Annotated in this window: 53 protein-coding genes and 2 pseudogenes; 8 read left to right on the forward strand and 47 right to left on the reverse strand. The window is 61.8% G+C overall.

The genetic code is table 11. From position 1 onward, the window contains the following. The 3 genes and pseudogenes from A985_RS26785 to A985_RS0123165 all read right to left on the reverse strand — a co-directional run. A pseudogene (locus A985_RS26785) lies at positions 1 to 1,312 on the reverse strand (glutamate synthase subunit beta); the annotation flags it as partial. A gap of 96 nt (positions 1,313 to 1,408) precedes the next feature. Further along, positions 1,409 to 6,103, reverse strand: coding sequence for a glutamate synthase-related protein (locus tag A985_RS0123160; RefSeq protein ID WP_017235760.1), 4,695 nt, complete (start codon positions 6,101 to 6,103; stop codon positions 1,409 to 1,411). Between the two features lie 420 nt (positions 6,104 to 6,523). After that, positions 6,524 to 7,225: a transposase gene (locus A985_RS0123165; protein ID WP_017235761.1), complete on the reverse strand. Its 702-nt coding sequence runs from the start codon at positions 7,223 to 7,225 to the stop codon at positions 6,524 to 6,526. Positions 7,226 to 7,422: 197 nt separating this feature from the next. On the opposite strand from A985_RS0123165, the gene A985_RS0123170 reads away from it, so the two are divergent. The 3 genes from A985_RS0123170 (at position 7,423) to A985_RS26790 (ending at position 9,983) form a co-directional block, all read left to right on the forward strand. Continuing rightward, entirely contained in the window at positions 7,423 to 8,271 is an 849-nt protein-coding gene (locus tag A985_RS0123170) for an OmpW family protein (protein ID WP_017235762.1), read from the forward strand. Between the two features lie 267 nt (positions 8,272 to 8,538). Continuing rightward, positions 8,539 to 9,288 carry an OmpW family protein gene (locus tag A985_RS0123175; RefSeq protein ID WP_017235763.1) on the forward strand — a complete coding sequence of 250 codons (750 nt, stop codon included), beginning with the start codon at positions 8,539 to 8,541 and terminating at the stop codon, positions 9,286 to 9,288. Between the two features lie 317 nt (positions 9,289 to 9,605). Further along, the gene (locus A985_RS26790; RefSeq protein ID WP_017235764.1) at positions 9,606 to 9,983 is read left to right on the forward strand and encodes a YqjD family protein; all 378 of its coding nucleotides are present in this window, start codon (positions 9,606 to 9,608) and stop codon (positions 9,981 to 9,983) included. Between the two features lie 144 nt (positions 9,984 to 10,127). Here A985_RS26790 and A985_RS0123185 read toward each other — a convergent pair whose 3' ends face one another. The 6 genes and pseudogenes from A985_RS0123185 to pilM all read right to left on the reverse strand — a co-directional run bounded on the left by A985_RS0123185 (position 10,128) and on the right by pilM (position 17,325). Then, positions 10,128 to 11,264, reverse strand: coding sequence for a deoxyguanosinetriphosphate triphosphohydrolase (locus A985_RS0123185; RefSeq protein WP_017235765.1), 1,137 nt, complete (start codon positions 11,262 to 11,264; stop codon positions 10,128 to 10,130). A 16-nt stretch (positions 11,265 to 11,280) separates the two neighbouring features. After that, positions 11,281 to 12,357 carry a 3-dehydroquinate synthase gene (aroB, locus tag A985_RS0123190; protein ID WP_017235766.1) on the reverse strand — a complete coding sequence of 359 codons (1,077 nt, stop codon included), beginning with the start codon at positions 12,355 to 12,357 and terminating at the stop codon, positions 11,281 to 11,283. A 233-nt stretch (positions 12,358 to 12,590) separates the two neighbouring features. Next, positions 12,591 to 13,109, reverse strand: a pseudogene (locus A985_RS26795) (shikimate kinase); the annotation flags it as partial. Then, positions 13,015 to 15,624 (reverse strand): type IV pilus secretin PilQ, encoded by a 2,610-nt coding sequence (gene pilQ / locus A985_RS27270; protein ID WP_017235768.1) that lies wholly within the window; start codon positions 15,622 to 15,624, stop codon positions 13,015 to 13,017. The gene pilQ and the pseudogene A985_RS26795, both read right to left, overlap by 95 nt. Next, positions 15,614 to 16,273 carry a PilN domain-containing protein gene (locus tag A985_RS28390; protein WP_157211563.1) on the reverse strand — a complete coding sequence of 220 codons (660 nt, stop codon included), beginning with the start codon at positions 16,271 to 16,273 and terminating at the stop codon, positions 15,614 to 15,616. Before A985_RS28390 ends, pilQ begins: the two co-directional genes overlap by 11 nt. Positions 16,274 to 16,275: 2 nt before the next feature. Continuing rightward, positions 16,276 to 17,325 carry a pilus assembly protein PilM gene (gene pilM / locus A985_RS0123210; protein ID WP_017235770.1) on the reverse strand — a complete coding sequence of 350 codons (1,050 nt, stop codon included), beginning with the start codon at positions 17,323 to 17,325 and terminating at the stop codon, positions 16,276 to 16,278. A 244-nt stretch (positions 17,326 to 17,569) separates the two neighbouring features. Between pilM and A985_RS0123215 the strand changes: the two genes are divergently transcribed. Continuing rightward, positions 17,570 to 20,011, forward strand: coding sequence for a penicillin-binding protein 1A (locus A985_RS0123215; RefSeq protein ID WP_017235771.1), 2,442 nt, complete (start codon positions 17,570 to 17,572; stop codon positions 20,009 to 20,011). Positions 20,012 to 20,105: 94 nt separating this feature from the next. Here A985_RS0123215 and cyaY read toward each other — a convergent pair whose 3' ends face one another. Further along, complete coding sequence (gene cyaY / locus A985_RS0123220; RefSeq protein ID WP_017235772.1) at positions 20,106 to 20,426, reverse strand: iron donor protein CyaY; 321 nt, start codon at positions 20,424 to 20,426, stop codon at positions 20,106 to 20,108. A gap of 57 nt (positions 20,427 to 20,483) precedes the next feature. On the opposite strand from cyaY, the gene A985_RS29910 reads away from it, so the two are divergent. Further along, positions 20,484 to 20,711, forward strand: a complete 228-nt coding sequence (locus A985_RS29910; RefSeq protein ID WP_085982717.1) for a lipoprotein — start codon at positions 20,484 to 20,486, stop codon at positions 20,709 to 20,711. An 88-nt stretch (positions 20,712 to 20,799) separates the two neighbouring features. Then, positions 20,800 to 22,068, forward strand: coding sequence for a diaminopimelate decarboxylase (gene lysA / locus A985_RS0123225; protein WP_017235773.1), 1,269 nt, complete (start codon positions 20,800 to 20,802; stop codon positions 22,066 to 22,068). On the opposite strand, the gene msrQ is transcribed toward lysA, so the two are convergent. The 5 genes from msrQ to A985_RS0123250 form a co-directional block, all read right to left on the reverse strand. Further along, complete coding sequence (gene msrQ, locus A985_RS26805; RefSeq protein WP_017235774.1) at positions 21,996 to 22,796, reverse strand: protein-methionine-sulfoxide reductase heme-binding subunit MsrQ; 801 nt, start codon at positions 22,794 to 22,796, stop codon at positions 21,996 to 21,998. The genes lysA and msrQ overlap by 73 nt on opposite strands. Positions 22,797 to 22,823: 27 nt before the next feature. Then, complete coding sequence (gene msrP / locus A985_RS0123235; RefSeq protein WP_017235775.1) at positions 22,824 to 23,822, reverse strand: protein-methionine-sulfoxide reductase catalytic subunit MsrP; 999 nt, start codon at positions 23,820 to 23,822, stop codon at positions 22,824 to 22,826. Between the two features lie 204 nt (positions 23,823 to 24,026). Continuing rightward, positions 24,027 to 25,211 carry a c-type cytochrome biogenesis protein CcsB gene (gene ccsB / locus A985_RS0123240; RefSeq protein ID WP_017235776.1) on the reverse strand — a complete coding sequence of 395 codons (1,185 nt, stop codon included), beginning with the start codon at positions 25,209 to 25,211 and terminating at the stop codon, positions 24,027 to 24,029. A gap of 11 nt (positions 25,212 to 25,222) precedes the next feature. Continuing rightward, positions 25,223 to 27,358: a cytochrome c biogenesis protein ResB gene (locus A985_RS26810; protein ID WP_083902419.1), complete on the reverse strand. Its 2,136-nt coding sequence runs from the start codon at positions 27,356 to 27,358 to the stop codon at positions 25,223 to 25,225. 166 nt (positions 27,359 to 27,524) lie between these two features. Further along, positions 27,525 to 28,181, reverse strand: coding sequence for a cytochrome c (locus tag A985_RS0123250; protein ID WP_026132329.1), 657 nt, complete (start codon positions 28,179 to 28,181; stop codon positions 27,525 to 27,527). A 298-nt stretch (positions 28,182 to 28,479) separates the two neighbouring features. Between A985_RS0123250 and yihA the strand changes: the two genes are divergently transcribed. Further along, entirely contained in the window at positions 28,480 to 29,148 is a 669-nt protein-coding gene (gene yihA, locus A985_RS0123255) for a ribosome biogenesis GTP-binding protein YihA/YsxC (protein WP_017235779.1), read from the forward strand. Between the two features lie 486 nt (positions 29,149 to 29,634). Further along, a complete protein-coding gene (gene hemB, locus A985_RS0123260; RefSeq protein ID WP_026132330.1) occupies positions 29,635 to 30,633 on the forward strand; it encodes a porphobilinogen synthase in 999 nt (332 codons plus the stop codon). An 85-nt stretch (positions 30,634 to 30,718) separates the two neighbouring features. On the opposite strand, the gene dsbD is transcribed toward hemB, so the two are convergent. The 32 genes from dsbD to A985_RS0123420 form a co-directional block, all read right to left on the reverse strand. Next, a complete protein-coding gene (gene dsbD / locus A985_RS0123265) occupies positions 30,719 to 32,635 on the reverse strand; it encodes a protein-disulfide reductase DsbD (protein WP_017235781.1) in 1,917 nt (638 codons plus the stop codon). 73 nt (positions 32,636 to 32,708) lie between these two features. Beyond that, complete coding sequence (cutA, locus tag A985_RS0123270; protein ID WP_017235782.1) at positions 32,709 to 33,041, reverse strand: divalent-cation tolerance protein CutA; 333 nt, start codon at positions 33,039 to 33,041, stop codon at positions 32,709 to 32,711. Between the two features lie 194 nt (positions 33,042 to 33,235). Next, complete coding sequence (rplQ, locus tag A985_RS0123275) at positions 33,236 to 33,628, reverse strand: 50S ribosomal protein L17 (RefSeq protein ID WP_017235783.1); 393 nt, start codon at positions 33,626 to 33,628, stop codon at positions 33,236 to 33,238. Positions 33,629 to 33,793: 165 nt separating this feature from the next. Continuing rightward, positions 33,794 to 34,771: a DNA-directed RNA polymerase subunit alpha gene (rpoA, locus tag A985_RS0123280; RefSeq protein WP_017235784.1), complete on the reverse strand. Its 978-nt coding sequence runs from the start codon at positions 34,769 to 34,771 to the stop codon at positions 33,794 to 33,796. A 105-nt stretch (positions 34,772 to 34,876) separates the two neighbouring features. After that, positions 34,877 to 35,500 carry a 30S ribosomal protein S4 gene (rpsD, locus tag A985_RS0123285; protein ID WP_017235785.1) on the reverse strand — a complete coding sequence of 208 codons (624 nt, stop codon included), beginning with the start codon at positions 35,498 to 35,500 and terminating at the stop codon, positions 34,877 to 34,879. Between the two features lie 152 nt (positions 35,501 to 35,652). Then, complete coding sequence (gene rpsK / locus A985_RS0123290) at positions 35,653 to 36,057, reverse strand: 30S ribosomal protein S11 (RefSeq protein ID WP_010804113.1); 405 nt, start codon at positions 36,055 to 36,057, stop codon at positions 35,653 to 35,655. Between the two features lie 17 nt (positions 36,058 to 36,074). Further along, entirely contained in the window at positions 36,075 to 36,440 is a 366-nt protein-coding gene (gene rpsM / locus A985_RS0123295; RefSeq protein WP_017235786.1) for a 30S ribosomal protein S13, read from the reverse strand. A 35-nt stretch (positions 36,441 to 36,475) separates the two neighbouring features. Continuing rightward, positions 36,476 to 36,592, reverse strand: a complete 117-nt coding sequence (rpmJ, locus tag A985_RS0123300) for a 50S ribosomal protein L36 (RefSeq protein ID WP_010804115.1) — start codon at positions 36,590 to 36,592, stop codon at positions 36,476 to 36,478. Between the two features lie 19 nt (positions 36,593 to 36,611). Further along, entirely contained in the window at positions 36,612 to 36,830 is a 219-nt protein-coding gene (infA, locus tag A985_RS0123305; RefSeq protein ID WP_007869286.1) for a translation initiation factor IF-1, read from the reverse strand. Between the two features lie 9 nt (positions 36,831 to 36,839). After that, positions 36,840 to 38,177 carry a preprotein translocase subunit SecY gene (gene secY / locus A985_RS0123310; RefSeq protein ID WP_017235787.1) on the reverse strand — a complete coding sequence of 446 codons (1,338 nt, stop codon included), beginning with the start codon at positions 38,175 to 38,177 and terminating at the stop codon, positions 36,840 to 36,842. Positions 38,178 to 38,200: 23 nt separating this feature from the next. Next, positions 38,201 to 38,635 (reverse strand): 50S ribosomal protein L15, encoded by a 435-nt coding sequence (gene rplO / locus A985_RS0123315; protein ID WP_017235788.1) that lies wholly within the window; start codon positions 38,633 to 38,635, stop codon positions 38,201 to 38,203. Between the two features lie 11 nt (positions 38,636 to 38,646). Further along, positions 38,647 to 38,829 (reverse strand): 50S ribosomal protein L30, encoded by a 183-nt coding sequence (rpmD, locus tag A985_RS0123320; protein WP_017235789.1) that lies wholly within the window; start codon positions 38,827 to 38,829, stop codon positions 38,647 to 38,649. A gap of 11 nt (positions 38,830 to 38,840) precedes the next feature. Next, a complete protein-coding gene (gene rpsE / locus A985_RS0123325) occupies positions 38,841 to 39,359 on the reverse strand; it encodes a 30S ribosomal protein S5 (protein ID WP_010804120.1) in 519 nt (172 codons plus the stop codon). A 13-nt stretch (positions 39,360 to 39,372) separates the two neighbouring features. Continuing rightward, positions 39,373 to 39,738: a 50S ribosomal protein L18 gene (gene rplR, locus A985_RS0123330; protein ID WP_010804121.1), complete on the reverse strand. Its 366-nt coding sequence runs from the start codon at positions 39,736 to 39,738 to the stop codon at positions 39,373 to 39,375. Between the two features lie 11 nt (positions 39,739 to 39,749). After that, positions 39,750 to 40,283, reverse strand: a complete 534-nt coding sequence (rplF, locus tag A985_RS0123335) for a 50S ribosomal protein L6 (RefSeq protein ID WP_026132332.1) — start codon at positions 40,281 to 40,283, stop codon at positions 39,750 to 39,752. 15 nt (positions 40,284 to 40,298) lie between these two features. Then, positions 40,299 to 40,694: a 30S ribosomal protein S8 gene (rpsH, locus tag A985_RS0123340; RefSeq protein ID WP_017235791.1), complete on the reverse strand. Its 396-nt coding sequence runs from the start codon at positions 40,692 to 40,694 to the stop codon at positions 40,299 to 40,301. Between the two features lie 13 nt (positions 40,695 to 40,707). After that, positions 40,708 to 41,013, reverse strand: a complete 306-nt coding sequence (gene rpsN / locus A985_RS0123345; protein ID WP_017235792.1) for a 30S ribosomal protein S14 — start codon at positions 41,011 to 41,013, stop codon at positions 40,708 to 40,710. A gap of 7 nt (positions 41,014 to 41,020) precedes the next feature. Further along, positions 41,021 to 41,560 (reverse strand): 50S ribosomal protein L5, encoded by a 540-nt coding sequence (rplE, locus tag A985_RS0123350; RefSeq protein WP_010804125.1) that lies wholly within the window; start codon positions 41,558 to 41,560, stop codon positions 41,021 to 41,023. Between the two features lie 19 nt (positions 41,561 to 41,579). Then, positions 41,580 to 41,888, reverse strand: a complete 309-nt coding sequence (gene rplX / locus A985_RS0123355; RefSeq protein WP_017235793.1) for a 50S ribosomal protein L24 — start codon at positions 41,886 to 41,888, stop codon at positions 41,580 to 41,582. 11 nt (positions 41,889 to 41,899) lie between these two features. Beyond that, positions 41,900 to 42,268 carry a 50S ribosomal protein L14 gene (gene rplN, locus A985_RS0123360; RefSeq protein ID WP_010804127.1) on the reverse strand — a complete coding sequence of 123 codons (369 nt, stop codon included), beginning with the start codon at positions 42,266 to 42,268 and terminating at the stop codon, positions 41,900 to 41,902. Between the two features lie 265 nt (positions 42,269 to 42,533). Further along, the gene (rpsQ, locus tag A985_RS0123365; RefSeq protein WP_017235794.1) at positions 42,534 to 42,806 is read right to left on the reverse strand and encodes a 30S ribosomal protein S17; all 273 of its coding nucleotides are present in this window, start codon (positions 42,804 to 42,806) and stop codon (positions 42,534 to 42,536) included. Then, complete coding sequence (rpmC, locus tag A985_RS0123370) at positions 42,803 to 42,997, reverse strand: 50S ribosomal protein L29 (RefSeq protein ID WP_017235795.1); 195 nt, start codon at positions 42,995 to 42,997, stop codon at positions 42,803 to 42,805. Before rpmC ends, rpsQ begins: the two co-directional genes overlap by 4 nt. A gap of 14 nt (positions 42,998 to 43,011) precedes the next feature. After that, a complete protein-coding gene (gene rplP / locus A985_RS0123375; protein ID WP_010804130.1) occupies positions 43,012 to 43,428 on the reverse strand; it encodes a 50S ribosomal protein L16 in 417 nt (138 codons plus the stop codon). Between the two features lie 2 nt (positions 43,429 to 43,430). After that, positions 43,431 to 44,237: a 30S ribosomal protein S3 gene (rpsC, locus tag A985_RS0123380; protein WP_017235796.1), complete on the reverse strand. Its 807-nt coding sequence runs from the start codon at positions 44,235 to 44,237 to the stop codon at positions 43,431 to 43,433. A gap of 9 nt (positions 44,238 to 44,246) precedes the next feature. Then, entirely contained in the window at positions 44,247 to 44,576 is a 330-nt protein-coding gene (gene rplV, locus A985_RS0123385) for a 50S ribosomal protein L22 (RefSeq protein WP_017235797.1), read from the reverse strand. 10 nt (positions 44,577 to 44,586) lie between these two features. Next, the gene (rpsS, locus tag A985_RS0123390) at positions 44,587 to 44,862 is read right to left on the reverse strand and encodes a 30S ribosomal protein S19 (RefSeq protein ID WP_010804133.1); all 276 of its coding nucleotides are present in this window, start codon (positions 44,860 to 44,862) and stop codon (positions 44,587 to 44,589) included. 13 nt (positions 44,863 to 44,875) lie between these two features. Continuing rightward, positions 44,876 to 45,703 (reverse strand): 50S ribosomal protein L2, encoded by an 828-nt coding sequence (rplB, locus tag A985_RS0123395; RefSeq protein WP_017235799.1) that lies wholly within the window; start codon positions 45,701 to 45,703, stop codon positions 44,876 to 44,878. A gap of 2 nt (positions 45,704 to 45,705) precedes the next feature. Beyond that, complete coding sequence (gene rplW, locus A985_RS0123400) at positions 45,706 to 46,020, reverse strand: 50S ribosomal protein L23 (protein WP_017235800.1); 315 nt, start codon at positions 46,018 to 46,020, stop codon at positions 45,706 to 45,708. Beyond that, on the reverse strand, positions 46,017 to 46,637 hold the full coding sequence (gene rplD, locus A985_RS0123405) for a 50S ribosomal protein L4 (protein ID WP_017235801.1): 621 nt from the start codon (positions 46,635 to 46,637) through the stop codon (positions 46,017 to 46,019). The genes rplW and rplD overlap by 4 nt, the downstream gene beginning before the upstream one ends. 2 nt (positions 46,638 to 46,639) lie before the next feature. Continuing rightward, the gene (rplC, locus tag A985_RS0123410; RefSeq protein WP_026132333.1) at positions 46,640 to 47,296 is read right to left on the reverse strand and encodes a 50S ribosomal protein L3; all 657 of its coding nucleotides are present in this window, start codon (positions 47,294 to 47,296) and stop codon (positions 46,640 to 46,642) included. A 205-nt stretch (positions 47,297 to 47,501) separates the two neighbouring features. Continuing rightward, positions 47,502 to 47,813 carry a 30S ribosomal protein S10 gene (rpsJ, locus tag A985_RS0123415; RefSeq protein WP_017235803.1) on the reverse strand — a complete coding sequence of 104 codons (312 nt, stop codon included), beginning with the start codon at positions 47,811 to 47,813 and terminating at the stop codon, positions 47,502 to 47,504. A 114-nt stretch (positions 47,814 to 47,927) separates the two neighbouring features. Further along, a partial coding sequence (locus A985_RS0123420; RefSeq protein WP_017235804.1) for an EF-Tu/IF-2/RF-3 family GTPase occupies positions 47,928 to 48,408 on the reverse strand: 481 nt, incomplete at its 5' end.

Consider the following 48,408-nt stretch of genomic DNA (forward strand, 5'->3'; position numbering starts at 1 on the left):
CTTCGGTCGAGGCACGCACGTTGCCGCGCGCATCCTTGTCCACGCCGAAAGCGTCGAGCACGGTCTGCAACGGCGACACGAAGCCCATCGCGAGCAGCACCAGGTCGGCCTTGAGTTCGAATTCCGAGCCCGGCACTTCCTGCATTTTGCCGTCCTTCCATTCGAGACGCACGGCGATCAGCTTCTCGACCTTGCCGTTTTTGCCTTCGAAGCGCTTCGTTGCCACCGACCAGTCACGCTCGCAACCCTCTTCGTGGCTCGACGATGTACGCAGCTTGGTCGGCCAGTACGGCCACACCATCGGCTTGTTTTCCTGCTCGGGCGGCTGCGGCAGCAGTTCGAACTGCGTCACGCTCTTTGCGCCGTGACGGTTCGACGTGCCCACGCAGTCGGAACCGGTATCACCGCCCCCGATCACGATCACCTGCTTGCCCGTGGCCAGCAACTGGTTGGCCAGCTTGTCGCCCGCATTGACCTTGTTCTGCTGGGGCAGGAATTCCATCGCGTAATGGATGCCTTCCAGCTCGCGCCCCGGCACCGGCAGATCGCGCGGCTGTTCTGCACCGCCCGCGATCACCACGGCGTCGAATTGCGCCTGCAACTGCTCCGGCGAGATCGTCTCTTTGGAGAAGTTGTTGACGTGCGCTTCCGGCGCGTCCTTGCCGACGTAGACACCCGTGCGGAACGTCACGCCCTCGGCTTCCATCTGGCGCATGCGGCGATCGATCAGCCACTTCTCCAGCTTGAAGTCGGGAATGCCGTAGCGCAGCAGTCCGCCCACACGGTCGTTCTTTTCGAACACGGTGACGTCGTGACCGGCGCGCGCAAGTTGCTGCGCCACGGCCATGCCCGCCGGGCCCGAGCCGACGACGGCGACCGTCTTGCCGGTCTTGTGCTTCGCAGGCTGCGGTTCGACCCAGCCTTCGCTCCACGCCTTGTCGATGATCGCGTGTTCGATCGACTTGATGCCCACCGCATCGCTGTTGATGTTCAGCGTACAGGCGGCTTCACACGGCGCCGGGCAGATACGGCCCGTGAACTCGGGGAAGTTGTTCGTCGAGTGCAGCACCGAGATGGCCGACTTCCAGTCCTGGCGATACACCAGGTCGTTGAAGTCGGGAATGATGTTGTTGACCGGGCAACCGTTGGTGCAGAACGGAATGCCGCAGTCCATGCAGCGCGCGCCCTGCACCTTTGCCTGCTCGTCGGAGAGTGCGAGCACGAACTCCTTGTAATGCTTTACGCGTGCCAGCGGTGCTTCGTAAGACTCGCCCTGGCGCTCGAATTCGAGAAAACCTGTGACCTTGCCCATGTTTCTTCAGTCGGAAAGTTTTGTGGTTACCGTGCCTCACCCGCGCGCGGCACGCCATCGGGGCCCTCACCCCGTGGCGCCGCCGCGCTAGCGGCTTCAGGCCGCCAGTGCTTGTTTTTCGTTGGCCTTGGCCATATCGCCGAGGGCCCGCTTGTATTCGCTCGGGAACACCTTCACGAACTTGCGGCGCGCGCCGTCCCAGTCTTCAAGCAGCGCCTTGGCGCGCGTCGAGCCCGTGAACTGGAAGTGACGCTCGATCAGCTCGCGCAGTTGCGCCTCGTCGGTCTGGCCGCGATGCCACAATCCCTGGCTCACCGTGCGCTCCTGCTCGCCGTGCGGCAGCACCGGGTCGAGAGCGACCATCGCGGTGTTGCACTTGGCGGCGAACGTGCCGTCAGCGTCGTACACGTAGGCCACACCGCCCGACATCCCCGCCGCGAAGTTACGCCCGGTCTCGCCCAACACGACCACCGTACCGCCGGTCATGTATTCGCAACCGTGATCGCCCGAGCCTTCCACCACGGCGGTGGCGCCCGAGTTCCGCACGCAGAAGCGCTCGCCGGCCACGCCATTGAAGAAGGCTTCGCCTTCGATGGCGCCGATCATCACGGTGTTGCCCACGATGATGTTGTCTTCGGCGTTGCCCCGGAAGTCGTTGGTCGGACGCACGATGATGCGCCCGCCCGACAGGCCCTTGCCCACATAGTCGTTGCCGTCGCCTACCAGATCGAGCGTGATGCCGCGTGCGAGGAACGCCCCGAAGCTCTGGCCGGCCGTGCCCTTGAGCTGCACGTGGATCGTGTCGTCCGGCAGGCCGTCATGGCCGTAACGCCTGGCCACTTCGCCCGAAAGCATTGCGCCGACCGTACGGTTACGGTTGCGCACCGGCTGAATGAACGAGACATGCTCGCCCTTCTCGAGCGCCGGCAGCGCCTTTTCGATGAGCGCGTGATCGAGTGCGGCGGCCAGACCGTGATCTTGCGTTTCGACATGCAGACGCGGTACGTCCGCTTCCATTTCCGGCAGATGGAAGATGCGCGCGAAGTCCAGGCCCTTCGCCTTCCAGTGCTCCACGCCCGCGCGGGTGTTGAGCAGGTCAGCGCGGCCGATCAGATCGTCGAACTTCGAGATGCCCAGTTGCGCCATGATTTCGCGCACTTCTTCGGCCACGAAGAAGAAGTAATTGACCACGTGCTCCGGCTTGCCCTGGAATTTCTTGCGCAACACCGGGTCTTGCGTCGCCACGCCCACCGGGCAGGTGTTCAGGTGGCACTTGCGCATCATGATGCAGCCCTCGACGACGAGCGGCGCCGTCGCGAAGCCGAATTCGTCGGCACCCAGCAGTGCGCCGATCACCACGTCGCGACCGGTCTTCATCTGACCGTCGGCTTGCACACGGATACGACCGCGCAAGCGATTGAGCACCAGCGTCTGTTGCGTCTCGGCCAGGCCCAGCTCCCACGGCGTGCCGGCGTACTTCACCGACGACAGGGGCGAAGCGCCCGTGCCACCGTCGTGACCGGCGATCACCACGTGATCGGCCTTGGCCTTCGCGACACCGGCGGCGACCGTCCCCACACCCACCTCGGACACGAGCTTCACCGAGATCGACGACGAGGCATTCACGTTCTTCAGATCGTGGATGAGCTGCGCCAGATCTTCGATCGAGTAGATGTCGTGGTGCGGGGGCGGCGAAATCAGGCCGACGCCCGGCACCGAGTAACGCAGCTTGCCGATGTATTCGGTCACCTTGTGACCCGGCAGCTGACCGCCTTCGCCCGGCTTGGCGCCCTGCGCCATCTTGATCTGGATCTGATCGGCCGAGACCAGATAGTCGGCCGTCACGCCGAAGCGGCCCGAGGCCACCTGCTTGATCTTCGAGCGCAGCGAATCGCCATCCTGAAGTTCGATATCGGCCTCGATGACGTCGTGCCCCACGATCGATGCGAGCGATTCGCCCTTCTTGATCGGAATTCCCTTCAGCTCGTTGCGATAACGGCGCGCATCTTCGCCGCCTTCGCCCGTGTTCGACTTGCCGCCGATACGGTTCATGGCAACGGCCAGCGTGGCGTGCGCTTCGGTCGAGATCGAGCCGAGCGACATGGCACCGGTGGCGAAACGCTTCACGATGTCCTTGGCCGATTCAACCTGATCGAGCGGAATCGCGCGCTGCGGATCGACGCGGAACTCGAACAGACCGCGCAACGTCATGTGACGCTTGCTCTGGTCGTTGATGAGGTTCGCGTATTCCTTGTACGTCTGGTACGAGTTCGAACGGGTCGAGTGCTGGAGCTTGGCGATGGCGTCCGGCGTCCACATATGGTCTTCGCCACGAATGCGGAACGCGTACTCGCCACCGGCGTCGAGCATGTTTGCGAGCACCGGGTTGTCGCTGAAGGCGTCGCGATGCAGACGCACCGCTTCCTCGGCCACTTCGAAAATGCCGATACCGCCGACGTTCGACGCCGTGCCCTGGAAGTACTTCTTGACCAGTTCCTGCGACAAGCCGATGGCTTCGAAGATTTGCGCGCCGGTGTACGACATGTACGTCGAGATGCCCATCTTCGACATGACCTTGTGCAGGCCCTTGCCGACCGCCTTGACGAAGTGCTTGACCGCCTTCTCGGGCGTGAGGTCGCCACCCTGCTTGCGGGCGATCTGTGCGAGCGTCTCCATCGCGAGGTACGGGTGAACGGCTTCCGCGCCGTAGCCCGCGAGCAATGCGAAGTGGTGCACTTCGCGCGCCGAACCGGTTTCGACCACGAGGCCGGTGCTCGTGCGCAGACCTTGCGCGACCAGATGCTGGTGCACGGCCGAGGTCGCGAGCAACGCCGGGATGGCGACTTGTTCGCGATTCGTCAGGCGGTCCGACACGATGAGGATGTTGTAGCCCGACTTCACCGCGTCGATGGCTTCGGCGCACAGCGACGCGAGGCGCGCTTCAATGCCTTCCTTGCCCCACGCGACCGGATAGCAGATGTTCAGCTCGTACGAGCGGAATTTGCCCCCGGTGTACTTGTCGATGTGACGGATCTTCGCGATTTCCTTGAAGTCCAGCACCGGCTGCGACACTTCGAGACGCATCGGCGGGGTGATGTTGTTCGTGTCGAGCAGGTTCGGCTTCGGGCCGATGAACGACACCAGCGACATCACCATGTTCTCGCGGATCGGATCGATCGGCGGGTTCGTCACCTGGGCGAACAACTGGCGGAAGTAATGATAGAGCGTCTTGTTCTTGTTGCTCATGACCGCGAGCGGGCTGTCGTTGCCCATCGAGCCCACGGCTTCTTCGCCGTTGATCGCCATCGGCGTCATCAGCAGCTTCACTTCTTCCTGCGTGTAGCCGAAGGCCTGCTGCAAATCGAGCAGCGGCGTGGCCGAATCGTGATGCACACCGGCCTCTTCGACCTTCGGCTCGATCTCGTCGAGCTTGATGCGCACGGCGTCGATCCAGCTCTTGTACGGCTTCGCGTTGGCGAGGTTGTCCTTGAGTTCCTTGTCGTCGATGATGCGGCCCTGCTCCATGTCGATCAGGAACATCTTGCCCGGCTGCAGGCGCCACTTCTTGACGATCTTCGACTCGGGAATCGGCAGCACGCCCGATTCCGAGGCCAGGATGACCATGTCGTCGTCGGTAATCACGAAGCGCGCCGGACGCAGACCGTTACGGTCGAGCGTCGCGCCGATCTGACGACCGTCGGTGAAGGCGATGGCGGCGGGGCCGTCCCACGGCTCCATCATCGCGGCGTGATATTCGTAGAACGCGCGGCGGTTGTCGTCCATCAGTGTGTGCTGCTCCCAGGCTTCCGGGATCATCATCATCACGGCGTGGGCGAGCGGATAGCCGGCCATCGTGAGCATTTCGAGGCAGTTGTCGAACGATGCGGTGTCCGACTGGCCCGGGTAGATCAGCGGCCACAACTTCTGCAGATCGTCGCCGAGCACGGCCGACGAGATCGCGCCCGTGCGGGCGTTGATCCAGTTGACGTTGCCCTTGACGGTGTTGATTTCACCGTTGTGCGCGACCATTCGGTACGGGTGCGCCAGCTCCCATGCCGGGAACGTGTTCGTCGAGAAACGCTGGTGAACGAGGGCGAGTGCCGAGACGGTGCGCGGATCGGCCAGGTCGCGGTAGTAGCGGCCGACCTGGTCGCACAGCAGCAGCCCCTTGTAGACGATCGTGCGCGCCGACATCGACGGCACGAAGTATTCCTTGCCGTGCTTGAGCTTGAGCGCCTGAATGCGATGGCTTGCCGTCTTGCGGATGACGTACAGCTTACGCTCGAGGGCGTCCGTCACCATGATGTCCTGCCCACGGCCGATGAAGATCTGACGGATCACCGGCTCGGTCGCCTTCACGTTGGGCGACATCGGCATGTCGCGATCGATCGCGACGTCGCGCCAACCCAGCACGACTTGCCCCTCGGCCTTCACGGTCCGCTCGAGTTCCTGTTCGCAGGCCAGACGCGACGCGTGTTCCTTCGGCAGAAAGATCATGCCGACACCGTATTCGCCGGCCGGCGGCAGGGTCACGCCTTGCCGGGCCATCTCTTCGCGGTAGAACTGATCGGGAATCTGGAGCAGGATGCCGGCCCCGTCACCCATCAACGGGTCGGCGCCCACGGCGCCCCGGTGATCGAGGTTTTCGAGAATCTTCAGGCCCTGCTCGACGATGGCATGACTCTTCACGCCCTTGATGTGGGCCACGAAGCCGACGCCGCAGGCGTCATGTTCGTTGGCCGGGTCGTACATGCCCTGAGCGTCCGGCGCCACGTACGCCTCACCCGGCATCGCTACGGCCGCTGCAATCGGTTGCTGTTTCTTTTCCACGAGTTACACCGTCTCTTGGCGAGGTCGCCGCGCGCATGCTCGTCGCGCTCGACCGGGTTAAGTGGGGGTGGCCGGGTGGGCCAGGACTGCGGATTCGCGCGCGTCGAAGGTCGTTCTTGGGCGTCGCCACAGGGAGCCGACTCAGCGCGCACGCTTTTGCGCATCGCACCAATCGGCCGAAGTTGGAATATACGCCAAGGAATTCACAAAGACAAAACAATTTAATGGGGTCAGATTCGCATTAAAAACCACGCTGATCGAAGGCCCCTTTTTATTAGGGTCAGATTAATTCGATCCGATCTGTGCTCGTCAAAAAATTCTGTGATTTCAAATAGCTGGAGAAAGCGAGGCAGACCGGAACCGGCCTGCGGCCAGCCAGTGTCAGAGCGCGTCCGAGATCGCTTTGCGTGGACGACCGCGCGTGAGAGGACTCACGCGCCGGTTGGCGGCAAGTGACATGCGAGCCTGATAATCGGGCCCGCCGAGCAGCCATCCTTTCTGCGTTGCCGTACGCAATGCGTCAATCTCAGGTGCCGGCAGCGGGATCGAAAACCCCTCGGCGTAGGCACGTTGACGTTCGAACGGTGTATTGCCGAGCGCCCAATACAGCGCGTGGTCCGTGACCAGACTATCGACCGTGAGGCCGACGTGATGGAGGTAACTCGACCATCGGTAATTCCCGGGGGCATCTGCCAGCCCCGCGCGCACCGGGTTGAGCTCGACGTACCGGCTGGCAAGCAGCAGATAGTGTTCCGCTTCGATGACCGTGGCGCGATACCGGCCCTCCCAAAGCGTGCCGGTGCGCTGGTGACGCCGGTTGAAATACAACACGTAGTAGCGACCAACGGCCTGAAGCGTGGCCGGAAGGCTGCGCTCGTCTGCGGGCGTGGCAACCAGATGCAGGTGGTTCGGCATCATGCACCAGGCGTGAATCGCCAGTCCGTTGGCGCGCGCGGCGTCGCGCAACCGGTCGTGAAATACACGCCGGTCCTCGTCGTCGACGAAGATCGCCTGCCGGTTATTGCCGCGCAGAATCACATGCTGCGGTTGGCGTGGAATGAAAAGTCGCGGTAATCGGGCCATGCGGATTCAAATGTAATTCTTTAAAGCTCGATATCACGATCGTCGAGGGAGTTTCATCATAAAAACCCCTTTAAATACTGATATCTAGCCAAACCCCGTTGATTCGTACAAAAGCTCTAGATACGGCGATTGCGCCGTGAAATCCCAAGCGCATAATGCATCGAAAAATAAATAAATAATCTTGGGAGGATAGACAAATGACAACTCGGGCCTATCGGTCCGCGGCGTGCTTGTGCGCGCTCGGACTCTTCGTTTCCCTGGCGCCCACCCGCGCCAGTGCACAACAAGCCGGCGACAACGTCGTCAATCTCGGATGGTTTCACATCGCGCCGCAAGACTCCAGCAAGCCGATGACCACAAGTGTCACCCAGGAAGGGCTCACTCCAAGCCTGGTGCCGTCGAACTTCACGTCCCCCGGAAGCGGAGCGAAGGTCAGTAACGCCGACACGCTCGGCCTCGTCATCACCCACTTTGTCACCGACAACATTGCCGTACAGACGGTTGCCGGCATTCCCGCCAAGTTCAAGCTTACCGGACAAGGCGTGATCGCACCGCCGGGACTGGCCGGCGCGCTCACGAGTATCGACCTTGGCGCGCCACAAAACAATCCGATTGTGCAGAGCGTTCGTCAATGGAGTCCGGCGCTTGTGTTCCAGTATTACTTCGGCCAGGCCAATTCCACCTGGCGCCCGTTTCTGGGGGTCGGTGTGAGTTATACGTTCTTCACGAACGTCAATCTCAATCCGAATTTCGAAGCGGCGTTGAATCAGAATTTCGGCAGCGTGCTCGCGTTCACTTCCGGGCATAACGGGCCGACCACCGTCGAAGCGAAATCGTCGGCGTCGTGGCAACCCGTTTTCAATGCCGGCGTGTCCTATGCCTTCGACAAACACTGGGTCGCCAGCGCCTCGGTTTCTTACGTTCCCCTCAAGACCACCGCGAACATCAAGATCAAGGCGCAGGACGGAACGGTCCTCTCCTCCTCCGACGCCGAGATCAAACTGAACCCGATTGTCACCTTCGTCTCGCTCGGCTACAAGTTCTAGACTCAGCGTGCGGGACGCAGAATGCGTTCGACATATCGGACTCCGCAGTGAAATCCTAAAGGCGTGCCCTGGGCGTCAGGGCGCGCTTTTCGCCCGTCCAGCGCACTTTTCTAGGGGCATTCCATGAGTCGATGCATGGAAACAACACCTTTAGAGCGCGCACTCCAGACTCTTGCTTTCCGCTGCTATGCCCCGTCGGCATAATGGCCCTGAATTTCATTTACCGAAATTCTCGACAATAAAGAATCTTGAGCAGGAGACGAATCGATGAAGTTGAAGCATTTGACGATGGCTGCCGTGGCCACGCTCACGGTGTCCGGGGCCGCGTTTGCACAGCAAGCCGGCGATAACGTTGTCAACCTTGGCTGGTTCCACCTCTCGCCCCAGGTTTCCAGCGATCCACTGAATGTGACCGGATCGAACGTTCCGGGTCTGGCCGCGGCAGTGAATAGCCGACTGGGCAATACGGGTGCCCAAGTCGACGACGCCGACACCGCGGGCCTCACGTTTGCCCACTTCTTTACCGACAACATCGCCGTGGAAGCCGTCACCGGCTTCGCGCCGAAGTTCCGCCTCTACGGACAGGGCAACCTCGCGCTGCCAGGTGGCGGTTCGCTGGCATCGGCCAAGCAGTGGAGCCCAGCCTTGTTGCTGAAGTATTACTTCGGACAGGCAAACGATACATGGCGTCCCTTCGTCGGCCTTGGGGTCAGCTACTTCTGGTATACGAACATTGAACTGACGCCGGGCTTCCAATCGCTGGCCAGCAATGCATTGACGGGCGGCCCAGGCGGCAACACAACGGCCAAGCTCACCAATTCGTGGGCGCCAGTGTTCAACGCGGGTATCAACTACAACATGGACAAGCACTGGACGCTCGCATTCTCCGTGTCGTACATCCCGGTCAGCACCACCGCCAAGCTGACGACCACCCGCGGCCCGATCACCACGACCAGCGAAGCCAAGGTCAAGCTGAACCCGGTGGTCACGTTCCTGTCGCTGGGTTACCGCTTCTAAGTTCCGCGCCAAGCCAGCTTTCCGGCTCACGCCAGCGCTTGCATTCGGTCTGACTTGGCGCAACGAAATCGATTCAAGCCGTCTAGAAAACGCCGCCCCGTGCGGCGTTTTCGTATTTCCGGCCGCGATGTCAGCCCATTCTCACACGATCTTCAGCCAACGCGACGCAACTTTCTTCGTTTCCCGAAAGTCTCTGAAGGTGTACGCACGCGAACGGTCGCGCCATAATGGCCGTTCGCCTCAGGGTTCCACCGGCGCCGTCGTTCCCCGAGTCTGACGGACGCCGCATTTCAATACCACCTCTTGGGAGTCTGAAAATGGGAATTGCCTCGAAAGCGGAAACGGTACTCAACAGCAGCCTCGACGATGCGCGCTTTGCCGGCCGACGTACCGCACGCGCGGCACGTCTGGCGAGTCAGGACGTCTCTTCACGCGTGCGCGATCTGCTCGACGATCTGGACCACGCGCTGTCCAACGCGAAGTCGGCATCGGATATTGAGGCGCTGCGCGCCGAGATCGGCGACAAGCTTCGTGAAGCGCGCAGCGAGTTTGGCGATGCCCGCGCCAACCTGCGCCGTCGCGCCAACGAGGTCTGGGAAGAAGCCGACGGCTATGTCCACGAGCGCCCATGGCAGACCGTTGGCACGGTAGCGGCTGTTGCGCTCGTGCTCGGATTCATTGCGGGACGCAGCTAACTCACTCGCCGGCGGTGCCGTTGTGCACCGGCAGACATCGAACGTGATGCGTCGGGATACCGGCCCTCATCGTCACACGCGAGGTGGCAATAGCGAAACAGCCGGCGAAAGCCGGCTGTTTCGCATCGTCTCCCGAGGCACGCGTCAGAGCGTCGGCTCGATGGTAAAGAGACGGCTGTATTCCTTGATTGCGTAGCGATCCGTCATTCCGGCAATGTAGTGCGCGATCCAGCGTGGCTGATCCGCTGCGTGCTCGGTGCGGTAGTTGGGTGGCAGCAAGCGGGGATCGGCAAGAAACGCGTTGAACAACTCCTGAACGATGCGCTGCGCTTTCGCTGCCATGCGCATCACCAGATAGTGCCGGTAGAGATTCTCGAACAGAAACCGCTTGAGTCGCCCGGCCTGCTCGCGCATCTCGCCGCTAAAGGCCACCAACGGTCCCGCGCCACGCACATCGTCAATGGAGAACGGCGAAGCGTCGGCCACGCGTTGACGCGTGGTCGTGATCAGGTCGACGATCAGCGCATTGATAATCCGTCGCGTCGTTTCGTGCACCAGCCGCCGGCCGGAAATTTCCGGCCATGCAAGCCTCGCCTCGGCGCAATAGCGTTTCCAGAGCGGCACGTCGTCGAGTTGATCGAGCGACAACAGGCCGGAGCGCACACCATCGTCGATGTCGTGATTGTTGTAAGCGATCTCGTCCGCAAGATTGGCGATCTGCGCTTCCATCCCAGGCTGCCGCCCCTTCAGAAATCGCTCGCCAAGCTCACCCAGCCCTCTCGCATTCGCGCGCGAACAGTGCTTGAGAATGCCCTCGCGCGTCTCGAAACAGAGGTTCAACCCGTCGAAGCCGCCGTAATGCTCTTCGAGTTCGTCGACAACGACAAGGCTCTGCAGATTGTGCTCAAACCCGCCGTAATCTTGCATGCAGGCGTTGAGTGCGTCCTGCCCGGCGTGACCGAAGGGCGTGTGACCGAGGTCGTGCGCCAGTGCGATCGCCTCGACGAGATCCTCGCTGACGCGCAGATTTCGCGCGATCGACCGGCCGATCTGCGCCACTTCCAGACTGTGTGTCAGGCGCGTGCGAAACAGGTCGCCCTCGTGATTCACGAACACTTGCGTCTTGTATTCGAGCCGGCGGAACGCCGTCGAATGAATGATGCGGTCGCGGTCGCGCTGAAATTCGGTCCGCGTCGTAGGCGCAGGTTCCGCAAACCGCCGTCCGCGTGACGCGCTCGAGCGCGCCGCGTAGGAGGCAAGCGACGCTTCGTAATCGATCATCGCCAGCCCTCCTTTACTAGATGTTGGCGCGCAACGTCGCGCGAAGCTCGGCCTCGGGAACGCCCGTCATGAACGCCTGCCCCAGCCGGTTGAGTAGTACGAAGCGGATGTCCCCGCCTTCCGCCTTCTTGTCGACGCGCATCAGATCGATGTAGCGATCCTCACCCAGATCCGGCCCCGTGACCGGCAGCTTGGCCGCCACGATCAGCGCCTTGATTCGCGGGACAAACGCCGCGTCGATAAAGCCCAGACGCGCCGACAGATCGGACGCCATGACCATGCCGCACCCGACCGCCTCGCCATGCAGCCATTCGCCATACCCGAGGCCCGCTTCAATGGCATGGCCGAACGTATGACCGAAGTTCAGCGTGGCACGCAGGCCCTGTTCGCGTTCGTCGCTGGCGACGACCTGCGCCTTGATCTCGCACGAGCGCTGCACGGCGTAGGTCAGTGCCGCCGTATCGCGGGCATTCAACGCTTCGATATTCGCCTCGATCCAGTCAAAGTACTGTTCATCGGCGATCGCGCCATGCTTGATCACTTCCGCCAGACCGGCGGCCAGCTCACGATCCGGCAACGTGGACAACGTGCCGATGTCGGCCAGCACGGCGCTCGGCTGCCAGAACGCTCCGATCATATTCTTGCCGAGTGGGTGGTTGATCCCCGTCTTGCCACCGACCGACGAATCCACTTGTGCAAGCAGTGTCGTTGGCACCTGCACGAACGGGACACCGCGCATGTAGCAGGCGGCGGCAAACCCGGTCATGTCGCCGACGACGCCGCCGCCCAGCGCGATCAATGTCGCCTTGCGGTCCGCCTGAGCGCCAAGCAGTTCGTCGAAAATCAGGTTGAGCGTTTGCCAGTTCTTGTGCGCCTCGCCGTCGGGCAGCACAGCGGTGACCACACGCTTTCCGAGCCGTTGCAGCGTTGCCGCGACGCGCTCGGCGTAAAGCGGGGCGACGGTCGTGTTCGTCACGATCACGGCGTGCGTGCCGCGCACGTGCGGCGCGAACAAGGCCTCCTGCGTGAGCAGATCGGTGCCGATGTGGATCGGATAGGCGCGCTCGCCCAGATCGAGTTTGAGGGTCTTCATGCCGCTTGTTGTCATGGTCAGCGATATCGGCGATATCAGCGAGGAAAGGTGTCGGGCGCAGGCGATACGGACGTTGTCTGCGATGCATCATCGCGCTCGGCCTGCGCCAGCTTCGCGTCGCCCCCGGCCGCCCGAGCGGCTTCACCGTCACCGTGCGCACCGTCCGGCTCGTCGCCATGCACGCCGTCATGCCGATCGTCAGGCGAATCGGATGGCAGGCCGGCGCTGCTGGGAACGATTCCCACGACCTCCAGTTGCATCAACACCATGTTGACGAGCGCATTCACGCTCGGCCGACCCGTTTCGATGACGAAGGTCGCGCACTCGCGATATAGCGCGTCGCGCTCTTTGAACAACTGCTCGAGACGCGCGCGTGGATCGGCCGTTTGCAGCAACGGGCGGTTCTTGTCACGACGTGTGCGCAGCCAGAGGTCATGCGGATTGGCGCGCAAATAGACCACCGTGCCGCGCGACTTGATGTGTTCGCGATTTTCCGCGCGCAGCACCGCGCCCCCGCCGGTGGCGAGTACGATTCCGCTGCGTTGGGTGAGTTCGTCGATGGTCTGGGCTTCGCGCTGACGGAAGCCGTCCTCGCCTTCGTGCTCGAAGATGATCGGAATGCGCACACCCGTGCGCGCTTCAATCTCATGATCGGAGTCATAGAACTGCCGCCCAAGACGTCGCGCCACTGCGCGCCCAACCGTGGTCTTGCCCGCCCCCATCAGTCCGACAAGTATTACGTTTTCCAGCATAAATCGCTGATATTTGGGTTCCAGCCCCCGATGATACCGGGATATGCGTCGGGCGTGCGGAACGCGTCAACTCGGAGCGCACTCCGGTGAGCCGGGGATGACCGGAAGGCAGGTCGTTTTTCGAGGGCTTGGGCGAGGCGCCCGAGGAGGCCGCATTATCCTCGGCCTCGCCGCCCTTCCGACCCTCGGGCACCACACTGGGCGTCAGAAACACCAGCAGCTCCGTACGGCGGTCTTCGTTGGCGCGGTTGCGAAACAGCGCGCCCAGCAACGGCACATCGCTCAACCACGGCACGCCGGCTCGACTGTCGCGCCGTTCTTCCTGGTAGATCCCGCCGATGGCCACCGTCCCTCCGTCCTCGACCTGCACCTGCGTCTTGACATGTCGGGTATCCACGGCGAATCCCTGTGCCACCGCCTGCCCGACACTGTCCTTGCGCACGTCGACATCCAGAATCACCTGACCGTCCGGGGTAATGAGCGGCGTCACTTCGAGCCTCAACGTGGCCTTTCGGAATTGAATCGACGTTGCATTGCGGCGGCCACTTTGCGTCTGGTAAGGCAGCTCCGTGCCCTGTTCAATGAGTGCCTGAACCTTGTCCGCCGTGACCACGCGAGGCCGGGAGACGACACGACCTCGCCCGCTTGTCTCCAATGCCGAGAGTTCCAGTTGCAGCAAGCGCGTGGCGGAGCGGCCAAAAAGCGTGATCGCCAAGCTCGGCGGCACCACGCCGGCCAGCGCCGCCGCGGGCAAGCCAATGTCGAGCGCACTGCCCGATGGCGTTCCCCCTCCGCTATTCGTGCCCCCGACACCCCGCGCCCCCTCCGCGGCCGGCCGCTCGCCGCGCTTCTGCTGGCCTTCGCCGCGACCGTGGTGTCCCGTGAGCCGGACACCGAGCGACTCGCTGAAGCGGTCGTCGGCCTCGACAATGCGGGCCTCAATCAGCACTTGACGGACCGGAACGTCGATTCGTGCGATGAATTTAGCCAGCGCATCGAGCTTTTCCGGCAAATCGGTCACGAACAATTGGTTCGTGCGCGGATCGGCAATCAGGCTGCCTCGCACGGACAACAATCGTTGCCCCTTGCGGTCCTTTTCGCCCATGATGATCTCCCGCAGCGCCAATGCACGCGGATAGTTCAGCGTGAAGCGACGGCTGGCCAGCGGCAGCAACGCCTCGCGCTTCGCGGCCGCTTCGAGTTGCGTCTGCTCGTCAGCCAGCAGGTCGGCACGCGGGGCAATCCAGTCGACGCCGTTCAACGATTGAACGCCGAGACCGGCACTCCGGACCATGACGTCAAACGCCACAGCCGCCGAGACGCGCTGCACTTCCATGTCGAGACGCCCGACGACGCGCTCGCCAATCACCACGCTGCGCCCGGTCAGACGGGCGAACGCCCGTAACGCATCGGCGGCCTCCACGCCATGGAGCGTCACGTCGACGCTCAACGCGTCGGAGTCTTCCGCCGCCGGCCCCTGTCGCGGTGGACCTTCGCTCCAGGTCGCCGCCAATTCGGCAGCCGACGTCCGGTGAAGCACGACCCGCCGCGATCCCGCACGCATCGATCCGACAGGCGTGCCGTCGTCGACCGACGACTGCGGGCCGGACGCCGCCATCGTCACGGCGTCCTGAGCTGAGCGGCGCGTCAGTGGCGTACGAAACACGTCGATCGTGTCCGCCGGCATCTGCCAAGGCGGGGCTGGCGGCGGTAACGCCGGCAAGGAACGCCCGGCAGGCATGCCGGGAAGGTCTGCGGGACGTCGCCAGGCGTAGGCGGCCACCATGGCCGTGACCCCCGCCTCGGCCTCCGCCACTACCGTCGCACCGGAAGTTCCCAACGCCGGCCCCTGAAGCGACAGGCGCTCGATCGATAGATGCCGAGGCATCCGGTCGACCTCGGCGAGCCAATCGAGCAGATTCGCGACGCGCCCCCCGACACGCATTTCGGCACGCTCGATTTCGAGGTCCCCGCTCGACGCGGCGGGCCCCGGCCGCGCTGCCTCCAGCGTCAGGCCCGAACGTGCAGCAAGGCGCTCGAGATCGGCACGCCACGCCGAGCGCGTGTCGTCAGCGAGGTCCGGTAGCGAGGATGCCGCCGAGTGCCGTGCCGACGCGCCCGCGCCTTCGCTCGCCTCGGCTGCCGCTTCCCCCACCCTCTGTGCAGCGAGCGGAAGCCGGCGATGCCAAGCCATCGTCTCGGCCTCGGCATCACGCAGCGTTGCCATCAATGCGGGTAAGCGACGCGCGGCGTCGTTCGCCCGATCCCACCTCTGCTGCTCGGCGCCAAGATCCTTCTGCAAGGTTGCCCTTACGGGCAGGCCGACCAGCCACCAGACCGACCACGCCATCAGCAGCCCCAACAGCCAGGCAAGGATGGCCAGTCCCCAGCGCACCAGCGGCGCCCACTCGGCCGGCGAGACTGACGTCCACGCCGTCCATCGCGCACGCCAGCGGTCTGCTGCATCACGAAAAATGTCGCGGACATCATCCGGCGGAGGGCGTTCACCGTACATCGGGCACCTCCTCACTCGGCAGCCCATCGACCTCCGCGGTGACCGAAAGCGCAACGGGCCTCGGTGCACGCTTGAGTTCGATACGCAATGTGAAGCGGCGAAGGGTCGGCACAGAGGCCTGAGTCGCTCCGCCGGCCCACTGACGCCTGACGGCCTCCGGGACCACGCTCGATTCGACTTCCGCGACTTTGCGCACCCATGGCAGCGTCCGCAATCGCTTCTGCGTTTCGCGCACGCGTGATTGCGTCGTTGCATAGCCCTCGACGCGCGCTTGATCCTCGCCGATTTTTACGGATGTCAATCGCACGCCGTCGGCGCACGCGCGCATGATGTCGAGCAATCGGTTTGCGACGGGCTGCCGACGCTCGATCAACGCCGCGGCCGCCCGGCGATGGGCATCCATGGCCGCCAACTCACGCCCGGCCGTCTCGAACGCAGCGATCTGCCCGCCGAGTTTCTCGCTCGCCGCACGTAGCGCCGTCACTTGCGCCTGCGTTTGCTGGCGCAGGGAGATGTCGCGAGCCATCGGCGCGAGCGATGCGAGCCCACCACACGCGGCCACGCACCCCCATATTCGCCATTGCCGCGCAAACTCGCGCTGCCGGCGCTGGGCGAGCGTGGGGAGGAAATCGAGTGGAGGAAATTGCACCTTCATTCGCACGTCACGCCCCTCATCGACATGGCACGCAACGCCAGTCCGCATGGCACGGCAAGCGCAGTCCGCTGCGCGAAAGTCTGGCGTCGTGGCCCGGACGGACGCGACGATTCGAATCGTCTCAGCGGATCGAATGGCCGCACAGGGATACCGCAGGCCGCGCCGAGCGCGTCGCAGATCGCCACGAGTTCCCCAGGACTCGCGCCTTGCGTCGCGATATGCATGACGCCTACGGCGACGGGCAGCTTGCCCGACAACTCGCGCACCACGCTTGCCAACGCGTCTGGATGGCCGCCGATACCGTCGAAACGTTCTCTGACGTCGGCCACGCAGGTGTGTCCATCGAAGACCGATAGATCGAGGTGATGCGCGTCGATTTGCAGCAACCCCATCGGTGCCCGCGGCGACGCCTGCGCGATGGCTTCGCCACCGACCGGCCATGCCCATCGGAAGGCCCGTCGCCCGGCCTCGTGCGCCGCATCGGTCGCATGCACCCGAAGTCCCGACATTTCGAGCACCGCGACGCGGCTATCGACCAGTTCCGCCTCACAGGCGTACAAACGCAGCCGATAGTTGCCCGGGTCGGCCCACGTCACGCCCACGCGATGGCGCAAGGCGGGATCGCCGTCACCGGGCAGCAGCAAGGCGGCACGGCGCTCGCACCACGCTCGCAACGCACGCGGCGGCAAATCCTCCGGACACTCGATGACCTGCGTTTTCAGTCCGTGGGCGGGCAGTGCCAGTACGAGGGTGTCGTCGCGCAGATCCTGCGCATGGGTGCCGAGTCGCTCCAACAGCTCCTCCAGCCGACGCGCGGCGGCCTCCGGTTTGACGATCGATGCGCCGCGCAATATGTCGTCCTCGAGCACGGCAGTCCCGCAGGCGTCCAGACGCAACTGCGCGGGTCCGGCCACCCGGGTCAGGCGAACGAAATGCATGCCGCCAGCGTCGAAATGAATACCGCAACCGCCGCCCCCGGCACGCGGCAACGCCGCCGCCAGTTGGCTGCCCATGTGGCGCACACCGCGCAGAACTGCTTCGATCATGACATCCTCCCGTCTCTCACCCAGTCGATGTCATCGATGCTATCCAGCGCGACGCAGCAGCCCAATCGGACCAGTCCGAATCCTCACGGCCGCCGGGCCAACGCGACGCGGTTTAGGAATCCGCGCCGGTCCTTTCTCGTCCGACTCCTATACCCCATAGGCCAGAACTCCGATTTCGGGGGGCTGCGGCGAGAGGCGTCGAGTCGTTCGTTATAATCGGTTCACTGATTTTTCCGGTTCCCCCATGGCAAGCACACCCCAAACCGAGACACCCCGCGACAAGCGCCCACCCACGCCGCGCCGCTCTCTCTGGCTGCGCATTACGCTGTGGTTCGCTGGCCTGTTCGCCGCGATGGTCGTGTGTGGCGCGCTGCTCGCGGGGTACATCCTGGTGGTGATGACGCCGCAATTGCCGTCGCTCGACACGATCGTGGACTACCGGCCGAAGATTCCGCTGCGCATCTACACCGCCGACGACATCCAGATCGGCGAGTTCGGTGAAGAGCGCCGTAATCTGGTGCGCTTCTCCGATATTCCCGACGTGATGAAGAAGGCCGTCCTCGCCATCGAGGACGACCGCTTCTATCAGCACGGCGGGGTCGACTTCATCGGCATCTTCCGCGCGGGCATCGCCAACTTCGCGCGTGGTGGATCCGCGCAAGGCGCCAGCACGATCACGATGCAAGTCGCGCGCAACTTCTTCCTCTCAAGCGAGAAGACCTACACGCGCAAGATCTATGAAGCGCTTCTCGCCTACAAGATCGAGTCGCGCCTCACGAAGGATCAGATTCTCGAGCTGTATATGAATCAGATCTATCTCGGCGAACGCGCCTATGGGTTCGCCAGCGCTGCGCGGGTTTATTTCGGCAAGGATCTGAAGGACATCACGCTCGCCGAGGCCGCCATGCTCGCCGGCCTGCCCAAGGCCCCTTCGGCCTATAACCCGATCGTCAATTACAAGCGCGCCCGCATCCGCCAGGAGTACATCCTCAAGCGAATGTACGACCTTGGGTACGTCTCGAAGTCCGAATACGACCAGGCCATCGCGCAGGAACTGGTGGTACGCGGGCTGGGCAGCGAGTTCAGCGTTCATGCCGGGTACGTGGCCGAAATGGTTCGCCAACTGCTCTACGCGCAGTTCAAGGACGAGATCTACACGCGCGGCTTGAACGTCTACACAACGATCAATTCGGCCGATCAGGAAGCTGCCTACGAAGCGCTGCGCGCCGGCGTCATGGCCTACGAGTTACGTCATGGCTATCGCGGGCCCGAAGCCAATATCGACCTTCCAAACGACCAGGACGAGCGCGAACAACTGATCGACGACACGCTGGTCGAGCATCCGGACAGCGGCGATATGGTCGCCGCCGTCGTGCTCTCGTCATCGCCGCAGCAGGTCAAAGCCGTGCTCCTGAACGGTGACGACGTGACCGTGACCGGCGAGGGCCTGCGCTTTGCGGCGGCGGGATTGAGCGCGAAGGCCCAGCCGAAGCAGAGGATTCGCCCGGGCTCGGTGATCCGTGTGACCCAGGATGCGAAGCACAACTGGCGGATTGTGCAGATGCCGGACATCGAAGCGGCATTCGTGTCGCTCGACCCGCAGAACGGCGCGATTCGCTCGCTCGTCGGCGGCTTCGACTTCAGCCGAAACAAGTTCAACCACGTCACGCAGGCCTGGCGTCAGCCGGGCTCCAGCTTCAAGCCGTTCATTTACTCGGCGGCGCTCGAAAAGGGCTTCGCACCGGCAACGATCATCAACGACGCACCGTTGTACTTCTCGGCGGCGCAGACAGGCGGGCAGCCGTGGGAGCCGAAGAACTACGGCGGCGGCTTCGATGGGCCGATGCCGATGCGCGTCGCGCTGATGCGCTCGCGCAACCTCGTGTCGATTCGTATCCTGCAGAGCATTACCCCGGGCTACGCACAAAAATTCATTGGACGCTTCGGCTTCGAGGCGGACAAGCACCCTGCCTATCTGCCGATGGCGCTGGGCGCGGGGATGGTCACACCACTGCAAATGGCGAGCGCCTACGCCGTGTTTGCCAATGGCGGCTTCCGCGTAAATCCGTTCATTGTGGCGCGCATCACCGATTCGAAGGGCAATGTGATCATGGAGGAAAAGCCGTCCACTGCGGGCGACGAATCGATCCGGGCCATTTCGGCGCGCAACGCGTTCATTATGGATTCGATGTTGCACGACGTTGCTACGCGCGGCACGGCCGCCAAGACCAATGTGCTCAAACGCAGTGATCTGGCAGGCAAGACGGGAACGACAAACGACTCGCACGACGCCTGGTTTGCCGGCTTTCAGTCGCAGTTGGTTGGCGTTGCCTGGATCGGCTTCGACCAGCCACGCAATCTGGGGGACCGCGAAACCGGGGGCGGTCTGGCGCTGCCGATCTGGATCGACTACATGGCCAAAGCCTTGCGTGGCGTGCCGGAATCGACGCGTGCGGTACCACCGGGGATCATTCAGGCGAATGGCGATTACTACTTTGACGACTATCCGCCGGGACGCGCGGTGAGTACCGTCGGCCTGAGCGCCGATACCGTGCCGGACGGCTCGGCGGGTTTGGGGCCGTCGGCGGGACCGCTGCCCGGTCATATGCCCGCCCAGCCGAGTCCCGCGCCGGTGGACCGTCAGGAGCGTCAGCGTATCCTGGACATGTTCAACAACAAGCCCTGAAGGGTGAATGGGCGGCGGCGCGGCAATCTCCCGGACCGCCCAGTCCGCACGGCGGCGTCGATTTCGGTGCGCCCGCCGCGCTGCAGTTTCGCTGTCATTCGGCCTGCAACGTTACCGTTTCGCCCGCCTGTTGTGACGCGAAGCGCGACAGGGCCTCAAACAGTTCGGTACCGTCGCGCGTATCGCGCCATTCGTCGCCCTTGAGACGGTAGTGGTAGCCGCCCGAACGCGCGGCCACCCAGATTTCGCTCATCGGCGTTTGCAGGTTGACGATGATCTTGCTGCCGTCTTCGAATTCGAGCGTCAGGACGTTGCCCGTTCGTTCGCAATCGATATCCACGTCGCTGTCCTCGACAGTCGCCTCGACCTGCGCCAACACAGCTTCGGCCAGCGCCAGGAATTCACTTTCCGTCATGCTAAACTCCACGGTTTGCGTCATCGTTTGCATGCCGCACCACGCGGCGATACCCCCATGACTGCACCTATTCGAACCTGCGCGATTGTAGCGTCGATTGCCCTGTTGAGCGTATTGGCCGGTTGCGGTCAGGCCGGGCCACTGTACATTCCCGCCCGCCCGGTGAAACCGACGCCGCCGCCAGGGGCCCCGCTGCCCCCGCCACCGCTCGTGCCCGAACCACAGCGAGGCCCGTCGGTGGACGTGCCGCCGGCCGCGTCGCTTCCGGCGGCGAAGCCGGAATAAGCCACGACCATCCGGAACAAGCCGAATTCAGCCGGCCGGAAGCCATCCGCCTGCGCGGCGTGCCCTAGTTGATTACCGAGTTTTCGCGATGTCCGACGCCATCTTTTCCTACCGCAACGACGTACTCCATGCAGAGGGCGTTGCACTGCCGGCCCTCGCCGAGCGTTTCGGCACGCCGCTGTATGTCTATTCGAAGGCGGCCCTGACAAGCGCCTATCAGGCTTATGCCAAGGCCTGCGAAGGCCGCAACGCCGCCGTGCACTACGCGGCCAAGGCGAACTCGAACCTCGCCGTGCTGGGCGTGTTCGCCAAGCTCGGTGCGGGTTTCGACATCGTGTCCGCCGGTGAACTCGCTCGCGTGATCGCGGCGGGCGGCGATCCGAAGCGCGCCGTGTTCTCGGGCGTCGGCAAGCACGCCGACGAAATGCGCTACGCATTGGAAAAGAACGTTTTCTGCTTCAACGTCGAATCGCGTCCCGAACTGGACAGACTCAATGATGTGGCCGGGCAAGCGGGCAAGCGCGCTCGCGTTTCGCTGCGCGTGAACCCGAACGTCGACGCCAAGACGCATCCGTACATTTCCACCGGCCTGCGCGGCAACAAGTTCGGCGTAGCCTACGAAGAAGCCTTCGACGCCTATCGCGCTGCCGCCGCCATGCCGAACCTCGAAGTCGTCGGCATCGACTGCCATATCGGCTCGCAGATCACGGAAATCTCGCCGTATCTCGACGCCACCGACAAGGTGCTCGATCTGGTCGAAAAGCTCGAAGCGGCAGGCATCTCGCTGCACCACATCGACGTGGGCGGCGGCCTGGGCATCACTTATACGGACGAAACGCCCCCCGATATCACCGCGTTCGCCACCACGCTGCTCGATCACATCGCCCAGCGCGGCCACGGGCACCGTCAAGTGCTGTTCGAGCCTGGTCGCTCGCTCGTCGGCAATGCCGGCGTCCTGCTCACGCGCGTGGAGTTCCTCAAGCATGGTGAGACGAAGAACTTCGCCATCGTCGATGCGGCGATGAACGATCTGGCGCGTCCTGCGATGTATGAGGCCTATCACGGCATCGATCCGGTCGAGCGACGTGCCGTCGACGCGGTGATTTACGACGTCGTGGGCCCCGTGTGCGAAAGCGGCGACTGGCTGGGTCGAGACCGCGCCTTGGCGATTGCGCCCGGCGATCTACTCGCCATTCGCTCGGCAGGCGCCTACGGCTTCACGATGAGTTCCAACTACAATACGCGCCCGCGCGCCGCCGAAGTCATGGTCGACGGCAACGAAGCCTACCTCGTTCGCGAACGTGAAACGGTCGAGTCGCTCTTCGCGGGCGAACGACTGCTGCCCGACCACGCCTGAGTCCGCCGTCTGCGAAGCGCCCACCACACACGGGCGCCGAGCAGGCTCGCGACCACGGTCGCGTAGACCGCCGGCTGGGCCAGATCGTTCTTGCCCGCTTTCATCCACCAGTAGTGCAGGATCGCCAGCACGGCAATCGCATAGATCAAGCGATGCAACCGCTGCCAGCGCCGCCCGCCCATGCGCCGAACCACCGCGTGCGGCGACGTCAGCGCCAACGCCACCATCAGCACGAATGCCGCGAACCCCACGGTGATGAAGGGTCGCTTGCCCGACACGTCGCGCAGGATGCTCGACCAATCGAACCACTGATCCAGCCAGACATACGTGGCGAAATGCAGCGCGCCGTAGAAGCACGCGAACAGTCCAAGCATGCGACGTAACCTCAGCAGCCAAACCATGCCCGACAAGCGTCGCATCGGCGTGATCGCGAGCGTGGCGCAAAGCATGACCAGCGTCCAGGTGCCGGTCGAACGAGTGATGAACTCGACCGGATTGGCGCCCAACCGATCCGTCATGCCATACGCAATCAGTCGCAGCCCCGGCGACAGCGCGAACAGGAACACGACCGCTTTCACCCAGGGCAGCCATAGTTGCCGGTCTTGCACCGAATGATTAGCCGCGCGCGCATCGGCACCGGCTGACGGCAAACCGCTACCGGGGGTGGGCGCCGCCGCCTCGACGGTGGCGCCAGAACCCTCGCCCGGATGACGTGGCGTGATGGACATATCGGCAAATCGACGCGGCGCGTCCGTTCAAAAGAATTTTCGCAGATCCATGCCCTGGTACAGGCTGGCCACCTGATCGCCGTAACCATTGAACATCAGCGTCTTGCGCTTGGGCGTGAAAATACCGCCGTCGCCAATGCGACGCTCGGTCGCCTGACTCCAGCGCGGATGATTGACGTTGGGATTCACGTTCGAGTAGAAGCCATACTCGTCCGGCGCCGCGCGATTCCAACTCGTCAGTGGCATTTTCTCGACGAAACGAATCGCGACGATCGATTTGGCGCTCTTGAACCCGTACTTCCATGGCACCACCATGCGCACCGGCGCGCCATTCTGGTTTGGCAGCACCTCACCGTACAATCCGAAAGTCAGCAGTGACAGCGGATGCATCGCTTCGTCCATCCGCAGTCCCTCCACATACGGCCAACTCAACACCGGATACGACAGCCCCGGCATCTGCTTCGGATCGGCAAGCGTCACAAATTCCACATACCTCGCGTTGCCCGTCGGCTGCACTCGGCGGATGAGTTCGGACAGCGAGTAGCCGACCCAGGGGATCACCATCGACCACCCCTCAACGCAGCGGTGGCGATAGACACGCTCCTCGAGCGGCGCGAGCTTGAGCAGCGCATCGATGTCGAAGACCTTCGGCTGCCGGACCTCGCCCTCGATCGCGACCTGCCACGGGTGCGGCTTGAGCGTGCTGGCGCGGCGCGACGGATCGGACTTGTCGGTGCCGAACTCGTAGAAGTTGTTGTAGGTGGTGACGTCGTTGATATCGGTCGTCTTGTCGGTGATGACGTAACGCGCGTTGCGCGCAGCCGTCAGTTTCGCCAGTCCGACGCCAGGACTGTCAACCGCGAAGGCCGACTGCTGCGGCAGCACGCCGAGGGCAGCGCCGCCCAACCCCGTCAACCCGGCACCCGACGCGCGCAGAAAGCGCCGGCGCGCGGTCACCACCTCGCGAGGCGTAATGTCGCTCGCGGGAATATCCGCCCCGCGCAGCCGCGACTGATCTTGACTCATGATGCCCCCTTCTGCCTGGCCTTTCCGGCACCGTTGCCGATTCCGCAAATTTGCGGACTCACCTGTCCATGTCAACGTTGAGACTGGCACCGAGACAGCGTCGTTCCCTCCCTCCCGGTGCGAAAAATCATACGACATGACAAAAAAAGCCGCCGGCACCCGCGTGCGGCGGCTTTCGAGTCGCGCCCGAGGCGACGACGCCCGTCAGAGTTGACCGTAGCTGTGCAGCCCCGAGAGGAACATGTTCACGCCGAGGAATGCGAACGTCGTGATCAGCAGGCCCGTCAACGACCACCAGGCCGCCACCACACCCCGCAATCCCTTCATCAGCCGCATGTGCAGCCACGCCGCGTAGTTCAGCCACACGATCAGCGCCCAGGTCTCCTTCGGATCCCAGCTCCAGTAACCGCCCCATGCGTCGGCCGCCCACAGCGCGCCGAGAATCGTCGCGATCGTGAAGAACGCGAAACCGACGGCGATCGCCTTGTACATCAGGTCATCGAGCAGTTCGAGCGACGGCAGGCGCGACGAGAAGAATCCGCTGTCGAGCGGCTTGCCGGCCAGGGCCAGACGCTTGTTTTCGCTCGACTTGAGCAGATACGCCACCGAGACCATCGCCGCAAGCGAGAACGTGCCGTAACCGATGAAATTCGCGGGCACGTGGATCTTCATCCACCAGCTCTGCAACGCCGGCACCAGCGGCTGGATCTCATAGGCACTACGCGCCACGCTGTACCAGAGATTGAAACCGACCGCCGCGCTGATCACGAGCAGCACGAACGGCCCGAGCGCGCGCGTCTCGTAGTGATGTTCGTAGTAAAGGTAGAACAGCGCCGTGATCATGCAGAAGAGCACGAACACTTCGTACAGGTTCGAAATCGGGATATGGCCGACGTCGGCGCCCACGAGATACGATTCGTACCAACGCACCATCATGCCGGTGAAGCCAAGCAGCACGGCGGCCCAGCACAGCGTCGAGCCGACGCTCGCACCGAACGGCGAGCGTGCGATCAAGCCTCCCCAGTAGAAGGTCGTCGCCAGGAAGAACAACGCACTCATCCACAGGATGGCCGACTGACTCGAAAGGAAATACTTGAGCAGGAAGGCCTGATCGGCGCGCGCCAGATCGTGGTGATACAACCCGATGCCCGAAAGGGCGAGAATCGCGATTCCGGCCATCAGCCACCGCACGGACCGCCAATGCCAGCCCAACAGCGCAAAAGCCGGCACGCAGAGCACCAGAATCGTGTGCTCGTAGTAATCCATGTAATGGCCGTAGCGATTCAGAGCAAAGCCCGCCCCGATCGCCAGCGCCAGCGCGAACAGCCAGTCGCCAACGCTGCGGCGGCGCAGCCACGAGACTTCCGAATAGTTTTGCGATAACTCCATCTGTCTCACCCTTATCGTTTTGTGACGATCTCGTCGATCTCCGCCTTCGTACGGGCGAATTCCTTTTCGAAATCCAGTGTGCGGCGCGTGGTCGACACCGCCATCAATACCGAACTGCCGCCGTCCGGCGTGTCTTTCAGCCACAGCCACAGACGCCGCTCGCGCACGTAAAACATTGAGAAGATGCCGAGTACCAGCAGCAAGCTGCCAAGATACACGATCTTCTTACCCGGCGAGCGCGTGAGCTGGAAGACGCTCGCCTGAATCTGATCGAACGAATCGAGCTGCAGGAAAACCGGGGCGTCGTACAGAAAATTGTCGGACAGTGCATTGGTTGCCGTATGCACGAAGCGCTCGTTCTCGGGCGTGGGCGTCATGGCCGGCTGCCCGGCCTGTTCTCGCGCGACCTGCCACAGTTGCCAGACGGTACCGTCGAGAATACGACGGAACATGTCGGCCGCGCTCGATTGCTGATCCTGAGGAACCTTCTCGTTGACGAACTCCGCAATCGCCTGCAGGCCGCCCTTCGTCTGGCTGGTTTTGCTTGCTGGAATGGCGCCGGCAAACAGATCCAGCTCGCGTTTGGCGCTTTCCTGCAATTGCGCTCGCAATGCCGCCGACGTTTGCGACGGCAGTGATTGAGCAGCAAACCGCCGGGCGGCTTCGGCCCGCGCCCCATCGTCCTGAAGCGCGGCGCGCAGCAGCATCCACTGCTTGACGGAGCCGTCAGCGTCCGCCGGGATGCGCAGATACTGGAACGGGCCGTCTGGCGTGTCGCGTACACCGGTCATGAAGACCCGCTCGCCATCGTCCACCAGAATCGGCAGCATATAGTTGCGGTACTCCTTCGCCTGCCCGCTGCGGTCGCGCACCTTGTACTGTACCGACGGCCCGACGTTGCGCAGATCCTTGCCCACGTCGGGGCGAGCCCCCGAGCCCAGTCGCGCGTTCAGATCGTCGCGCAACGTTTTGCGCGCCACGCCGCGCACGTCGCGCTCGCCCGCGCCATTGCTGATGTTCTCGACGTTGATCGCGCGGAAATCGCTGAACTCGACGGTGTATTCATCCTGGCCCGCGACGCCGCTGCGCAGTTGCGTCGAGCCGCCCACGTTCCCCGAAAATGCGAACGTCCGGTCGGACACGCCGTGCATGGGATACCCGGTCAACTTCAGCTTGCTGCCACCGTCCTCAAAGCTCGACTGGTAGATCGCGACGCCCTTGTAGATGAACGGCTCGTTGACCTTCACTGTCGCGTTCATCGACTTGCCGGTCTCCGGGTCGGTGACCACGATATCGCTCGCGAACAACTTGGGCATGCCGGTCGAGTAGTAATCGACGTGAAATTTCTTCAGTTCGACAGAGAATGGCAGGTCCTGCACGACCGAGCCGTCCTGGAAATTCAGAATCGCCGTGTTAGATTTGCCGCCCTCCGGCACGAACGCGTAGCCGCGAAACGCCGGGTTGTTCGGCGAGAGACGGTGTGTCTCGGGAATCTGGGCAATTACAGCGTTGCCCTGCAGCGGCGACTTGCCGAACAGCACCATCTGGAGACGAATGAGCAGATCGCTGTCGACCAGCCCGCCCAGGCAAATGATCACGATCGCACTGTGCGCGAAGATGTAGCCGACTTTGTTGATCGCGCCGGTCTTGGCCGCAACAAGCGTCGCGCCATCGCGCTCGCGCACGACGAAACGATAACTACGACGTCCGAGATAGCCCGTGAGACGCGACACGAGTTCGGTGCGCGACGCCGGGCCGGTGTATTCGGCCTTATGGCCGAAGGCCCGCAGACTGCCCTCGCGCACGTGATCTCGCCAGCTCCGGATGTCCGCGATCATCTTCGGCGCATTGCGCACGATACACAGCGTCGTCGACGCCATGAGGAAGAAAAGGATCAGCAGGAACCACCACGCGCTGTACACGGTGTACAGACCGAGCGAGCGGAAGATACCGGCCCAGAACGGACCGAACTGATTGACGTAGTTGGGGTACGGGTCGCCCTGCTTGAGCACGGTGCCAACGATGCTGGCAATCGCAAGCACGCTCAGCAGGCTGATGGCGAAACGCATCGAGCTGACCAGCTCGACGCCGTCGCGCACCCATCGCTGCGCGCCCTTGATCTGCATTCCGGAGGTACTGAGGCTCATCCTGTTTCCGACAACAAAAAAGGCGGGGACGCGTGTCTTACGCGCCCGCCACCCTGTGTATGCTAAACCAGTTCGACCCGATCGCCCTGCGGCGCCGCGGCTGGTTTCGCTATAAGTCAGCGAATATACCCCGACGTTCACATGATGTCAGGGCCGGGCCTGCCGATCAGCGCAAACCGGCGATGTAATCCGCGACTGCCTTGATTTCCTTGTCCGACAACCGCGACGCGACCGTATGCATCGGCGCGTTGTTTTTGCGAACCTCGTCGCGGAACGCCACCAACTGGGCGGCGGTGTATTCCGCCCACTGGCCTGACAGTCGAGGGTATTGCGACGGCATGCCGGCGCCTGTTGGGCCGTGGCATGAGGCGCAGGCGGGAACGCCCTTTTCGGCCAGCCCGCCGCGGTAGATCTTCTGGCCCAGCGGCACGGTGTCCTTGTCGCGCGCGGCACCCGGTTTCATGGTCTGCGAGGCGAAATAAGCGGAGACATTGCGCATGTCCTGATCGGACAGTGCGGCGACCATGCCGGCCATGATGGCGTTATTACGCACCGGCGTTTTGCCGGGCTGGGCCTTGAATTCGGTGAGTTGCTTGTAGAGATATTCGGCGTGCTGACCGGCGAGCTTCGGATACGCGCCGCCGGCGCTGTTGCCGTCTGCTGCATGGCAGGCGGCACAAACCTGACTGGCAATGGCCTGTCCCCGGTTCAGGTCGGGTTTGGCGGGCGCCTGCGCCTCGGCGGCTTGTCCAGCACCGCTCAGAAGAAAGCACGCCAGTGCCAACGGTGTTGCAGCGAGAGACTTCCACACTCCTCGGTTCATTCGCACACCTTATATCTGTTTTGTCGGGAAATCGGTCGTTCGAACTCACCGTCCGGCGCCGCGTTTCTCCTCCAACCTCACGGCGCGCGAGACGTTCGGACAAGCCTTGGCCAGGCCAAGGTTAACTTTCATATTGTACAATAAAGTCTTTCCCCGACTTTAGGGGATTTCCATGTAGAAGGCCGCAGAACGGGGCTTCCCGAGCCATCGCCGGGGGGCATCAGACCCACCGTCTTGCGTGCCCTGCGTCCGCGTTGCAGCCCGACTCCCGTGGCTGTGGCGCTCCTCGGTCTCCGTCATGTCCCTACTTCATCAAGCCCGCTTCTTCACGACCGTCAATCATCTGCGCGACCTGCCGCCCACGGCCGTGCCCGAGGTCGCCTTCGCGGGCCGCTCGAACGCGGGCAAGTCCAGCGCGCTCAACATCCTGTGCAACCAGAAGCGGCTGGCCTTCTCGAGCAAGACGCCAGGCCGTACGCAGCACATCAACTACTTCGAGATCGCGCACCTCGAGCATCTGTACGGCTATCTCGTCGATTTGCCCGGCTATGGCTACGCCGAGGTCGGCGGTGGCGTGAAGGTGCACTGGCAGCAACTCCTCGGAGACTACCTGGTGCAGCGTCCGCAATTGCGCGGCCTCGTCTTAGTGATGGACTCGCGCCGGCCGTTCACGGAACTCGATTGCGAGCTGATCGACTGGTTCATGCCGACCGGGCGCGCCATCCATGTCCTGCTGACCAAGGCAGACAAGCTGACGCGTCAGGAAGCGACGGTCGTGCTGCGTGACACGCAAAAGCGACTGGCCGCGCTACCGCGTACGGATGGCCTGCCGTCCGACGATCCGGCAACGCCGCCGCAGTTCACGGCGCAACTGTTCTCGTCGCTCAAGCGCACCGGCGTCGACGCTGCGCAGCGCGTGCTCGAAGACTGGCTCGCCATTCCGCCGCGCGACGCCGCCAAGAAGTAAGTTGGCATCAAGCGGCGGGGGAAACGGGAAGCCAGCGCGACAGATTGTCGCGGCGAGCCGCGTGGCTGCCGATGGATTGGGCGTGATAGAGATGCGCGCAACGGACAGCGCAACGTGCCCTAGGCCGAACGGATGAGTTTCCTCGAATTCGTTGGAAAGCAGGGCTGTCGGGGGATCCGACAAGACGATTCGCGCGCCCATAAAAAAACCGCCGTGTAGGCACGGCGGGTTTAAATGAGCCTTATCGTAGAACGACAGGCGCCCGCTCAGGGAGGAGAAGCGGGGGACGTCACACGCAGTGCGAACATCCGGTTGGTATGATATACCATGCGTTCGAAAGTTTCCCGCCGAGCGCCCTTTTTTGCGCGCCTTCCCGCGAATGGGATCGTTGCAGCAACGGCGACGACTGGCCGTTTTAGGGCGGTCCGCGCGACCGATTTCACCGGAATCTTCGACACGCCAATCTCCGTCCAAAGGACCGATCGCATGAGTTCCTACCCCCTGCTTCGCCCGCGCCGCATGCGACGCGATGACTTCTCGCGTCGTCTGATGCGCGAAAACCACCTGACGTGCGACGACCTGATTTATCCCGTGTTCATCCTTGAAGGCGAGAACCGCCGCGAGGCCGTCGCCTCTATGCCCGGCGTCGAACGCGTCTCGGTCGACGAACTGCTGCGCGTGGCCGACACCTGTGTCACGCTCGGCGTCCCCGTGATCTCGCTGTTCCCGAATATCGAAGCAACGCTCAAAACACCCGACGGCATCGAAGCCGCCAACCCGGACGGTCTGGTCCCGCGCGCCGTGCGCGAGCTCAAGCGCCACTTCCCGGATCTGGGTGTGTTGACGGACGTCGCCCTCGACCCGTACACGAGCCATGGTCAGGATGGCGTGCTCGACGAAAACGGTTACGTCATCAACGATGTGACGACCGGCATTCTCGTAAAGCAAGCCCTCACTCAGGCGGAAGCGGGCGTGGACATCGTCGCGCCATCCGACATGATGGACGGACGCATCGGCGCCATTCGTGAAGCACTCGAAGCCGGCGGGCACATCCACACACGGATCATGGCGTATGCGGCCAAGTACGCATCGGCCTTTTACGGGCCGTTCCGCGACGCCGTCGGGTCGGCATCGAATCTGGGCAAGGGCAACAAGATGACGTACCAGATGGATCCCGCCAACTCCGACGAAGCGTTGCGCGAAGTCGCGCTCGACATCGAGGAAGGTGCGGACATGGTGATGGTCAAGCCCGGCATGCCGTACCTGGACATCGTACGCCGCGTGAAGGACGAGTTCCGCTTCCCCACGTACGCTTACCAGGTCAGCGGCGAGTACGCGATGCTCAAGGCCGCTGCGCAAAATGGTTGGCTCGATCACGACAAGGTCATGATGGAGTCGCTGCTCGCCTTCAAACGTGCTGGCGCCGATGGCATCCTGACGTATTTCGCGCTCGACGCAGCAAGGCTGATTCGCGCGCAAGCCTAAGCCGTGTGTGGGCGCGCCACCGAATCCGTTCGCGACGATCCGCGCCCGGGTTCGGGCCGCAGCGCTCGGATTCCGGCCGCAGCGCTCAGGTGGCCGGCCCGAGGGCCTTGTCCAGGCTGCGCAGGAACTGATCCGCCGACTGTGCGCCGATCACGCGCATCCCCGTCCTCTCGTTACCGCCGCCATCGAAGAAGATGATGCCTGGCGGGCCGAACAGTCCGAAGCGCTTGAGCAACGCCTGATCGTCGGCGTTGTTGGCCGTGACGTCAGCCTGCACGAGCACCACCTGATCGAGACGGGCTTTGACACGCGGATCCGTGAAAACGGAGCGCTCCATTTCCTTGCAGCTAATACACCAGTCCGCATAGAAGTCGAACATCACCGGACGCCCTGCCGTCGCGATAACCTGATCGAGCTCTGCAACGCTGCGTACGCGCCGGAACTTGGCTCCCTTGTCCACGGGTGCGCTGGCGCTGGCGCTCCCCGAGGTGGCCACTGTCAACCCCGCGAGTGGCGCAAGCGCATCACGCGCCCCCGTTGCCGCCCCCACCAAAGCCACGGCGCCAAGAAGGGCGACGACAACGCCTAACCCCTTGAGCACGCGCCGTGCAGCGCTGACACCATCGGGCAGTCTATCGAAAACGTGCATGAACGCGGCGGCCACCAACAGCAAGGCGCCCCATCCCAACAACAGAACGGGCGTGGTCAGCAATGGCCGCACAATCCAGAGCGCAACACCGAGAAGCAGGAAGCCGAAGAAGCGTTTCACGCCGCCCATCCATGCCCCCGCACGCGGCAGCAACGCGCCGCCGCCGCCCGCGAGAAGCACAAGCGGTAATCCCATCCCAAGCGACAATGCGAAGAGCGTTGCGCCACCGAAGACCGAATCTCCCGTCTTCGCGATAAAGGCGAGCGCGGCCGCCAGCGGGGCGGTCACACATGGGCTCACGATCAGTCCCGATAGCACGCCCATCATCGCCGCGCCGACCCATTGACCCGACGCCTGCTTGCGAGCGGCGTCATCGATTCGAGCGCGCAACGCCAACGGCACCTGAATCTCGTACATGCCGAACATCGACAACGACAGGACGATCATGAGCAGCGCGAACGAGACCAGCACCCACGGCGCCTGCAGGAACGCGATCAGACCTTGCCCCAACAATCCGGCGGCCACACCAATGACGGTGTTCACCACGGACATGCCGAGCACATAGGCAATGGCCAGACGCACGGCCTTGCCTCGACTGGCTCCCTGCCCTGCGACAATCGACAGGAGAATCGGGACCATCGGCAACACACACGGCGTGAACGCCAACCCGACACCCAGCGCGAAGAAGATCGCCAATGCCAGCACGAAGCTGCCTCCGGAGAGGATCCGCTCGGCCTCGCTATAGTCGTCTCGCGCGGACACCCAGCCGCTGGCCGTGTCAGCGTTGGGGGCTGCCGACACGGATTCCGGCGACGTGACGATCTTCCCACCGCTCGACGCTTGCGCCATGCCGCCGAGCAAGGCCGGCGTTGCGGGGACCGGCGTTGATGCGGCCGTTGAACTCCCGCTATTCGCGCCGCCAATCGCGGCAGCGGAAATCTTCAACGGCTTGTCCATCGGGGGATAGCACAGCCCCTTCTCGGCGCAGCCCTGCATGGTGACGTTCAGCGTAAACGGGGCCCCCGCCCGACTCACCGGGATGCGAACGTCGATGGGCTCGTGATACACCTCCATGTCCTTGCCGAAAGTCTCGTCGCGCTTGACTTCACCCTTCGGAAACACCGGTACGCCGAGCGTGACGGCAGGATTGTCGGCTGCGAAAGCAAACCGTTCTCGATAGAGGTAGTAACCCTTGGCCACTTCGAAATGCAGCAGCACCGCACCGGGCTGCTCTGTCTTCGATACCTTGAAGGCGACATCCGGGTCGAGAAAATCGTCAGCGGCGCGGGCGCACCCGGCCCCGAGCAACAGAACCGCCGCCACCAGCAGTAATGCGACCGACCATAGCCACATGACCCGATGTCGCATCGGGCCGTGCCCATTGCGACTGCCTCGCGGGATCCCCCGTCCCACCATTGTCTGCACGTCAGACATGCAACGCCCCCCGCGTTTCATCTTCAACCCACCGCGCGTAGGCAGGCAGCGCTGCCGTGGCGGGCCACGCCACAATCTCCGGCACGTCGTAGGGATGATGTTCTTTAATGTATTGCTCCAGCGCGCTGTAACGCGCCGCCGTCGTCTTGATCATGAGCGGCACTTCCACGCTCGTCTCGCGCTTGCCTTGCCATCGATAGCTCGAACGCACCGGTGCCATTTGCTGCACGCACGCCGCCAGCCGCTCGGCCAGCATACCGTCGATGGCGGCGTTGGCGCTGGCCTCGTCGGGAAACGTCGTCGTGACGATAAGAAGGGCGTCCATGATGTGGCGTAGACCATTCGAGCGTGAGGATCGTTCACTGTACACCGACGCCGCGAAATGTGCCCAATCAGCCAGCGATTTCCAGACTGCCGAGCAGACGGGTTCAGACGACGCCTTAAAATGAAAAAAGCCAGGTCGACGACCTGGCTTTTTTTTACGGCTCACGGCCTTGAAAAGACCGTCGCGCGTGTGGCTTACTCAGCCACTTCCGGCGCTTCCGTGTCGACTTCCGGGCGGTCCAGCAGTTCGACGAACGCCATCGGTGCGTTATCGCCCACGCGGAAACCCATCTTCAGGATGCGCAGGTAGCCGCCCGGACGGTTGGCAAAGCGCGGGCCCAGTTCGTTGAACAGCTTGGTGACCATGTCACGATCGCGCAGGCGGTTGAACGCCAGACGACGGTTGGCCAGCGAATCCTTCTTACCCAGCGTGATGAGGGGCTCGACGACCTTGCGCAGTTCCTTCGCCTTCGGCAGCGTGGTCTTGATCGCTTCGTGTTGGATCAACGAGTTCGACATATTGCGCAGCATTGCCAGACGGTGGCTGCTGGTACGGTTCAGCTTACGAAGACCATGACGGTGACGCATTTCAACTTTCCTTTAAACAGAGTTTTCGACCTAGCTCTTCTATCGGTGACAACCACCGCGGGCCGGTACCTTCGCTATCGGCCGTATCGGAACATCAAGGACATTCCGACGCGCCGCACTTACGTAGCGACACGGCCGCCCCAAGGCGGCCATGTCGTTACACCTTTACTTCTCGAGACCGGCCGGCGGCCAGTTTTCGAGCTTCATGCCCAGCGTGAGGCCACGCGAGGCAAGCACTTCCTTGATCTCGTTGAGCGATTTGCGACCCAAATTCGGGGTCTTGAGCAATTCGTTCTCGGTACGCTGGATCAGGTCGCCGATGTAGTAGATGTTTTCAGCCTTCAAGCAATTGGCCGAACGCACCGTCAACTCGAGATCGTCCACCGGGCGCAGCAGGATCGGATCGATCTGCGGCGCACGCGACGGTGCTTCGCTGGCGGCTTCCGTGCCTTCCAGCGCAGCGAACACCGACAGTTGGTCGACGAGGATGCGAGCCGACAGACGGATCGCTTCTTCCGGCGACACCACACCGTTGGTTTCGATGTTCATCACGAGCTTGTCCAGGTCCGTACGCTGCTCCACGCGGGCCGATTCGACCGCGTAGCTCACACGCTTGACCGGCGAGAACGACGCATCCAGAACGATGCGGCCAATCACCTTGGCCGATTCGTCGCCGTAACGGCGCACGTTACCCGGGACATAACCACGACCCTTTTCGATCTTGATCTGTACGTCGAGCTTGCCGCCCTTGGCCAGATGCGCGATCACGTGGTCGGGATTGATCAGTTCTACATCATGCGGCACTTCGATGTCCGAAGCGCGCACCACACCTTCACCATCCTTGCGCAGCGTAACGGTGACTTCGTCACGGTTATGCAGCTTGAACACCACACCCTTCAGGTTCAACAGGAAGTTAACGACATCTTCCTGGACACCGTCGATGGTGGAATATTCGTGCACAACGCCGGCGATCGTCACTTCGGTCGGGGCATAACCGACCATCGACGACAACAGCACGCGGCGAAGCGCGTTACCCAAGGTGTGGCCGTAGCCACGTTCGAACGGCTCCATCACGACTTTGGCGTGATGCTCACCGACCGGCTCAACCGCGATGATCTTGGGCTTCAACAAACTGGTTTGCATAGGTTTCCTTTTCAATACCCTCGGCTCGTTACACCGATAAGGCTGATGCGTGACAACCTGCACGGAACGCAAAAACGCGCCGTGAGGCGCGTCAGCATACGGATATTAACGCGAATACAATTCAACGATCAGGCTTTCGTTGATGTCGCCCGCGATATCGCTACGTTCCGGCAGTGCCTTGAAAGTGCCTTCCATCTTCTTGGCGTCAACCGAAACCCAGATCGGGAAACCGACTTGCTCCGCCAGCGACAGTGCTTCTTGAATACGCACTTGCTTCTTGGCAGCGTCGCGCACAGTGATCACGTCGCCGGCCTTGACCTTGATCGACGGGATGTTGGAAACAACACCATTCAGCGAGATCGCCTTGTGGCCGACCAGCTGGCGCGCTTCAGCACGCGTCGAGCCAAAGCCCATACGGTACACGACGTTGTCGAGGCGCGACTCGAGCAGTTGCAGCAGGTTTTCACCCGTGTTGCCCTTGACGCGATCGGCTTCCGCGAAATAGCGACGGAACTGGCGCTCAAGCACGCCGTAGATACGCTTGACCTTCTGCTTTTCGCGCAGCTGGTTGCCGTAATCCGACGTGCGAGCACCCGAGGTGCGACCATGCTGACCCGGCTTGCTATCCAGCTTGCACTTGTCGGCGAGCGAGCGGCGTGCGCTCTTCAGGAAGAGGTCAGTACCTTCACGGCGGGAGAGTTTGGCCTTCGGGCCGATATAACGTGCCACGGTTGTTCCTTTATCTCAAAATCTGACGCAGCGAACTTTGTCCACTACGCAAGTCCGGTACCTGTGTACCGGACGGTGGTCTTAGAAATTGCTACGCGCACGGCCGAGACCGTGCGCGAACCCGCGATTATAGCAGGATTTGCTTCTGCGTCTTAGATGCGACGACGCTTCGGCGGACGGCAGCCGTTGTGCGGGACCGGCGTCACGTCCGAGATGGCCGTGATCTTGATACCCAGCGCGTTCAGCGCACGAACCGCGGATTCGCGACCCGGGCCCGGGCCCTTGATGCGAACTTCCAGGTTCTTCACACCGTATTCCAGTGCCACGCGGCCAGCCGACTCGGCAGCAACCTGGGCAGCGAACGGGGTCGACTTGCGCGAACCCTTGAAGCCCTGGCCACCCGAGGTCGCCCATGCCAGTGCGTTGCCCTGACGATCGGTGATCGTGATGATGGTGTTGTTGAACGAAGCGTGGACGTGCACGACGCCCTCGGCAACGCTCTTCTTGACCTTCTTGCGAACGCGCTGCGAAGCGGCGTTGTTCTGTTGCTTAGCCATGAGTTCCTATCCTCTGGTTACTTCTTCAGCGAGACGCCGGCCTTACGCGGGCCCTTGCGGGTACGCGCATTGGTACGGGTGCGCTGACCGCGAAGCGGCAAGCCCTTGCGGTGACGCATACCACGATAGCAGCCTAGGTCCATCAGGCGCTTGATGTTCATGGTCACTTCACGGCGCAGGTCGCCCTCGACCGTCAGTTGACCGACTTGATCACGCAGCTTTTCGAGATCAGCGTCGTCGAGGTCTTTGACCTTCTTCGAAAACGGCACACCGGCGGCGTCGCAAATCTGGCGAGCGCGCGTGCGGCCGACACCGTAAATGGCCGTCAAGCCGATTGCGGTGTGCTGGTGGTTCGGGATGTTAACCCCTGCGATACGAGCCATTCGTAATTCCCCAACTAAATAGCGTTAAAGGCCGATTAGCCCTGACGTTGCTTGTGGCGCGGATCCGAACTGCAGATCACGCGCAGCACGCCTTTGCGCTTCACAAACTTGCAATTGCGGCAGATGCACTTAACAGATGCCAAAACTTTCATGACAATTCCCTCTCTCTAATCACTTCGCCCGGAAGACGATCCGCGCACGCGACAGATCGTAGGGCGTCAACTCTACCGTCACCTTATCTCCAGGCAAGATTCGGATGTAGTGCATCCGCATCTTGCCGGAAATATGTCCGAGTACTACATGGCCATTTTCCAGCTTTACCCGGAAGGTGGCATTGGGGAGGTTTTCAACGACCTCGCCCTGCATTTGAATAACGTCGTCTTTCGACATGACCCAAGGTCAGCGAAGCGTCATGTTATTGCCGCCCTTGAAATTCGCCTTTTTGAGCAGCGACTCATACTGTTGCGACATCACATACGACTGCACTTGAGCCATGAAATCCATCGTCACCACCACGATAATCAGCAGTGAGGTTCCACCGAAGTAGAACGGGACGTTCCAACGCAACACCAGAAACTCAGGCAGCAAACACACCAGCGTGACGTAAGCCGCACCGGCCAGTGTCAGACGCGTCAGGATCTTGTCGATGTACCGCGCCGTCTGATCGCCCGGACGGATGCCCGGTACAAACGCGCCGCTCTTCTTCAGGTTGTCCGCGGTCTCTTTGCTGTTGAACACCAGTGCGGTGTAGAAGAAGCAAAAGAACACGATCGCCAAAGCGTAGAGCATCACGTAGATCGGCTGACCCGGCGACAACTTCGCGGCGAAATCCTTGAGCCAGCGCGTGCTTTCGCCTGCGCCGAACCAATTCGCGATCGTTGCCGGGAACAGGATGATCGACGATGCGAAGATCGGCGGAATCACGCCTGCCATGTTCAGCTTGAGCGGCAGGTGCGAAGCCTGGCCGCCGTACACCTTGTTGCCCACCTGACGCTTGGCGTAGTTCACGAGGATCTTGCGCTGACCTCGTTCGACAAACACGACGAAGAACGTCACGAGCACCACGAGGGCACAGATCACGATGGCCGAGAACGGACCAATCGAACCCGTGCTGACAAGCTCGAACAAACCGCCCACTGCGTTCGGCAAACCGGCCGCGATACCACCAAAGATGATGATCGAGATACCGTTACCCAGGCCGCGTTCGGTGATCTGCTCACCAAGCCACATCAGGAACATCGTGCCGGTCACAAGCGTGATCACCGTCGTCAGGCGGAACAGCATGCCCGGATCGACGACGAGCCCAGGCTCGCTCTCCAACGTCACTGCGATCGCTGCGGCTTGGAAGAGCGCGAGTAGCACCGTGAAATACCGGGTGTACTGCGTGATCTTGCGCTGTCCGGACTGACCTTCCTTGCGCAACGCTTCCAACTGCGGCGAAACCATCGCCAACAGCTGCATGATGATCGACGCCGAAATGTACGGCATGATCCCCAGCGCGAAGATCGTGAAACGCGACAACGCGCCACCCGAGAACATGTTGAACATGCCCAGGATCCCGCCCGACTGGCGCTGGAACAACTGCGCCAGCTGATCGGGGTCGATGCCCGGCACCGGGATATGCGCACCAATACGGTAGACGATCAACGCCAGCAGCAGGAAAACCAGCCGCCGGCGCAGATCCGCATACTTCGGGCCCTGCGTACCAGGCTTAGCGAGATTAGGAGACTTGGCCAATGCTGGCTCCGGGGTGACCTAACTTACTCTGCAACCGAACCGCCAGCCGCTTGAATTGCCGTGAGCGCACCTTTGGTGACGCCCAGACCCTTCACAACGACCTTGCGGGTGATCTCGCCCGAGGCGATGACCTTGGCCGACAGCGACAGCTCGCTCACCAGACCGGCCTGCTTCAGAACCAGCAGATCGATCTCGTCGACCGGCAGGTTGTTCAGGTCCGACAGGCGAACTTCGCCCACGAAACGACGCGTCAGCGACTTGAAACCACGCTTCGGCAGGCGACGTTGCAGCGGCATTTGACCGCCTTCGAAGCCAACCTTGTGGAAGCCGCCCGAACGCGACTTTTGACCCTTGTGACCACGGCCGGCGGTTTTACCCAGACCCGAACCGATGCCACGGCCAACGCGGCGCTTGGCGTGCTTGGCGCCTTCTGCCGGCTTAATCGAATTCAATTCCATTTTGCCCTCGCTCAGTCGACGATCGCCACAAGGTACGAGACCTTGTTGATCATGCCCCGCACAGCGGGCGTATCCTGCAACTCGCTGACCGAATTGATTCGACGCAGGCCCAGGCCCCTCACGGTCGCGCGATGTTCTTCACGCGTACCGATCAGGCTCTTGACCAGCTTAACTTTCACAGTTTGCTGCGACATATTGATCACCCTTAGCCGAGGATCTCTTCCACCGACTTGCCACGCTTGGCGGCGATGTCAGCAGGAGTCGATTGTTTCTTCAGGCCGTCGAGCGTGGCGCGGACCAGGTTGTACGGGTTCGTCGAGCCAAGGCTCTTCGTCACCACGTTGGTCACGCCCATCACCTCGAACACCGCACGCATCGGGCCACCGGCGATAACACCGGTACCGTCCTTCGCCGGCGACATCAGGACGCGCGAGGCGCCATGCTGGCCGAGAACGTTGTGTTGCAGGGTGCCGTTCTTCAGGGGCACCTTGAACATATTGCGGCGGGCTTGTTCCATTGCCTTTTGAACGGCAACCGGCACTTCCTTCGCCTTGCCCTTGCCCATGCCGATGCGGCCATCGCCGTCACCAACCACGGTCAACGCGGCAAAACCGAGAATACGGCCACCCTTCACAACCTTCGTGACACGGTTGACCGCGATCATCTTCTCGCGAAGGCCGTCGTCGCGTTCGTCAGCCTGAACTTTCGCTTGCATCTTTGCCATGACGGATCCTTACTTAGAACTTGAGGCCGGCTTCACGGGCAGCGTCGGCCAGAGCCTTGACGCGACCGTGATAGCGGAAGCCCGAGCGGTCGAAAGCCACGCTTTCGATGCCGGCAGCCTTCGCCTTCTCGGCGATACGACGGCCGATCAGTGCAGCGGCCGCAGCGTTGCCACCCTTGCCTTCCTTGTCGCCCAGTTCCTTGCGCACTTCGGCTTCCAGCGTCGAAGCGCTGGCCAGCACTTGCGTGCCGTCTTCCGAAAAAACTTGCGCGTAGATGTGCACGTTGGTGCGATGCACGGAAAGGCGATGCACCTTTTGAGCTGCCAGCTTGATACGAGTCTGGCGAGCACGGCGCACACGAGATTGTTTCTTGTCCATGTTTCGCACCCTTACTTCTTCTTGGTTTCCTTGAGGATCACCACCTCGTCCGCATAGCGGACGCCCTTGCCCTTGTAGGGTTCGGGCGGACGGTAACCGCGAACTTCCGCAGCCACTTGTCCGATGCGTTGCTTATCAACGCCTTTGATGATGATCTCCGTCTGCGTCGGGGTCTCGGCCTTCACGCCTTCCGGCATGGCATGCACGACATCGTGCGAGAAACCCAGCTCAAGCTTCAGGTTTGCACCTTCAGCCTTGGCGCGGTAACCCACGCCAACGAGTTGCAGTTTCTTTTCGAAACCCTTGCTCACACCGGTCACCATATTGTTGACCAGTGCACGTTCGGTGCCATACAACGCATTCGCTTCGCGGCTTTCGTCGGCCGGGGCGAAGGTGATGGTGCCGTCTTCGATCTTGACGTTCACGAGGGCATTCACACCGCGGGTCAGCGAACCCAGGGCACCCTTGATCGTCAGCACATTGCCTGCCAGCGTTGCTTCTACGCCCTTCGGCAATGCAATGGGACTCTTACCTACTCGAGACATTTCAACGCTCCTCGGTTAGGCGACGTAGCAGATGACTTCGCCGCCCACGCCGGTGGCGCGTGCCTTGCGATCAGTCATCACGCCCTTCGGGGTCGAGACGATTGCAACGCCGAGGCCATTCATGACCTGCGGGATGTCGTTGCGGCTCTTGTACACACGAAGACCGGGGCGGGACACGCGCTCGAGGCGCTCGATCACCGGACGGCCAGCGTAGTACTTCAGTGCGATGTTCAACACTGCCTTCGTTTCTTCTGCTTCAACCGCGAAGTCTTCGATGTAGCCTTCGTCCTTCAGGACTTTGGCGATCGAGACCTTCAGCTTGGAAGAGGGCATCTTCACCGATGCTTTCTCAACCATCTGAGCGTTGCGGATGCGAGTCAGCATATCGGCGATAGGATCGCTCATGCTCATGGTGCTTCTCCTATTACCAGCTTGCTTTGGTCACGCCCGGGATTTCGCCACGGAAGGCGATTTCACGGATCTTGTTACGGGCCAGGCCGAATTTGCGGAAGGTACCGCGCGGACGGCCAGTCAGGTCGCAACGATTGCGTTGACGCGTCGGATTGGCGTTACGCGGCAGCTGTTGCAGCGCCAGACGTGCTTCATAACGCTCGTCTTCCGACTTGCTGGTGTCTTCGATGGTCGCTTTGAGGGCGGCGCGCTTGGCAGAAAACTTCTGCGCCAGACGGGCGCGTTTCTTTTCGCGTTCGATAAGTGCCAGTTTAGCCACGATTACCTCAGTTACGGAACGGGAATTTGAACGCCGACAGAAGAGCCTTCGCTTCTTCGTCAGTCTTCGCGGTCGTGGTGATGCTGATATTCAGACCACGCAGCGCGTCGATTTTGTCGTACTCGATTTCGGGGAAGATGATCTGTTCCTTCACACCGATGTTGTAGTTGCCACGACCATCGAACGCACGACCCGAAATACCACGGAAGTCACGCACGCGCGGCAGAGCCACGGTGATGAAACGATCCAGGAATTCGAACATACGCTCGCCGCGCAGCGTCACCATCGTACCGATCGGGTAACCTTCGCGGATCTTGAAACCGGCAATTGCCTTGCGAGCCTTCGTCACCACCGGCTTTTGGCCGGCGATTTTCGTCAGGTCGCCAACGGCGTGCTCAATGATCTTCTTGTCAGCAACGGCTTGACCAAGGCCCATGTTCAGGGTGATCTTGGTGATGCGCGGCACTTCCATGACAGACTTGTAACCGAACTGCTTTGTCAGCTCGGCGACAACCTTGTCTTTATAGAATTCTTGCAAACGGGCCATTATCTATACTCCCTGCGACTTAGGCACCGACGACCGTACCGGTCGTCTTGAGGAAGCGGACCTTCTTGCCGTCTTCGACCTTGATGCCCACGCGCGACGGCTTGCCATTGGCATCCACCAGCGCCACGTTCGACACGTGGATCGGCATCGTCTTGTCGACCACGCCACCTTGCGTACCCTTCATCGGGTTCGGCTTGACGTGCTTTTTGGCAACGTTCACGCCCTCGACGACCAACTTGTCGCCATCAATGGCCAGGACCGTGCCACGCTTGGCCTTGTCCTTACCCGTCAGCACGATGACCTGGTCACCCTTACGAATCTTGTTCATGTGTCGGCTCCTTACAGCACTTCCGGGGCCAGCGACACGATCTTCATGAAGCGTTCGGTACGCAGTTCACGCGTAACCGGCCCGAAGATACGGGTGCCGATCGGCTCAAGCTTGGTGTTAAGCAGCACGGCGGCGTTGCCGTCGAATTTGACCAGCGAGCCGTCCTGGCGACGCACGCCCTTGGCGGTGCGCACGACCACTGCGTTATAGATTTCGCCCTTCTTGACACGACCACGCGGGGCAGCATCCTTCACGCTGACCTTGATGATGTCGCCAATGCCGGCGTAGCGACGCTTGGAGCCGCCCAGCACCTTGATGCACATCACTTCGCGCGCACCGGTGTTGTCGGCTACTTCGAGCCGGGTTTCAGTTTGAATCATGGTGTTATCTTCCCAACTTAATCCGACACATACGCATCGGTCAGTCTTGGTCCCCGTCAGCACCAAAGGGTGCCGTTTGGGTTGAGTCGTTCAAAAGTGGACAACTTTGCTACCTCGACCAGACTCGTAGAGGATACGAATCGGCTTCGGAAGCCATCCACTCCCTTGCGAAACCAAAGACCGGTTTTAGCGAAAGAAGCGGAAAGTCCGGAATTATACATCGATAATTCCGGACTTGCAAGTCAAGCCTTCGCTTCAGCGCGCTTTAGATGATGCGAGCGGCTTCCACGAGACGGGAGACCGTCCAGGCCTTGGTCTTCGACAGCGGGCGGGATTCTTGAATCTCGACCGTATCGCCTTCCTTGTACTGGTTGGTCTCATCGTGCGCGTGGTACTTCTTCGAGCGCACGATGTACTTGCCGTAGAGCGGGTGCTTCATTTGACGCTCGACCAGCACGGTAACCGTCTTGTCCATCTTGTCGCTGACAACCTTACCCACGAGGGTACGCTTCAGCGCGGTCTTAGCGGTATCGTTCATTTCTGGCTCGCCTTCTCAGTCAACACGGTACGCACACGCGCGATGTCCTTGCGCACCTTCTTCAGCTGGCTGGTGTTGCTCAGCTGTTGGGTGCCCGCTTGCATGCGAAGACCGAATTGGGCCTTCAGCAGATCCGACAGTTCCTTGTTCAGGCCGTCGAGATCCTTGGCACGAAGTTCGGATGCTTTCATTTCAAATTCTCCCCTCAGGCGCCAAGGCGACGTACGAAGAACGTCGTCTGAATCGGCAGCTTGGCAGCAGCCAGGCGGAACGCCTCGCGCGCCAACGCTTCATCCACACCGTCCATTTCGTACAGCATCTTGCCCGGTTGAATCTCGGCGACGTAGTACTCCGGGTTACCCTTACCGTTACCCATACGCACTTCTGCCGGCTTTTGCGAGATCGGCTTGTCCGGGAAGATACGGATCCAGATACGACCACCGCGCTTGATGTGGCGAGTCATGGCACGACGCGCGGCTTCGATTTGACGAGCCGTCAGACGTCCACGACCGACCGCCTTCAGACCGAATTCGCCGAACGACACTTCGTTACCACGCGTGGCAACGCCAGTGTTACGGCCCTTCTGCTCTTTGCGATACTTTCTGCGTTTCGGTTGCAGCATGATTATTCTCCAGTCTTGGCGTCGCCTTCAGGCTTGCCAGCCGGGCGTCGTGCACCACCGCGCTTCGCGCCGGCCTTATCGCCAGCATCGTCACGACGGGGGCGACGGTCGCCGCCCGGACGCGCGTTGCGGCGCGGACGCTTGTCTTCGGCCGGCTCTTCAGCCACCGGAGCGTCGTTGCGGCCCAGCGTGTCACCCTTGTACACCCACACCTTGATACCGATGATGCCGTACGTCGTCTTCGCTTCCGAAGTTGCGTAGTCGATGTCGGCACGCAGCGTGTGCAGGGGCACACGGCCTTCGCGATACCACTCGGTACGGGCGATTTCGATACCGTTCAAACGGCCCGCGCTCATGATCTTGATGCCTTGGGCACCCAGACGCATCGCGTTCTGCATCGCACGCTTCATGGCGCGACGGAACATGATACGGCGCTCGAGCTGCTGAGCGATCGAATCGGCGATGAGCTGCGCATCGGTTTCCGGCTTGCGGATTTCCTCGATGTTCACGTGCACGGGCACGCCCATGCGCTTCTGCAGCTCGGCCTTGAGGATTTCGATGTCCTCGCCCTTCTTGCCGATCACAACACCCGGACGCGAGCTGAAAATCGTAATGCGAGCATTACGTGCCGGGCGCTCGATGATGACGCGGCCGACCGAAGCGTTCTTCAGCTTCTTCTTCAGATATTCGCGAACGCCGATGTCTTCCTTCAACATCTGCGCGAAGTTCTGGTTGTTGGCGTACCAACGCGAAGCCCAGTTACGACTGACCGCCAGACGGAAGCCAGTCGGATGAATTTTCTGTCCCATCGTGACCCCTTAGTTGCCCAGCGTCACAGTGATGTGACAGGTTTGCTTCTCGATGCGGTTACCACGGCCCTTAGCACGCGCGGTGAAACGCTTGAGCGAGGTCGCCTTGTCGACGAAAATGCCCTTGACGCGCAGTTCGTCGATGTCAGCACCTTCATTGTGCTCGGCGTTGGCGATAGCCGACTCGAGCACCTTCTTGATGATGACCGCGGCCTTCTTCGGCGAGAAGGTCAGGACATTGAGTGCACGCTCCAGCGGCAGTCCACGGATCTGGTCAGCGACCAGACGCGTTTTTTGCGCTGAGATACGAGCATCGCGATGAATTGCTTTAACTTCCATGGTCGGCCCCTTATTTCTTCGCCTTCTTGTCGGCCGCATGGCCCTTGAAGGTACGGGTGAGAGCGAACTCACCCAGCTTGTGGCCGACCATGTTTTCCGTCACGTACACCGGCACGTGTTGACGGCCGTTATGCACAGCGATCGTCAGGCCGATGAAATCGGGCAGGACGGTCGAACGACGCGACCAGGTCTTGATCGGCTTTTTGTCACGCGATGCAGCCGCCGCTTCCACTTTTTTCAGCAGGTGAGCGTCGCAAAACGGACCTTTTTTAACAGAACGAGTCATTTGCTAGCTCCAATTAACGCTTCTTGCGACGCTGAACGATCATGCTGTCGGTGCGCTTGGTCGAACGGGTACGCTTACCCTTGGTATGCTGACCCCACGGGCTGACCGGATGACGACCCGCCGCCGTACGACCTTCACCACCACCGTGCGGGTGATCCACCGGGTTCATCGCCACACCGCGAACGGTCGGGCGAATACCGCGCCAACGCTTTGCACCGGCCTTGCCCAATTGGCGCAGGCTATGCTCTTCGTTACCGACTTCACCGATGGTCGCGCGGCACTCGATGTGCACGCGACGCACTTCACCCGAACGCAGACGCACTTGAGCGTACGTGCCTTCGCGAGCCAGCAGCATGGCCGACGTGCCGGCGGCACGGGCGATTTGCGCACCCTTGCCCGGCAGAAGTTCGATGCCGTGAATCGTCGTACCGACCGGGATGTTACGGATCGGCAGGGTGTTACCCGATTTGATCGGGGCTTCCGAGCCGCTCACCACTTGCTGGCCGACGGTCATGCCCTTCGGTGCAAGGATGTAACGACGCTCGCCGTCGGCGTAGCACAGCAGAGCAATGTTCGCGCTGCGGTTCGGATCGTATTCCAGACGCTCAACCTTCGCCGTGATGCCGTCCTTGTTGCGACGGAAATCGACGATACGGTAGTGTTGCTTGTGACCGCCACCCATATGACGGGTGGTGATGTGACCGTTGTTGTTACGGCCAGCGGTCTTGCTCTTGGTATCGAGCAGCGGGGCGAACGGCTTGCCCTTGTGCAGATCCTTGTTGACGACCTTGACCAGCGAACGGCGGCCCGGCGACGTCGGTTTCGTTTTGACGAGTGCCATGATTACTTGGCCTCCGCTTCAAAATTGATTTCCTGACCCGGCTTCAGGCTCACGTAGGCCTTCTTTTCATGGTCGCGACGACCCATGAAGCGGCCAAAGCGCTTTTGCTTGCCCTTGCGGTTCAGAATCTGCACCGACTCGACTTCCACCTTGAAGAGAAGCTCAACCGCAGCCTTCACTTCTTGCTTGTTCGCGTCGCGTGCGACTTGGAACACCACTTGTTCGTTCTTGTCAGCCACCAGCGTCGCCTTTTCGGAGATCACCGGCGAGAGCAGGACCTGGTACAGACGATGGTCATTTTTACGCACGTCGCTCATGACAGCATCTCCTCAATCTTGGCGATCGCGCCCTTCGTCACCAGCACCGTCTTGAAGTAGATGAGCGACAGCGGGTCGGCGAAACGCGGCTCGGTGACGGCAACGTGAGCCAGATTGCGCGAGGCCAGGAACAGGTTCTCGTCCACGCTATCCGTGATCAGCAGCACCGACTCAAGACCCATGGCCTTGATCTTTTCAGCGAGCAGTTTGGTCTTCGGCGCATCCAGCTTGATGTCCTCGACCACCGACAGACGACCTTCACGGGCGAGCTGCGACAGAATCGAGCACACACCCGCGCGGTACATCTTCTTGTTGACCTTGTGGGTGAAGTTCTCTTCCGGCGAATTCGGGAAGATACGGCCACCGCCGCGCCACAACGGGCTCGACGACATACCGGCACGAGCACGACCCGTACCCTTCTGACGCCACGGCTTCTTGGTCGTGTGCTTGACCTGTTCACGGTCTTTCTGCGCACGATTGCCGCTGCGGGCGTTGGCTTGGTAAGCCACCACAACCTGATGGATCAGCGCTTCGTTGTAGTCACGGCCGAACACGACGTCCGACGCGTTGACCGCTGCGCCTTCCTGACCTTGCTCATTCAGGAGCTTCAGTTCCATTGTTACGCTCCCTTCGCGAGTTTGGCCTTGACAGCCGTGGTCACGAAAACCTTGCCTTCGTTGGCGCCCGGAACGGCACCCTTCACGAAGATCAGGCCACGTTCAGCGTCAATGCGCGCGATTTCGAGATTCTGCACCGTCGTGGTGACATCGCCCAGATGACCCGTCATGCGCTTACCCGGGAACACACGGCCCGGATCCTGCGCCATACCGATCGAACCCGGCACGTTGTGCGAACGCGAGTTACCGTGCGAAGCGCGGCCCGAAGCGAAGTTGTAGCGCTTGATGGTACCGGCGTAGCCCTTACCGATCGACACGCCTTGCACGTCGACCTTCTGGCCCACTTGGAAGAGATCGACGCCAACGGCTGCGCCCGGCTGCAGTTCAGCAGCTTTGGCAGCTTCGACGCGGAATTCCTTGAGGATTTCACCGGCTTCGACACCCGCTTTCGCGTAGTGGCCGGCGGCGGCTTTGGTCACGCGCGTGGCGCGACGGTTACCGAAAGTGACTTGAACGGCCGTGTAGCCGTCCGTTTCATCCGTCTTGATTTGCGTCACACGGTTGTTAGACACGTCGAGCACGGTGACGGGAATCGAATCGCCGTCGTCCGTGAAAATACGCGTCATGCCAACCTTGCGACCGACAAGGCCAAGGCTCATGATTTTCTCCATTCCCGACTGCGATTGGCCGGGGCTAAATGATAAAAGGATGGTCCACGGACGTGGGCCATCTTTTAAAAACTACACTTGAGCCCGCCATTATAGACGAGCTTTTATCGCTTGACAAGTGTTGCTAATTCGCATAACAAAAGCCCCGCCGAGTCAGTATTGGCGGGGCTTTCCAGCGCAAAGTCGCGCTCAAGCCTTACTGCAGCTTGATCTCGACGTCGACGCCAGCCGGCAGGTCCAGCTTCATCAGTGCGTCAACGGTCTTGTCCGTCGGATCGACGATGTCCATCAGGCGCTGGTGCGTGCGGATTTCGAGCTGGTCGCGCGAGGTCTTGTTGACGTGCGGCGAACGCAGGATGTCGAAACGCTCGATGCGCGTCGGCAGGGGCACCGGGCCCTTGACGATCGCGCCGGTGCGCTTGGCGGTTTCAACGATCTCGGCGGCCGACTGGTCGATCAGGCGGTAATCGAAAGCCTTCAGGCGGATGCGGATTTTTTGGTTCGGCATGTCAATTCTCCAAAGAGCATGGCAGCCCTCGTTCGGGTGCCGGGTAAATCACAAAGAGCAAACACAGCTTCGGTGACGGGAGCGCCAAGGCCCCCGTCATCCGTCAATCCGTCATTAGTCTTCGATCTTCGCAACCACGCCGGCGCCGACAGTACGGCCACCTTCGCGAATTGCAAAACGCAGACCTTCTTCCATGGCGATCGGCTGGATCAGGTCAACCTTGATCGACACGTTGTCGCCCGGCATCACCATTTCCTTGCCTTCCGGCAGGGAGATCGAGCCCGTCACGTCCGTCGTACGGAAGTAGAACTGCGGACGGTAGTTGTTGAAGAACGGGGTGTGACGACCACCTTCGTCCTTCGACAGGATGTAGACCTCGCCCGAGAACTTGCGGTGCGGCTTGATCGAACCCGGCTTGGCCAGAACCTGACCACGCTGGACGTCTTCACGCTTCGTGCCGCGCAACAGAATACCGACGTTATCGCCTGCCTGACCTTGGTCGAGCAGCTTGCGGAACATTTCGACGCCCGTGCAGGTCGTCTTGTCGATCTTCGGCTTGTCGCCGTCCATGGCGATACCGACGATTTCGATTTCT

Source organism: Pandoraea sp. B-6, from assembly GCF_000282835.1.
GTDB classification, from domain to species: Bacteria; Pseudomonadota; Gammaproteobacteria; order Burkholderiales; family Burkholderiaceae; genus Pandoraea; species Pandoraea cepalis.

What these genes read in the sequence shown, in the direction of transcription:
- rpsQ (WP_017235794.1), bottom strand. Translation starts at nt 42,806, where the DNA reads ATGAACGATACCGCTAAGACCGCGCTGAAGCGTACCCTCGTGGGTAAG.
- rplX (WP_017235793.1), bottom strand. Translation starts at nt 41,888, where the DNA reads ATGAACAAGATTCGTAAGGGTGACCAGGTCATCGTGCTGACGGGTAAG.
- rplC (WP_026132333.1), bottom strand. Translation starts at nt 47,296, where the DNA reads ATGAGCCTTGGCCTTGTCGGTCGCAAGGTTGGCATGACGCGTATTTTC.
- hemB (WP_026132330.1), top strand. Translation starts at nt 29,635, where the DNA reads ATGAGTTCCTACCCCCTGCTTCGCCCGCGCCGCATGCGACGCGATGAC.
- A985_RS26790 (WP_017235764.1), top strand. Translation starts at nt 9,606, where the DNA reads ATGGGAATTGCCTCGAAAGCGGAAACGGTACTCAACAGCAGCCTCGAC.
- rplO (WP_017235788.1), bottom strand. Translation starts at nt 38,635, where the DNA reads ATGGAATTGAATTCGATTAAGCCGGCAGAAGGCGCCAAGCACGCCAAG.
- A985_RS29910 (WP_085982717.1), top strand. Translation starts at nt 20,484, where the DNA reads ATGACTGCACCTATTCGAACCTGCGCGATTGTAGCGTCGATTGCCCTG.
- cyaY (WP_017235772.1), bottom strand. Translation starts at nt 20,426, where the DNA reads ATGACGGAAAGTGAATTCCTGGCGCTGGCCGAAGCTGTGTTGGCGCAG.
- A985_RS0123250 (WP_026132329.1), bottom strand. Translation starts at nt 28,181, where the DNA reads ATGAACCGAGGAGTGTGGAAGTCTCTCGCTGCAACACCGTTGGCACTG.
- rpmC (WP_017235795.1), bottom strand. Translation starts at nt 42,997, where the DNA reads ATGAAAGCATCCGAACTTCGTGCCAAGGATCTCGACGGCCTGAACAAG.
- cutA (WP_017235782.1), bottom strand. Translation starts at nt 33,041, where the DNA reads ATGGACGCCCTTCTTATCGTCACGACGACGTTTCCCGACGAGGCCAGC.
- rplD (WP_017235801.1), bottom strand. Translation starts at nt 46,637, where the DNA reads ATGGAACTGAAGCTCCTGAATGAGCAAGGTCAGGAAGGCGCAGCGGTC.
- pilM (WP_017235770.1), bottom strand. Translation starts at nt 17,325, where the DNA reads ATGATCGAAGCAGTTCTGCGCGGTGTGCGCCACATGGGCAGCCAACTG.
- rplP (WP_010804130.1), bottom strand. Translation starts at nt 43,428, where the DNA reads ATGCTGCAACCGAAACGCAGAAAGTATCGCAAAGAGCAGAAGGGCCGT.
- rpsE (WP_010804120.1), bottom strand. Translation starts at nt 39,359, where the DNA reads ATGGCAAAGATGCAAGCGAAAGTTCAGGCTGACGAACGCGACGACGGC.
- infA (WP_007869286.1), bottom strand. Translation starts at nt 36,830, where the DNA reads ATGTCGAAAGACGACGTTATTCAAATGCAGGGCGAGGTCGTTGAAAAC.
- msrP (WP_017235775.1), bottom strand. Translation starts at nt 23,822, where the DNA reads ATGAGTCAAGATCAGTCGCGGCTGCGCGGGGCGGATATTCCCGCGAGC.
- rpmJ (WP_010804115.1), bottom strand. Translation starts at nt 36,592, where the DNA reads ATGAAAGTTTTGGCATCTGTTAAGTGCATCTGCCGCAATTGCAAGTTT.
- rplR (WP_010804121.1), bottom strand. Translation starts at nt 39,738, where the DNA reads ATGGACAAGAAACAATCTCGTGTGCGCCGTGCTCGCCAGACTCGTATC.
- rpsJ (WP_017235803.1), bottom strand. Translation starts at nt 47,813, where the DNA reads ATGCCGAACCAAAAAATCCGCATCCGCCTGAAGGCTTTCGATTACCGC.
- aroB (WP_017235766.1), bottom strand. Translation starts at nt 12,357, where the DNA reads ATGAAGACCCTCAAACTCGATCTGGGCGAGCGCGCCTATCCGATCCAC.
- A985_RS0123215 (WP_017235771.1), top strand. Translation starts at nt 17,570, where the DNA reads ATGGCAAGCACACCCCAAACCGAGACACCCCGCGACAAGCGCCCACCC.
- A985_RS0123185 (WP_017235765.1), bottom strand. Translation starts at nt 11,264, where the DNA reads ATGATCGATTACGAAGCGTCGCTTGCCTCCTACGCGGCGCGCTCGAGC.
- rpmD (WP_017235789.1), bottom strand. Translation starts at nt 38,829, where the DNA reads ATGTCGCAGCAAACTGTGAAAGTTAAGCTGGTCAAGAGCCTGATCGGT.
- A985_RS0123165 (WP_017235761.1), bottom strand. Translation starts at nt 7,225, where the DNA reads ATGGCCCGATTACCGCGACTTTTCATTCCACGCCAACCGCAGCATGTG.
- msrQ (WP_017235774.1), bottom strand. Translation starts at nt 22,796, where the DNA reads ATGTCCATCACGCCACGTCATCCGGGCGAGGGTTCTGGCGCCACCGTC.
- rpsC (WP_017235796.1), bottom strand. Translation starts at nt 44,237, where the DNA reads ATGGGACAGAAAATTCATCCGACTGGCTTCCGTCTGGCGGTCAGTCGT.
- rpoA (WP_017235784.1), bottom strand. Translation starts at nt 34,771, where the DNA reads ATGCAAACCAGTTTGTTGAAGCCCAAGATCATCGCGGTTGAGCCGGTC.
- dsbD (WP_017235781.1), bottom strand. Translation starts at nt 32,635, where the DNA reads ATGTGGCTATGGTCGGTCGCATTACTGCTGGTGGCGGCGGTTCTGTTG.
- rpsM (WP_017235786.1), bottom strand. Translation starts at nt 36,440, where the DNA reads ATGGCTCGTATCGCAGGGGTTAACATCCCGAACCACCAGCACACCGCA.
- rpsS (WP_010804133.1), bottom strand. Translation starts at nt 44,862, where the DNA reads ATGACTCGTTCTGTTAAAAAAGGTCCGTTTTGCGACGCTCACCTGCTG.
- rplB (WP_017235799.1), bottom strand. Translation starts at nt 45,703, where the DNA reads ATGGCACTCGTCAAAACGAAACCGACGTCGCCGGGCCGCCGTTCGCTG.
- A985_RS26810 (WP_083902419.1), bottom strand. Translation starts at nt 27,358, where the DNA reads ATGAGCCTCAGTACCTCCGGAATGCAGATCAAGGGCGCGCAGCGATGG.
- A985_RS0123160 (WP_017235760.1), bottom strand. Translation starts at nt 6,103, where the DNA reads ATGCCGGGTGAGGCGTACGTGGCGCCGGACGCTCAGGGCATGTACGAC.
- rpsK (WP_010804113.1), bottom strand. Translation starts at nt 36,057, where the DNA reads ATGGCTAAGCAACAGAACAACGCCGCTTCGCAGCGCGTTCGCAAGAAG.
- lysA (WP_017235773.1), top strand. Translation starts at nt 20,800, where the DNA reads ATGTCCGACGCCATCTTTTCCTACCGCAACGACGTACTCCATGCAGAG.
- rplV (WP_017235797.1), bottom strand. Translation starts at nt 44,576, where the DNA reads ATGGAAGTTAAAGCAATTCATCGCGATGCTCGTATCTCAGCGCAAAAA.
- rplQ (WP_017235783.1), bottom strand. Translation starts at nt 33,628, where the DNA reads ATGCGTCACCGTCATGGTCTTCGTAAGCTGAACCGTACCAGCAGCCAC.
- yihA (WP_017235779.1), top strand. Translation starts at nt 28,480, where the DNA reads ATGTCCCTACTTCATCAAGCCCGCTTCTTCACGACCGTCAATCATCTG.
- rplN (WP_010804127.1), bottom strand. Translation starts at nt 42,268, where the DNA reads ATGATTCAAACTGAAACCCGGCTCGAAGTAGCCGACAACACCGGTGCG.
- pilQ (WP_017235768.1), bottom strand. Translation starts at nt 15,624, where the DNA reads ATGTACGGTGAACGCCCTCCGCCGGATGATGTCCGCGACATTTTTCGT.
- rplE (WP_010804125.1), bottom strand. Translation starts at nt 41,560, where the DNA reads ATGGCCCGTTTGCAAGAATTCTATAAAGACAAGGTTGTCGCCGAGCTG.
- rplF (WP_026132332.1), bottom strand. Translation starts at nt 40,283, where the DNA reads ATGTCTCGAGTAGGTAAGAGTCCCATTGCATTGCCGAAGGGCGTAGAA.
- A985_RS0123175 (WP_017235763.1), top strand. Translation starts at nt 8,539, where the DNA reads ATGAAGTTGAAGCATTTGACGATGGCTGCCGTGGCCACGCTCACGGTG.
- ccsB (WP_017235776.1), bottom strand. Translation starts at nt 25,211, where the DNA reads ATGGAGTTATCGCAAAACTATTCGGAAGTCTCGTGGCTGCGCCGCCGC.
- A985_RS0123170 (WP_017235762.1), top strand. Translation starts at nt 7,423, where the DNA reads ATGACAACTCGGGCCTATCGGTCCGCGGCGTGCTTGTGCGCGCTCGGA.
- rpsH (WP_017235791.1), bottom strand. Translation starts at nt 40,694, where the DNA reads ATGAGCATGAGCGATCCTATCGCCGATATGCTGACTCGCATCCGCAAC.
- rplW (WP_017235800.1), bottom strand. Translation starts at nt 46,020, where the DNA reads ATGAGCGACGTGCGTAAAAATGACCATCGTCTGTACCAGGTCCTGCTC.